We start from the raw sequence: 43466 nt of genomic DNA on the forward strand, positions 1-43466 counted from the left end.
GCAGAACTGGTTCCTCAAGTACGAGCTGCAGACGGTGGAGGGGGTCTCCGAGGTCGCCACCGTGGGCGGCATGGTGCGCCAGTATCAGGTGCGGGTCGACCCGGACAAGCTGCGCGCCTACGGCATCCCGCTCTCCCTTATCGAGACCGCCATCAAGCAGGGCAATCAGGAGACCGGCGCCTCCGTCATCGAAATGGCTGAAGCGGAGTACATGGTCCGCTCCAACGGCTATCTCAAGAGCGTCGAGGATCTGAAACAGATCCCGCTCGGCACCAATGTGCGCGGCGCCCCGCTGCTGCTGGGTGACGTGGCGGACGTAGTCACCGGGCCCCAGAGCCGGCGCGGTCTGGCCGAACTCAACGGCGAAGGGGAAGTGGTAGGCGGCATCATCGTCATGCGCTATGGCGAGAATGCCCAGCACACCATCGACGGGGTCAAGGCGCGGCTCGCCCAGCTGAAAAGCAGCCTGCCGGAGGGGGTGGAGGTGGTCACCGTCTACGATCGATCCGACCTTATCCAGCGCGCCATCGACAACCTCTCCGGAAAGCTGGTGGAGGAGTTCGCGGTGGTGGTGCTGGTCTGCCTCGCCTTCCTGTTCCACATGCGCTCGTCACTGGTGGTGGTCATCTCCCTCCCTATTGCGATTTTGACCGCCTTTATCGTGATGCACCTGCAGGGGATCAACGCCAACATCATGTCGCTCGGCGGCATCGCTATCGCCATCGGCGCCATGGTGGATGGTGCCATCGTGATGATCGAGAACGTCCACAAGCACATGGAGCGGGAGGCACTCACCGACAAGAACCGCTGGCGCATCATCACCGAGGCGAGCATCGAGGTGGGGCCCGCCATCTTCTTCTCCCTGCTCATCATAACCATCAGCTTCCTGCCGGTGTTCGCGCTGGAGGCACAGGAGGGGCGGATGTTCCACCCCCTCGCCTACACCAAGACCTACGCCATGGCGGCGGCGGCCGGGCTCGCCATCACGCTGGTGCCGGTGATCATGGGCTACTTCATCCGTGGCAAGGTGCTGGCGGAGCAGGCCAACCCGCTGAATCGCTGGCTGAGCCAGGGCTATGTGCCACTGCTCAAGACCGTGCTGGCGCGCCCGAAAACCACCCTGGCCATCGCCGCCGTGGTGACGGTGGCGGGCTTCTGGCCGCTCAAGTACCTGGGCTCCGAGTTTATTCCGCCGCTCGATGAGGGGGACATCATGTATATGCCCACCACCGCGGCCAATATCTCGGTGGGCAAGGCGCGGGAGATTTTGCAGCAGACTGACAAGCTCATTCGTACCGTGCCCGAGGTGCAGAATGTGTTTGGCAAGGCGGGCCGCGCCGAATCGGCCACCGACCCCGCCGATCTGGTGATGATGGAGACCAGCATCCAGCTCAAACCCCGCGATCAGTGGCGCCCCGGCATGACCCCGGAGAAGCTCAAAGAAGAGCTCGACTCCCTTATCCGCTTCCCCGGCCTCACCAACGCCTGGGTACCCCCCATCAAGACCCGCATCGACATGCTGGCCACCGGTATAAAGACCCCGGTCGGCATCAAGATTGCGGGGCCCGATCTCAAGGTGATCCAGCAGCTCGGCCAGCAACTGGAGCAGATTGTCGGCAAGGTGGAGGGAGCCTCATCGGTCTACGCCGAGCGAGTAGCCGGTGGCCGCTACGTCAAGGTGGATATCGACCGGCTCAAAGCAGCCCGTTACGGCCTCAACATTGCCGATGTGCAGGCGGTGCTCGCCACCGCGGTGGGCGGCATGGAGGTGGGCCAGACCATCGAGGGGCGCGAGCGCTACCCCATCAACCTGCGCTACCCCCAGAGCTATCGCGATTCGGTAGCCAGTCTGGAGCTGCTGCCGGTGGTGACCCCGAGCGGCGCACGTATCGCGCTGGCGGATGTGGCCCGGGTCTATATCAGCGACGAGGCCCCCATGCTGCGCAGTGAAAACGCGCGCCTCAACGGCTGGGTCTACGTCGATATTCGCGGCCGCGATATCGGCTCTTTTGTAGCTGAGGCCAAGGCCGAGGTGGGCAAGCAGCTGGTGCTGCCGGCGGGCTACGCCCTCACTTGGTCCGGCCAATACGAGTACATGGAACGGGCCAAGGCGCGTCTCGCCTACGTGGTGCCATTAACCGTCGCCATTATCGTGCTGCTGCTCTATCTGGCGTTTCGCCGTATTCAGGAGGTGCTGCTCATTCTCTCCACTTTGCCGCTGGCAGTGGTGGGCGGGATCTGGACCCTCTGGCTGCTCGACTTCAACCTCTCGGTAGCGGTCGGGGTGGGCTTTATCGCCCTGGCGGGAGTGGCGGTGGAGACCGGCGTCTTGATGCTGGTCTACCTCAACCACGCCTGGGATGACCTCATCGCCAGCGGCAAGCCGGACAAGGCGGGCCTGCACCGGGCGGTGATCCACGGCGCCGCCCTGCGCCTGCGCCCCAAGATGATGACGGTAGTGACTATCATTGCCGGCCTGTTGCCCATCATGTGGAGCCACGGCACCGGCTCCGAGGTGATGCAGCGCATCGCCGCCCCCATGATCGGCGGCATGGTGAGCGCGCTGGTGCTGACCCTCTTGGTACTACCCGCCGCCTACTACCTGTGGCGTAGTCGCACCCTACAGCAGCTGACCACCGCGGATCAGCAGGAGCCATCACACTGATGAACAGACCATTTTCAACCAGACAAACAGCAACCCCGTTGCAACTCCATAAGCCAAACAAGGAAACCAGAATGAACTACAAGACGCTGACACTGACCCTGCTGATGGGCCTCGCTACCCACACCAGCCTGCAGGCTGCCGAGATGATGAACCATCAGGGCCACGACATGAGCCAGATGGGGCAAATGGAGGGCATGAGCGAGATGGGCGACATGATGATGACCAAGGGAGTCATCACTCGCATCGATGCGACCAGCAGCAAGGTCGGTATCAAGCACGAAGTCATCGACAACCTCAAGATGCCCGCCATGACCATGGTCTTTCGGGTGGCTGATCCGGCCCAGCTCAAGGATCTGAAGGTGGGGGATGCGGTGCGTTTTCATGCCGAGAACCCGGGTGGCAAGCTCACCATCACCCAAATCCAACCGCAGTAAACACCCGGCTAGCGTGGGGCCGCGCGGATAAGAGAAGAGGGAGGCATCGGCCTCCCTCTTCTCTTGGTCAACTTTTTGGTCAACCCCAGCTGTGCAATGGCAGCTCAGCTGCGGGTTGCCAGCAACTGCTCCACATCTGCAATCACCTGCAATGCCGCCTGCGGGCCACCGCTGGAGGTCCAGAGCGACCCGTCCACGGCGCCAAAACGCTTGGCCTTGATCACCGGCAACTGCTGGAACGCCGGGGTCTGCTCTGCCTGACGCATGGCATCGACCGCATCACCGGTGGCGCTCAGGGTACCGACTACCAGCCAGTCGGCATCCAGCAGGTTGAGGGACTCCAGACTGAGCGCCGGTGAGTGGGGCGCGCCAGTACCCTGCTGCTTGCCCGGACGCACCAGCCCCATCGACTCCACTACGCTGCTGGCAAAGGTGCCCTGATACATAAAGCTCGGCCCCTTGGGGTTCCAGCGCACTATGCTGATGCTCTCCCCCTGATGATTGGCCAGCTTGCTGCGGGCCTGAGTCAACCGCTCGGCATACTGCAGCAAGAAAGTATCCCCTTGCTGGTCGCGGTTGAGGGTGTGGGCGGTGCGGCGGAAGCTATCCTGCCACGGCTCCCCCCACTTGCTGGTCACCACGGTCGGCGCGATCTCCCCCAGCAAGGTAAGCAGTTCGGGACGGGTCTGGCCGGTCAGGATAAGGTCGGGCTCCAGCGCAATCAGCGACTCCAGATTGGGGCTGTCGAGATCGCCGATCACCTGGATCCCCATATCCGCCTTGTTCAGCAAGTAGCGGGGCAAGGTAGGTTGACCACGGCCATTGACGGCGCCGATGGGGGTCAGCCCCAGGGTCAGGGTACTGTCGAGTTCCAGCTCGCTCAGCACCACCACCCGCGTTGGCTGGGCTGGCACCTGCACCTTCTGGCCAAACGCATCGGTCACTTCACGCATCTCCTGCGCCTGAACCAGCGGCGCGGCCAGCATCAGGATGGCTGCTGCCAGGGCGGCAAAACGCTTCATCATCTCACTCCTTCTCGTTGCACGGCCCGGATAATCGGCCGCGTGAATACACTCGGTGGGCCCACAGAACAGGCCCATATGACTCAACTCGCCGAACGCAGGGTGCGGCCATGTTCGTGACGACGGGGCACGATAATGGGCGCCCCGTCGCCGGGGGCATGCAGAATGTCGACACTGGTCTGGTAGAGCTGATCGATCAGGGATTTGGTCACCACCTCCCGGGCCGGGCCCATGGCTGCAATGGTCCCCTCGCCGATGGCGATCAGCTCGTCACAGTAGCGGGCCGCCATCGCCAGATCGTGGATCACCAGCAGCACGGTTTTGCCCTCGGCGGTGATGCGATGGATCGCCTCCATCACCTCGGTCTGGTGACCGATATCGAGGGCACTGGTGGGCTCGTCGAGCAGCACCATGTCGCTGTCCTGCGCCAGGATCATCGCCAGCCAGGCCCGCTGTGCCTGCCCGCCGGAGAGGGACGCAGCGCTCTGCTGCCAGATCCCCTCAAGCTGCATTCGCTCGCAGGCAATACGCACCATGCGGGCATCTTCCTCACCCCACTGATTGAACCAGCCCTGATGAGGGTGGCGGCCATACTGCACCAACTGCTCCACCAGAATGCCGGCAGGCAGGGTCGGCCGCTGGGGCAGATAGGCGAGCTCCCGCGCCAGCCCCTTCATGGGGTAGCTGGCGAGCGGCTTGCCCTTAAGCAGGATCTCGCCGCGTTGGGCTTTCATCTGGCCGGATAACAGCTTGAGCAGGGTCGATTTGCCGCAGCCGTTGGGGCCGACGATCCCCACCAGCTTGCCCCTCGGCACGCTGAAAGAGATGTCCCGCAAAATGGGGGTCTGCTGATAGGCGAAATGGAGGCGATTTACGGTGAGCGTCATCAGTCAGCCCTCTGGCGATCGTTAACGAGAAGAAACAGCAGCAACAGGCCGCCGAGAATGCGGGTCATGATGCCGGTCGCCACCTCGTGGGGGCTGGCCAGCACCCGGACCAGGGTATCGCTGGCAAGCAGCAGCAGGGCGCCGCTAAGCGCCGCCAGCCAGAGCGGCACTACCCGGTCTTTCACCAGCCAGGAGGCAAGAATGGGGGCCGCCATGGCGATAAAGACCACGGGGCCGCCGATGGCGGTGCCGAGTGCCGCCACCAGAATGGCCTGCGCCAGAATGCCCAGTTGCACCCGATCGCCGTTGATACCAAGTCCTCTGGCCATCTCGGGGCCAAAGCGCAGCACCGCCAGCGAGCGGGAGAGATAGACAATCCAGGGGCAGAGCAACAGCAACAGGATGGCGATGGGGGTGATGGTGCTGTAACCCACGGCGATAAAGCTGCCCATATTCCACAGATAAAGAGAGCTCAGGTGCAGCAGGGCCTGAGTGGACATCACAAACTGGCCGAGCGCCTCGAACAGTTCGGAGAGGCCGATACCGATCACCACGAACAGATAGCCCTGCTCACCCGGTTTGCGGCAGAGTGCATAGAGCACCAGCGCCGCGAAGATGGCACCGATGGGGGCAGCCCACCAGGGCCAGCTGCCCACGGTCAGGTAGAGGGAGAAGACGATGATGGCCAGAGAGGCCCCGTTGTTGACCCCCACCATGTCGGGTGTGGCCAGCCGGTTGCGAACCAGAGTCTGCACCAGACAGCCGGAGAGCCCCATGGCCGCCCCCGCCACCACAACCCCAAGGATGCGCGGCAGCCGGATCTTGAACAGGGTGAGCTGCTCAAGCCGGGTCCCCTCCCCCAGCAGGGTGTTGACCACCCCGGCAAAGCCGAGCTTGCCGCCGCCAACGCTCAGGGCCAGCAGAGCAAGCGCCAGCAGCGCCATGGCCAGCAGAGCCAGCCAACGCCAGCTCGGCAGATGGATCAGCAAAGAGCAGTTGCCGGCCCGCAGGCAGAGCATATCGGTAGGTGTGCGCATCAGCCCCTCACTTGACGGTCAGCAGGGTACGAAAGCCCCCGCGATGAACAATGGCGATCAGCACAGGCGCGCCGATCAGGGCCAGAATGACGCCATTCGGCAGCTCGAACGGCTGGATCAGCCAGCGCGCCAGAATGTCGGCCAACAACAGAAACAGCATGCCGAACAGGGCGGAGAAACAGACCTGTACCAACAGCTTCACCGGTTCCACCAATCGGCCACAGTAGGCGGCCAGAAAGCCGACAAAGCCGATGGGACCGGCGATGGCGATGGCACTGGCGGTAAACAGGGTGGCGGCCAACAGCACGCCAATTCGCACCCGGTTAGGGCGGATACCGAGCGCCTGGGCCTGACTGTCCCCCATCTGCATCAGGGTCAGCTGGCGACAGAGCAGCAAGGTGATGACAAACGCCGCCAGCACGAAGGGCAGCACGGCTATGATGGCATCAAGATTGGCCGCCGACAGGGAGCCGAGGTTCCAGAAGCGGTACTGCTCCAGCACCATCTTGTTGGAGAGCAGCAGAAAGCTGGAGAGACCGCCGAAGGTAGCGGAGAGCGCCACCCCGACCAGAATGAGCTTCAGCGGATTGGAGCGGCCAATCATCATGCCAAGCCCCAGCACAATCACGTTACCAAGCAGCGCGCCGAGTCCGGCCCAAAGCAGATAGCCGTAGGCGGACTCCACCCCGAACCAGGTAAGCCCCACCACCAGCGCAAAGACGGCCCCGGCGTTGACCCCCAGCAGGCCGGGCTCCGCCAGCGGGTTGCGGGTCGCGCTCTGCAACAAGGAGGCAGCCAGAGATAAAGAGGCGCCGACCACCATGGCACAGAGGGTGCGCGGCAGTCGCAAGGTATTGAGCACCATGGCGAGCTTCTCGTCACCAGCCCAGCGGGTATCTCCCATCAGGTAGCCGAGTACCTCACGGGCACCATAGACGCCCGCACCGGTGGCGAGCGAAAGATAAAGCAGTACGAACAGGAGGAACAATCCCAGCCAGAACAGCGAGGTCTGGTCTCTAAACACCCTTTAACTCCTTATGATTGCAATGCCATCTTGTTGACACAAAAGCCGTCATCCGAGGTGATACCGTGGCAACAACGGAAGCCCGCCAGTGCGGGCTCCCGTTCAGCCATTACAGCTTGTAGGCCACACCGGCATAGACAGTGCGCCCGTCGAGGATCTGATCGGCCTCGGTGGCAACCCAGTCACGCTTGGTATTGGTCAGGTTGTTGAGCCCGAACTTCAGATCCAGTGCCCGGGTGGCGTTCCAGACTGCCCCGATATCCAGGGTGTGGAATCCGGCGGTGGTCTCATAGGTGGTGCCGCTCATGCGCGGAACCGGCAGGATCTGGCTGCCGGTGTAGTTCCAGCCGAGCTGGGTACTCAGGCTCTCGATGACCTGCCACTCCAGCTTGGCGCTGGCGGTATGCTCCGGCGTCCGATAGAGATCCTTGCCGCTGGTCTTGTCCTCTCCGTCGATCAGGGTGACGTTGCTGGAAAGGGTCAGGGTATCGGTGATATCAAACCAGCCACTCAGCTCCACCCCCTTGATGCGTGCCTTGCTGACGTTCTGATAGGTCATCACCGCCGGACGCCAGGTGGAGGTCCATGCCTCGCTCTGGATCTTGTCCTTGATATCGTTGTGGAAGACGGTAACCCCGGCGCCCCAGAACGAACCATCATAGGCGGTGCCCAGCTCGTAGCTGACGGCGGTTTCCGGCTTCAGATCCGGGTTGCCCACCACAGCGCAGCGACCGCGACAGGCAGCTACCGCATAATCCGGGTTGGACTGGGCAATGGTCGGTGCCTTGAATGCCTTGCCAATCCCGCCCTTGACCACCCAGTTGTCAGTCAGGCTGTAGAGGGCATAACCGCGGGGGCTCAACTCGGTGCCATAGGTCTCGTGGTGATCGACCCGGCCACTCAGTGTCAACGCCAGATCGCCAAAGCCAAACTCATCCTGCAGATAGAGCGCGCTCTGGTTGACGCTGACATCGCCCCCCTTGAGGTTGACGTTATGCTTGAGTTCGGTGATGCGGTACTCGGCACCGCTGGTCAGCAGGTGGCTGCCCAGATTACCGCTCAGCTGGCCATCGAAGGTGTGGTTGGTCTGGCTCACATCGCCGCTGGTCTTGCTCAGCGCCGTCATCAGTTCGGAGTCGTCAAACAGGTCAACCTGCTCGAAGGCATAGCCGACCCGGCTGTCGAACTGCTCCCAACGGCCGACGTGAGTGGCGTTGAGTCCCAGTCGTTCCATCTGCTGGATATTGCGCGGCGTCTGGCCGTAGTTGTTCCAGTGGGCCTCCCGATCGTCTTTGGCGTAGTTCATCCCTACATCCAGATCCTGACGATCATCGATCAACCATTTGACGTTGGAGAGGATCCCCAGCTTTTCACGCTGCTCGATGGCATCGGCCTTGGGGTTGATGCTCTGCTCGCTCTGCCAGGCATCCCTGTGGTTCCCTTCCACCACCAGGTTGGCCAGCAGCTTGTTGTCGATCAGCGCCCCGCCCACATAGGCACTCGCCTTGTTGATATCCCCTCCGTGACCGTCGGTGGGGTCACTGAAGGTATAGGTGGCCGCCGCTTCGGTCTTCTCCCCGGGTTGGCGCAAGATGACATTGACCACCCCACCCAGCGCATCGGCACCGTAGAGGGAGGAGATGGGGCCACGGATCACTTCGATACGCTCGATGGCCGCCATCGGGATGGCGGAGAGATCGAAATCATTGCCATAACCGGAGGTTAGGGCATCGCGGGAGCTGATTCGCCGGCCATTGACCAGCAACAGGGTGTAATCCCCCTCCAGCCCGCGCAACTTGATCTCGCTGCGGCCGTAGCTGGTCGCAGGGCTGATATTGACCCCCGGCAACTGTTTCAGAGCGCCGGTCAGATCATTGACATTGAGCTTGTCGAGCTCGGCCCGGGTCACCACAGAGACGCTGGCCGGGGCGGTCAGCTCGCTGTGCCGGGTTTTACTCGCCGTCACCACCATAGTTTCATGAGCGGTGACAGGCGCAGTCCCTTGGGCCAGAACTGGCAGGGCAAAAAGGGACAACACCAGCGGATGCACTGCAAATCGTCGGGATGATGTACGCATCATCAACACTCCACATAAAACAACCAAGGCCAACACCACCGACATCCCTGTCTGACCTCGCCAGACCCGGTGCAAAGTGATGGAGTTCATTGGCATGAACAGTCGTCCATGCCCCATCACCCCGAACATCAGTGCATTACGGCAGGCCCTGCGTTGTGCTATGCCACTCGCAGCCATCAATAACAAAAGCGCCGTACCGACTGACATCGGGACGGCGCAATACTAAATGCAAATCATTTTTATTTGCAAGAGTGAATCAGGTATTCTTTCGCATCCGCTTAATTATCCATCACATCGTGACGGGTCTGGTGATAGGCCTCTTCACTCTTGCCCCGACGCCAGTACGGCACGGCGTAGAGCGACTGGCGATCCACCTCGAGCACAGACCGAAAATGGCGGCGCAGCGGCAGCACCAACGCCTCTTCCCCACCCAGCCAGAAGAAGCCACCATCGCGCACCAGCGGCAGAGCAATCACATGCTCCAGCAGGCCACTGGACTCGGGCTCACCGACAAACCAGTGACAGCGCACCCCGACCGGTAGCGCCAACGGTTGAGCATCGGCCTGATCCGGCACCAGAATCGCAATTTCCCCTCTGGCATCGGCAGGCATCACCTCACACATCGCCATGATGGCGGGCAAGGCGGTGAGATCCCCCACCAAGCAGTAGTGATCGGCCGATTGCAGCATGGGGTTGGGACCACCCGGCCCGGAGAGGATCACCTTCTCTCCCGGCTTGGCATGGGTAGCAAAGGCGCTGGCGGGCCCGCCGTCACCGTGCAGCACGAAGTCGATATCAATTTCCTGCTCATCACGGCGAAACGCGCGGATGGTGTAGGTGCGGATCACCGGCTTGTCAGCCGGGTCACTCCAGCGCGGGCCGCTCGGGGTCATGGCAGGCAGCACCGGCTCTACCTGATGGGGCTGGGCCAGCATCACCTTGATATGGGCTCCACCGCAGGTAAAGGGATAGTCAGCCAGTTCGCTGCTACCAAAGGTGATGCGACGCAAATGGGGGGTGACCTGGGTAATGGCTTTGACAGTCAGCAGACGGGGACGATTGGGAGGCAGAGATGGGGACACGATGGGGCTCCTCGTTGAGTGTGTCGCCCATGCTACACGCAAATAGGAATTACTATCAAATAAGATTACTTCTCGTCTAATAGCTACAAGCTGGATTCAAACATCCCCAACCACTGGCGCCCACACCCCAATCCAGACATAGGCTTTATGCACGCTAGCTCCATGATTGGGCAAAGAAAGCAGCCGGACAAAGCCACAGTTACAAAGGGTTCCATTTGCTTATTTCGACCATAGTTTTTCGAGATCAAATTTTATTTCCCAATAAGTTTCCTATCCTTAGTGAAGCAGTTAATGTAAGCACAGGATGCCAAACAGGATTGTATGATGGATGACCAGATCCTGATTATTGATGATGACGATCTCTCCCTCCCCGACGCACAGCAAGCGGGCTGGAAGGTGATGATTGTTGACGATGAGCCTGAAGTGCATCGCATCACCAAAATCACCTTGAACAAATTCGAGTTTGACAATCGCCCCATCGATTTTCTGCATGCCTATTCCGCGGCGCAGGCCAAAGAGTTGCTGGCCACTACCTCGGACGTTGCCCTGTTGCTGCTGGACGTGGTGATGGAGGTCGACCACGCCGGCCTCGATGTCGTCAAATACGTCCGTGAAGATCTGCAAAACAAGATGGTACGCATCGTGTTGCGTACCGGCCAACCCGGCCAGGCGCCGGAAGATGACGTGGTCACCAACTACGACATCAACGACTACAAGGATAAAACCGAGCTCACCTCCCAGAAGCTGCGCACCCTGCTGCGGGCCAGCCTGCGATCCTATCGGGATATCCGCACCCTGGAGAGTAACCGCCAGGGGCTGGAAAAAGTTATCGAAGCCTCCAAGGGGATCTTTGAGAAACGGGCCTTGCGCCAGTTTGTCGAAGGCGCCCAGGAGCAGCTCAGCGCCCTGCTCCATCTGGGGGAAACCCAGATATACGACGTCAAGCAATACGCCTATGAGGTGAAGGATCAAATATTGGAGCCCCTGCTCCCCGGCCATCCCGCCATGCTCCTCACAGAAGCGCCGGAGATCCTGCGCCAGGCTATGAGTAAGCGCTGCAACGTCTATAACGCCACCCAGATGGTGCTCTACTGCCAGAATCCGCGCCACCACCTGCTGTTCCACATCGAGACAACCCGCCAGCTCAGCCAGATCGATACCAGTCTGCTGACCCTGTTTACCGAAAACATCATAGTGGCACTGGAGAATATCCGTCTCAATGAGGTGATCGCCGACAACCAGCGGGAGATCATCTATCGCATCGGCGAACTGGTCGAAACCCGTTCCAAAGAGTCAGGACTGCACGTCAAACGGGTCGCACTCTATACCGAACAGTTCTGCCACCTGATGGGCATGAGCGAAGAGCAGAGCGAACTGGTGAAACGCGCCTCGCCGCTCCATGACATTGGCAAGGTGGGTATTCCCGATGCCATCTTGCACAAGCCGGGCAAGCTGACACCGGAAGAGTGGGAGATCATGAAAACCCACGCCCAGCTCGGGCAGGATATGCTCTCCGGTAGCGATCTGGCGCTGTTTCAGATTGGTGCCACCATCGCTGGCAATCACCATGAGAAATGGAATGGCAGTGGCTATCCCCGTGGTCTGAAAGGGACGGATATACCGCTGGAGGGGCGGATTGTGGCGCTGGCTGATGTGTTCGATGCCTTGGGTTCGGATCGCTGCTACAAGAAAGCGTGGCCGCTGGACAAGGTGCTAGCCCTAATTGAAGAGGAGAAGGGGCAGCATTTCGACCCCCAGCTGGTCGAGCTGATGATGGCCAATCTGGACAAGTTCCTCGAGATCCGCGAGCAGAACAAGGATGTCTATATCGGCGAACACTGATAGTCGGCTTGTTCTGTTTATGAACTCAAAAAAACCGCCCTGCTTATCAGGGCGGTTTTCTATATCTGGCATCACGCCACTTCAGTACGAGGGTTACTGCTCTGGCAGATTGAGATCCAGCTTGGCGGCAGGTTGTCCGGCTTGCTGATTCTCGGCCTGCGCAGCGGCCAGAGCACGCTTCAGGGCACGCCGTTTTTGTATCACTACAAACCCGACCCCACCCAATCCCGCAAGCAGCACACCACCACCCGCCAATGCCCAGATCAGCCAGCCCATTTCCTCCTCTGCAGGAGCTTCATGGGTCGCCTCGGCACTGGAGGCCGGTGCGGCGGCCGACACCACCTCTACAGGAGGCGGCGGTGGCGGGAAGACATTGAAGGTTTTCACCGGCAACTCGATTTTCAGCTCACGGCCGAGGCGAGTGGTGCCATAGAGGGTTGCTTTCACCTCATGCTGACCGACCTCCTTGATGTTGGAGAGATCGATATCAAGCTTGGGATCGCTGGCGGTCTCGCTGAACTCGTAGAGGCCGCCCACATTGCTGGTCACACTCCCCTTGACAACCACGGAAGCGGGATCCAGCTCATCACGGTCGATTAGCAGTGAGAGCTTGGCACCCAGCTCATCCGAAGGCGGCGACAAGTTATAGCTGAACGGATAGGGGTAAAGCAGCACATCCTGATAACGGGCACGGACAAACACCTGATTGCCCGTGCTGAACATGGCGCGGTACTTGCCACCGGGAATATCCTGCAGCGTCACCTCCGCCGTCATAATGCCATCGCCCGGCACTTCGTCGAGCCCCTTGCCATCATCGCGATAGTGGCCAAGTACTTGATCCAGCACGACCTCTTTCTTATCGGCATCGCTGAACGATTGCAGCTTGACGGTCATGCCAAGGTCAGAGAGATAGTATTTATCTTTCGGCGGCTGACCATTGATCAGCAACCACGCCTTGAGCTTGACCACCTCCCCCTGATAGAGCTGCATCGGCAGGGCGGCGATATCGAGCCGGATATCGGAGAGAATGCGCACCCGGTTGTCGGGATCCACCTCGCCAATCGCCTGCCAGGGGCCCGGCATGGGATTGCGCAGGGTAATGAGATCATGCTCCGGCAACGCCAGCCAACCCACATCGGCAGGTTTGACCTTGCCCACGTAAAGCTTGCTGCCATCGGGGCGAACCAGGATCACGGACGGGGTGCCCGGCTTGCGCTTGATGATGAAGGTGATCTCCTTCACGCCGTAATCGATGCGAAAGCGGTTATCCAGCAGCGGAATATCGGAAGGGGCAAATACCTCGGTCGCCGTCGCCCCCAGCGAGAGCAATAGCAGCAGACCGGCACACCACTTGCTCATTGCCGCCACAGACAACTTCCTCCTTTCTTATTTACCAGATCCAGTCTCGCCTCGTGCAGGGCCTGAACCTCGGCGCTGGCACGCACCACCTTGAGGGCGGGTCGGTTGCTCTCTAACCGGCGAATACTGGTGTCCTGATTGCTTTCGTTTTCGTTGCTTTCGGTGGCCAGATTGAGTTTGGTCTGGCCGCCGGTCATCAGCAGGTAGACGTCCGCCAGGATCTCCGCATCGAGCAGAGCCCCGTGCAGGGTACGGTGGGAGTTGTCGATACCGTAACGATCGCACAGCACATCCAGGTTGTTGCGCTTGCCGGGGAAGAGATCCCGCGCCATCGCCAGGGTATCTGTGATGGTGCAGATATCCGCCGTCTTGAAGTTGAGTCCGAGCTTGCTGAACTCGTAGTCCATGAAGCTCACGTCAAACGGTGCGTTGTGAGCGATCAATTCGGCGCCGCGGATGAACTCGAGGAATTCGTCGGCAATCTGGCTGAACGACGGTTTGTCACGCAGGAACTCGTCGGTAATACCATGCACCTGGATCGCTTCCGGGTCGACCAGACGATCAGGCTTGATATAGACGTGATAGTGGTTACCGGTCAGCTTGCGGTTGATCACCTCCACACAGCCGATTTCGATAATGCGGTGCCCCAGATAGACAGGGCCGCCCGCCGTATTCATACCTGTGGTTTCAGTATCCAGAATGATCTGGCGATTCAGTTGGGGTGTGTTCATGATCCAATCTATGTCAAACTTCGGCTTTACTTACTCGCTAGTTTACCCCAAGCCTCATGTTAAAACAGATTGATTGCTCATGTTAAAACAGATTGATGTCTATACCGACGGCTCCTGCCTCGGCAATCCGGGCCCGGGTGGTTACGGGGCCGTGATGGTCTACGGCAAGCACCGCAAAGAGATTTCCGCCGGATTCAAGTTGACCACCAATAACCGGATGGAGCTGATGGCCGCCATCATGGGGCTGCGTACCCTCAACGAACCGTGCAAGGTGCGCCTCACTACCGACAGCCAGTATGTCCGCCAGGGGATCACCCAGTGGATCATCGGCTGGAAGAAGAAAGGGTGGATGACCGCCAACCGGCAACCGGTCAAAAACGTCGATCTCTGGAAGGAGCTGGATGCGGAAGTGGGTCGCCACCAGATTGAGTGGCTCTGGGTGAAGGGTCACTCCGGCCACCCGGAGAACGAACGGTGCGACGAGCTGGCCAGAGAGGCCGCCTGCGGCAAGGATCTGGCCGAGGATACCGGCTACCAGCCCTGACGGGCCATTCCCGGTGTGGCGAGGGACTTTGGCAGTTGCCAGCGCCGCCGCACCGGGATCAGTGGAAAGCGCCGTTTACGGGCCGCAATCACGTATACCGATGCAAATGCCCTGCAATAATCCCGCCCGATACTCTCCCGCCACCAACTGTGCCAGCTCTGTTTCCCCATAAACGAGTAACCGAAACGCTCGTCGAACATCACCTCGCATCCCAGCAGATGCAGCCAGTCCGTCACCCGCCCCGGGGTGAACATCCGTGCCGACCAGGGCATTCTGCGCCGCAAGAACGGCACACAGTGACCGATCCCGACCAGACTCATGGGGTTATAACCACTGATGATCAGCCAGCCATCGTCGGTCAGCACCCTTTCGGCTTCGCGCAACACCTGATGAGGATCGGCAGAGAAATCGAGGCAGTGGGCCAGCAGGCAGGCATCGACGCTGCCGGTCCGCACCGGCAGATCGAGGGGATCGCCATACATGTCGAGCAGCCGCCCGCCGGGGGCGACACCGATCTGGTGACGAATGGAGGAGCGTTTGCAGGAGAGTTCGGCGCTCAGAGCGCCAATTTTCAGCAGATGATACCCAAACAGATTGGGACACCAGTTGTCGAGCCGCTCCTGGATCTCGGCCGCCACCCAGTCCCCCATAGGCAATGCAGACCAGCTGGTCGGGATCTCGATTTGTTGTTCGGTACGTGCCACCTGCATAATAGGGCTCAACTCGGGGTTTCGAACGCCATCCTGTTATATAAGATACCCTCCCTAAAGAGAAGCAGACTCATGTATCCAGTGATCACAGTTCCAGCCTTTAATGACAACTACATCTGGTTGATCCGCCACGAAAATCACTGTCTGGTGGTCGATCCGGGCGATGCCGCACCCGTGCTGGAGCGGCTCGAGGCATTGGGGCTGGTGCTCGATGCCATCCTGCTGACCCATCACCATCACGACCATGTCGGGGGCGTCACCGACCTGCTTGCCCACTTCCCCCACGCCCGGCTCTATGGCCCCAAACTTGACCCGATGCCGGATCACCACGGTCAGTGGCTGGAAGATGGCGATCAGATCAACTGGCACGGCCTCGCCCTCGAGGTGATCCATGTGCCCGGGCACACTCGCGGCCACATCGCCTACCACGGCAACGGCATGCTGTTTTGTGGCGATACCCTCTTCTCGGCCGGTTGTGGCCGCCTCTTTGAAGGGACGCCGGAGCAGATGTACCACTCGCTGCAACGACTCGCCGCCCTGCCCGATGAGACACTCATTTATTGTGCCCACGAGTACACCCTCTCCAACCTACGTTTTGCCTATGCGGTCGAGCCGGACAACCCGGCGATCCGCCGCCAGATCGGGCTGATCAGCAAACTGCGGCAACAAGGGCTGCCAAGCCTGCCAACCCGGCTGGGTGACGAACGCACTTTCAACATTTTTCTGCGCTGCGAACAGGATTCAGTGAAATTTTCTGCTGAAAAGCATGGGCTAAAATGCGTGGAAAATCCGGTAGATACCTTCACCATCCTGCGTCAGTGGAAGGACGTTTTTTGAACAAACCTTGATCAGGGGGCCATTGCCCCTTATGATGCGAGCTGTTTTTCCTAAAAATGACCGGAACGAGATGAAGGTACGAACGGCCTTATTGGCAGCGCTGTTGCTCAGCGGCTGCCAAAACCTGAGCCATCAGGATGACCGGGCGCTAACGGCAATCGAGCCGATCAAGTCCCCCCAGGTCAAGAAAAAAGCGCATAAAAAACACTCTTCCCATTTCCTGTTTGGCGATGAACAGCTGGACGAAATGGAAGATACGGACAATCTGTGGGTGCGTATCAGCGATGATATGCAACTGGAAACTCCGGACAACCCGCGCATCCGCCAGCAACGTGAGTGGCTGTTGCGCAATGATAAGCATCTGGCGACCATTGCCAGCCGGGCTGAACCCTACCTCTATCTGATGGTAGAGGAGATTGAACGGCGTGAGCTGCCAATGGAGCTTATTACTGTCCCGATGATCGAGAGCATGTTTGATCCCCATGCCCGATCCCGCAGCAATGCCGTCGGTCTGTGGCAGTTTGTGCCAGCGACAGGCAGAAACTTCGGTCTGCGCCACGACAACTGGTATGACGGACGGCGCGATGTGCTGGCCTCCACCAATGCGGCGCTCGACTATCTGGAATACCTGAACCGCTTCTTTGACGGTGATTGGCTGCAGACGCTAGCCGCCTACAATGCCGGGGAAGGACGGGTTCGCAACGCCATCCAGCGTAACCAGCGCGCAGGCAAACCGACCGACTACTGGTCGCTCGATCTGCCCCGCGAAACCCGGATGTATGTGCCCAAGATCCTCGCCATGGCTGACATGATCAGCAATGCTGACAAGTACAATATCAAGTTGCCGGTGCTCGCCAACGAGCCGAAGCTGCGAGTGGTGGAGACCGGCAGCCAGATCGATCTGAATGTGGCCGCCCAACTGGCAGGTCTGCGCACCTCACAGCTCAAGGAGGTCAATCCGGCCCTGAGCCGTGGTGTGATGTCGCCCCGTGGCCCTTACCGCCTGCTGGTACCAGTAGAGTATGCCGATACCCTGGAGCTGGCACTGGCCGATCTGCCCAAGAGCGAGCGTATTCGTACCCGCTCCTATCAGGTCACCAGTGGCGATACCCTGTCGCGCATCGCCCAGAATCATGGCGTCAGCGTGAACGAGCTGAAGCTGGCCAACAATCTGCGCAGCAACAACCTGCGTCGTGGTCAGCAACTGGTGATCCCGACCCACGGTCAGGTCAGCAGCAAGGCCAGCTCCGCCAGCAAACCGCAGCAGTTGGCAAGCCGTGGCAGCAGCCAGAAGGCCAAGGTCAGTTACAAGGTGCGCTCGGGTGACAACCTGTGGAGCATCAGCCAGGCCCACGGCGTCTCCCACGAAGAGCTCGCCAGGTGGAATGGTCTGAATGCCAAATCGGCGCTCAAGCCAGGCATGAAGCTGGTGGTCTATCCCAAGCAAGGGAAGAAGAGCGACAAATCGATGGTGTATCAGGTTCGCCGTGGCGACTCCATCTCCTCCATCGCAGCTCGCTTCCAGGTGGCCATCAACGATGTGATGCGCTGGAATCAGCTAGATAAAGGGGATTACCTCAAGCCCGGCCAGGAGCTGACCCTGTTTGTGAAGAACAACAGCTAAGCCACACCACTTGAACCCGATAAAAAACGGGGCCAGTCATCTGACTGGCCCCGTTTTTATTACTGCGGCTAACCGCTGCTGTGTCTGAGCCGCAGACTAAAACAATGGCTTGGCGCCACCTGCGGATGCATCACCGCTCTGCAGGCAAAACTATCACCGCTATTCCCAGAGCTTTGTCGGCACCACCATCAGCACGGTGCGCTGACCGATCGCCACATTGGCATTGGGGAAGACCACCGCCTCACGCGGCTTCTCGACCGTGTAGCGAAGCTCGCCATCCTCGGCCAGCACGAACCCTTGGGGGAATTCGGTGAAGTTGTCCACATCGCTGGCGAATAGAAAGCGAAACTGCTCCGATTTTTTGGTGATCACCCGATCGATGGCAAACAGGGTGAAATCATCCGCCCGCCACGGCTCCAGTGCCACTTCATCCTGAGTGACCAGCTCCTGCAGCGCTTGGCGGGTTTCGATAAAGCGGGTCATATCGTTCTCGCCAAACGGGCGCACCTTGCCCAGCTCCACCGTGAAGGCATGGGCCCCATGCTGGCGTGAGCTGTAGTAGCTGAAGGTCGTGGTCGGGCTGGCGGAGAGCAGAATGGTGCGCACCCCGCAGGCGCCGAGGAACTGCACCTGCTCGCGGCAGTGGGGCCGCTCATGGGGAAAGGGGTAGACGGCAAACTTCTCGTGGCGCGAACCGCGAATGGCGGTGTGCAGGTCGTAGTGGTAACGGGGACGAGCCGGATTGGCAAAGAAGCGGCTCACATACTGCTCGAGGCGCATGGCGCGGATCCGCTCCCGATTGCAGAGCCCCTCCCCCTTGCTGTGGGCTCCGGAGAAGAGCCGGTTCATGTTCTCCTCCACCTCCCGCAATCCCAGATTCATCGCCGCCGGATTGCCAAACAGGAACAGCACCCGATGACGGGCGCTCAGCTCGCCTGAGAGCAGACGGCTCAGCAGCTGGTTGCAGATCTCGATGGGGGCAGTCTCGTTGCCGTGGATTCCGCAGGAGAGGACGATATCCTTGCGCCCTCCCGGCTGGCCGCCCGCGCCACTGGCAGGCTCCAGACAGAGCACGCCGGTATCCCAGACGCTGACCCGCGCACCATCGGACAGGGCAAATTCAAAGGGCTCAAGCTGCCACTCATGGCTGCGGGTCAAGGCCAAAAAATCGTGCTGGGGAATCATCCGTCTCACCCTCTTGCGCTGGAATACTATGGCCGGATTATACGCAAGGCATCGCGGCTTAAAATCGTTTTTTAAACAAATTCAAACATTAACGATACAAGTGTGATAACAATCGAACGATGACAGCAATGACGGTAGCGATGTGGAATAAAGAGGATAGGAAAAAGGATCAATAAATAACGGGGGGAAAACGGGGGATATAAAACAGACAATGACAGACTTGGCGGCCGTGCGCCACAGGGGCAGAGCAGCAAACGACTCAGCAGAAAAACAAGGCATCCATGCCCGGTTGATCAACCACGCCAGAACGGCTTGGTGGTCTCTTGATAACGGTCAGCTTCGTTCAGGCCGATGTCTTTGAGCAGGTACTCGGGCAGCTCGGAGAGCTGACGACGGCTACGGCTGCGCTCCAGCCAGGTCAGAACGGTCATTTTAACGCGAGCAACCAGATTCAATTGGCTGGAATGCTGGTAACCGGTTTCGGTATAAGTCATGTTGGCCATGATGTGGCTCCTCTGAATATTTGTTTACGCACTGGGCTTTATTTGATGCGCAAAGCTTAGTCAGGGAGTCAGACCGACTCAATTGACGAATTTTGATACGTTACATTAGTAAATCTAATGTCTAAAAACGGCAGGATTTAATTTTAACGCTTTGATTTTAAACAAATAATTATTTTAACGGTTGGCCAGCAGAGTCGCACAGCATATTGTGCTGCATGGCACCCATCTATATATGCATTTTACTGCTTTACATATGCAGGGGTGGACAAGGTGTGAACAGCTGACAACAGCGGAGTTACACATCATTGTTAATTTAATGATCTTGTGGTGATCTTTATTTAACACCCTGAAACATAAATAAAACCATCACCACATCCCCATTCAGAGGCGCACATTGCCCCCTCCTCAAAGTGCCTCTTGGCACTCCAATCGCATGCTGGTATGTTTATTTATACAGTAGTTTTGCTCCCCGCAGCGATGTCATACCTGATGTCGTCAACAGCGGGTCAGACCACAGGATCATCGATGGATACCTTTACCCCGACCGCCGCCCTGCGTCAAAAGATGGCCGCCATTGAAGCCTCTCTCAACCAGCTGGCCGATCTGCTTTGCCAGCTCGACCTGCAGGAGGCCCATGTCTATCCTCTCCCCCCGGTTGCACAGGGGGAAGAGCACGACCCGATCGAGCAAATTGAGGTGGGCTATCTCAACGGTGAAGCCGCGCTGGCGGCCACCCTCGCCGCCTATCGGGATCACAGCGCCCGCCCCGGCTGCTCCACCAAGGCGACTCACCGGTTGCCCGGCTGGTTGCGCTTTCCTGCCGCCGCCGCTCCGTTGATCCAACCGCTGGTTGAGGAGATCAACCAGCACAAGCTCGATTTCAAGGCGCTGGTGCAGCAGGCGGGGGGACGGGACGAGAAGTTCGAGCTGGTACATACCGCCCTGCCCGGAGTGATCACCTTGCAGGTCTACCGCAAACTGACCCTGTTGGCAGGGGAGCTGCAATCCCTTGGCTTTACCTGGGCTGACAAGCAGACCATCAATCGCCTAAGTCGCGAGCAGGTGCTTGAGATGCTGGAGCGCAGCCGCCGCTATATACCGGCCCTCTCCAACAACGAGGAGTGGAGCAAGATGGTGGATCAGGAGGTGTACGACATTCGCCGCCTGCCGGCCGATGCCGAGCTGCGGATCCGTCGCCCGGTCAAGACCCACCCGATGATCAACCTGCTCTGGCTGGAGCGCACCCCGCGCAAGCAGCAGATCAAGGCGAGCCTGCCTCTGCTGCTCTGCTCGGATACCCCGCCCGCGGTCACCCATCTGGGCAACTATCCCCCCAAGAGCCGACAGGCTCGGCGAGATCGCAAGATTGGCGGCGAGCCCATCATCGAGCGGCTGCACCTCTATCTCTATCAGGGGTGACTGGATCAGGGATAGCTGGTTCAGGGATAACTGCGCCGCCTTGCCGCCATAAACGAGTATTCCGCATCTGCGTCCCAAACGAGAAAAGGGAGAACATCTCTGGATGTTCTCCCCTTTTCTGTATCGATAGACGGTATGTAAGGCGGCGTCGCCAATCAGCCCATCAGCAGGGCCCGCAGGCTCTCCACATCCAGCCCGCGCACCTCGGACTGGCCGCTCAGCAGGCCATCGGCCAGCGCCCGCTTCTCGTCGTGCAGGGCGACGATCTTCTCCTCCACCGTCTGCTCGCACACCAGCCGGTACACGGTCACCGGCTGGGTCTGGCCCATCCGGTGCGCCCGATCGCTCGCCTGATCTTCCACCGCCGGGTTCCACCAGGGATCGAGGTGTAGCACGGTATCGGCCTGGGTGAGGTTGAGGCCGGTCCCCCCTGCCTTGAGGCTGATGAGGAACAGCGGCACCTCCTCATGGCGAAAACGCAGGATGGAGTCCTGACGGGACTTGGCGGAGCAGCCCCCATCCAGATAGCAGTAATCCCAGGATTTCTGCTCGATGCGGGCTCGCAGCAGGCTCAGCAGATCGACAAACTGGCTGAACACCAGCACCCGATGACCACCGTCAATAGCCTCTTCCAGCAGGGCCATCGCCTCGTCCAGCTTGCTGCTGGTTTGCGACCACTCGGGCATCACCAGTTCCGGCGAACAGCAGAGCCGGCGCAGTCGGGTTAACCCGCTCAACACGTGCATCAGGGCGCGCCCATCGGCACTTTGCACCTGCTGCACCACTTCCCGCCGGGTCGCCTCGTAGAGCTGACGCTCCTCGGGGGAGAGGCTGATGTGGTGGATGATCTCGGTCTTGTCCGGCAGCTCGGTCAGCACCTGCTGCTTGAGACGGCGCAGGATAAAGGGGCTGATCACCGCCCGCAGCAGCGCCATGTGCTGGGGATCCTTGACCGCCTTGCCAAAGCGACGCTTGAACTCGCCAAGGCTGCCGAGCAGCCCCGGGTTGATAAAGGTGAAGAGGCTCCACAGCTCCCCCAGATGGTTCTCGATGGGGGTGCCGGAGAGGGCGAGGCGAAAATCGCCGTCGAGCTGGAACAACAGCTTGGCGCGCTGGGTGCCAGCGTTTTTGATCTGCTGCGCCTCATCAAGCACCATGGAGGACCAGCGGCGGGACTTGAGCGCCTCCGCCAGACTGCCGAGCATGCCGTAGTTGATGAGGATCACCTGACCGGCCTTGGCCTCGCGAATAATCCCCTCCCGCTCGGCCGGATTCTCGAACACCACCACATCAAGCTCGGGGGCGAAACGGGCCACCTCCTCCTGCCAGTTGGTGACCACTGACTTGGGCACCACCACCAGCGCAGGGCCAAGGTGCTGGCGCATCCGCAGCACGATAAGCGCCTGCAGCGTCTTGCCCAGACCCATGTCATCGGCCAGACAGGCACCAAAACCGTGATGGGACAGGGTCGCCATCCAGCGCACCCCCTCTTTCTGATAGTCCCGCAGGGAGGTAAGCAGCTCGTCCGGGCAATCGACCTCCTGCTGCCACTCCTGCTGCAGGGATTGCCACGCCGCATCCCCTTCGGTGGTAATGACCGAGAGCAGACGAGTGAGCGGATAGGCCAGCTTGTTGTTGATGCGCTGCTCTTCATCGAGCATGGCCCCCAGCATGGTGAGCCGCTCCACCAGCTTGTCGCTCAGCATCAGGCTGGTCTTCTCGTCGAGCTGAACGGTGCGCTGCCCCGGGGTCATCTGGCGCAGAATAAGGCGCAGATCGAGGATCTGGTGCTCATCGAGGGCCAGCGCCCCTTCGACCTGGAACCAGTCCTGCCGCCGCTCGATGCGCAGGCTCAGAGCCGCTTCATCGAGGCTCTTGAGGCGAGCGCTGTCCTGATGCCAGTGAATGACCACACCGGCATCCACTAGCTCGGGCAGGGCATTGACCAGCGCCAGCGCCTGTTCCCCCTGCAGCAGCCACTCGCTGCCGGGCAGGCCGATGGGCAATTGATTGCGCAGCAACTGGGCCTGCAGCTTCTCGGCCCCGAGATCCCGCTGCCAGTAGTGATACGCCTTGATCCCCTGCCGCACGATCGCCTCCCCCTTGCCAAGGGGCTGGGGCGGCAGTTCCTCAAAGCGGGTCACCAGCTTGACCGCCAGCTGACCATCCTGCCAATCCAGTTGCACCGAAGGAATGCCCGGCCAGGGAGCCAATTCGGCGTTGCCGCTAAGCCCCGCAACCTGACTGTGCCAGGGCAGCTCGGGAATGGCGTCCAGGGTGCGTTGCAGCTCGGCCAGCCCCTCGGCGGGCAGCAGCGGGATGGATTCGAGCGCTGGCAAGCGGTCGAGCAGCGGCTGCGGGGTGAGGATCAGCTGCCACAGGTCCTGCGCCAGCGGCATGATATGGGCCCCGCGGGCGGCCGCATCGGGGCAGAGCTGCGCGCTCATCCCCTGTTCGGTAGCCACCACCTGCAGCAGGGGGGCACTGATGGCCAGTTGCAGCTTCTGCCCCTTGGCGTTGAACAAGCGGGGGTGATCGGCCAGCGGCGCCCAGACATCCCGCGGCAGTCGTCCCATCACCCGTGGCAGGGTGCGAACCAGTGCCCAGTCGTGCTCATCGAGCATGGCTGCATACTGGGTAGAGAGCAGGGCCGGATCGACCCGGCGACCGGCGGTCCACTCCCCCTTGGTACTCAGCTTCTGGATCTTGCACTCCAGCTCGGGACCATCGGCATGGAGCAGCCACACCAACCGCTCCTGCGGCTTGCGTACGCCACTGGAGCGTCCCAGTCCCTGCAACCAGTTGAGCCAGCTGGCAGAGGCCGCGGTTTTGTCCTCGTCCCCGTCATCATCCTGCTCGTCACTGCCCTCTTGCGCACTCTCCTCACTGCCGCGCAGTTGGCACAGGGGCGCCCCTTTGGCCGCCTCGCCCAACAAGATGCGCAGCAGATCCTGACAAAAGGCCATCAGGCGATGATGGGGTTCGGCATCGAGCAGATGGGAGAGATCCCACTTGTGCAACATGGCCACCTGCGGGCTCTGGGCTCCGTGACGGGCCAGCGCACAGAGATCGAGCCAGAGATAGCCCCAGTGGAGCTCCTCCACCGGCAGTTGCAGGGTATCGAACAGGCCGACCGCCTGACCGTAGCGATCGCCCGCCCACTGGCTGAGCAAGTCGGCAAGCAGGGGGAACTGACCAGTCAGGCTGCGCTGCCACTTCTTGCGCTGTTCGCTGGCGATGACGGGATCGGCCTGCTGCAACCAGCCAAGCCAGAGCAGGGCGCTGAATGAACGGGGCCATTGGCCCGCCTCGCCCTCATCGGTTGCCTGCCACTGGCCCAGCGCGGTGAGCAGTCGCTCGCCAAGCGGGCCGCTCTGGCTCTGCTGGGCCAACGCCTGCAGGGCTGGCCAGCCGGGGGCGGCATCCTTGTCCTCGCCGGTTGGCGATGTGCTCTCGCCATCCCCGCAGAGCCAGCGCCACTCCGCCTCGAACGCTTTGGCCCGAGCCTGCACCTCGGGGGCACAGCGCACCAGCGCATTGGCCAGCGGCCAGCGCTCTTCATAGGGGGCATCGAGCAAGAGTTGCAGCGAGAAGTGCTCCAGCAACATTTGCTGCCAGGCGGGGCTGGAGCCCGCCAGCAACTGGTGAGCGTCCGGGGTATCGAGCAGGGTGAGCAGATCGCTGGCCGAGAAATAGGTGGGGATCTCTCCCGCCTTGCCGCGGCAGAGCTCGCGCACCACCGCATGGGTAAGATCCTGCCCGGTCAATGAGGGCACCCGACTCCAGTCCGGCGCCGGGCAGAGACCGGCACGCACCCCCAGGATCAGCGCCAGCGTCCCCTCGGCGGTCAGGCTCCACTGCTGCTCCCCGCGCAATCTGACCAGCCCCGCATCCTGCAGTCGGGTCAGTTTATCGATCAGGGCATGGCCTATCGCCAGTTGTTCTTGCAGCAAACGGGTACTGGCAACGCGCTGCAATTGCAGGGTGGCGAGCAGGGCATAACTATCCGAAGAGAGGGTGGACGCAGACATCAAGACTCACGGGCAAGTGCAAAAGCGGAATTTTAACGGTAAAGCGCCAGCGGCTCGACCCTTTACCGTGAAATAACTCAAAAAAAAACGGCCATCCATGATGACCGTCGAAAGTAACGAAGGAAATAGCCGGATCATCCGGTTACCTCCCACAGCGGGAAAATCGGGAGCGCTAGCCCCTAATTCGTGGAGCCAATGCTAGAGGTTGGCGCCCGAAAAAGCTTTGAAGCGGATCACAGTTGAAAAGGATTTCTGAAAACGGTTTCAATTTTTAGCGGCAAAAAATCATGATTTCGCGCCAAATGAGCCATGTCCCAATCCCTCCTGCTCACCCGGCACAAGCGGTGAAAACCCTTATGACAGTCGCTTGTCGAACGCCCCTGTGCTGGCAGCTGTATAGCTTCACTATAACCTGCCGCCCGCAGACTAGGTTTCAGGGCAACCGGACATGGCCGAGATGGGCCAGGAGAGCACGAATCGGCTCCCTCCCCGTCCGGTAGATTGGCAAACCGCGCTGCCGCCGTGGGCCTCGGCAATCGCCTTGACCACGGCGAGCCCAAGTCCGCTACCGCCGCTCTTGCGCGAGCGTGACGGATCTCCGCGACGAAACGCATCGAAGATACAGGCGGCGACCTCCTCGCTAATGCCAGGTCCCTCATCTTCCACACTCAGGACGCACACTCTCTCCGAGCGATGCAGTCGCACGGTCAGCAGGCCCGGCTGCGCGTGCTTCTGGGCATTTTCCAACAGCGCCATCAGAGCCTGACGGATACGAAACAGATCGCAGCAAACATGAAGTTCGCTATCCAGCTCCCGCTGCAACACAAACCCGCTCGCCGCCAGAGGGCTGGCAAACGCCTCAAGCACCACGGCAAGCTCGTCGGCCAACCTGACCTCGGTACGCTGCAACTCCAGATGGCCGCTGTCGTTGAGGCTCAATACCCGCAAATCCTCGATCAGGTGATTGAGCCCCTCCACCTGACGCAGCAACCCCTCGAAGAGTTCGCTGCTGGGAGGAAATACCCCTTCGGCCAGCCCCTGCAAACGGCCGCGCAAAATGGTCACCGGAGTGCGCAACTCGTGGGCAATTGCGGCATTCCAGAACTCCCGCTCGCGGGTCATGCTCTGCAGCCGCTCGGCCATGGCGTTGAAGTCGCGCACCAGTTGCGCCGTCTCCCCGATCGCCTGCTCATCCTCCGGCACGCGGGCATCGAGTTTGCCCTCAGCCACCGCGCGCAGGCTGGTTGCCACCGAGTTGAGGGGAGTCAGGATACGGCGAGAGAGGCGAACCGCCACGTACAGCGCCATCCCCAATGCAATGAGAATGGTGGAGCCGATCCATAACATCTCGACTCTGGAGGGCACCCAGGTCTCGGAGATGCTGCCCGACACAAACGCCACGGCGATGCCATAAAACACATAGGTGCCGATCACAGCGAGGGAGATGATACCAAGCGTCATCAAGCCCAGAGAGCGGATGATCTGCCTGCGAAGGCCGGGCGCCGATTTCATGCATCGCCCCCGAAGCGATAGCCAACCCCCCAGACACTGGCGGGGCCCCCCTGAATGCCGTGTGTCTCCAGTTTTTTGCGCAACTTGCTGATGTGGCTATCCACAGTGCGCTCCTGGGTATCCCCCTCCGGCAGACAGTGAGTCAGCAGTTCGGCGCGGCTGAACACCCGTTTCGGCGCCCGCATCAAAGAGGCGAGCAACTTGAACTCGGTCAGGGTCAGCTCCAGCACCTGCTGCTGGCCATCGCGGAAAATGCTGGCCTCGTGGCTCTCCAGATCGATCTGAAACTGACCGACCCGCAACACGTTCGCCGTGGCAGGCTTTTCGGCCTGGGTGCGCCGGAGCACGGCCTGCACTCGCGCCACCACTTCGGCCGGATTGAAGGGTTTGACCACATAGTCATCCGCCCCCATGTGCAGCCCCATCAGCTTGTCGAGATCCTGATCGAGGGCGGTCAACATGATCACAGGCGTGTCGCCACGCGCCCGGATCTCGCTGAGCACCTGCCAGCCATCCAGTTGCGGCATCTGCACATCCAGCAGCAGGAGATCGGGTTTGAATGCCTGATGCATGGCCAGCGCTTCACGGCCATCGGCGGCGTGCAGGGAGCGCAAGCCATGACGTTGCAGGTAAGCGGCGAGGATGTCGGCGATCTCGGCTTCATCCTCTGCAATCAGTACCAGTGACTGGCCCGCCGGGCTGGCGGAAGCATTGAGATGGGACATAGTCGGACTCGAAAAAAGGTGGCGTTGAACTTTATCATCGCCTCCATGGATTCTCCACAAAGCCTCGAATCATTCGCAATAGCCCCTCGCCATAATGGCCGCTCGATGCACTCTCCGGTCACATCACACCGGAGAGACGGTTTAACGAGGTGAGTGGATGATGTTTGTCAAACAGCGGTATGCGGGCGCCCTGCTCGCCGTCATTGCCGCATTCGGGTTGGCGGGTTGCGATGCCGCGCCGCAAGAGCAGGAGGCACCCGCCCTGCCTCAGGTGTCGGTGCTGACTCTGACTGGTCGGGAGCTTGTCATCAGCGAGGATCTGCCCGCCCGGGTGGCGGCACTGCGCAGCGCCGACATTCGCGCCCAGATCAGCGGCATCGTGCAGCGCCGCCTGTTCGAGCAGGGCGCCGAGATCAGCGCAAACACCGTGCTGTTCCAGATAAACCCGGCCCCCTTCAAGGCCGATGTCGACAGCGCCGCCGCCGCATCGCAACGGGCCGAGGCCGTGCTGGCCCGCGCCCGCATCCAGATTGACCGCCTGAAGCCGCTGCTGCGCACCGACGCCATCAGCCGCCAGACCTATGACGATGCAGTCTCCCAGCGGGATCAGGCGGCCGCCGATGTGGCCCAGGCCAGGGCGACCCTGGCCCGGCACCAGCTGAACCTGCAATTTGCCAGCGTGGAGGCCCCCATCGCCGGGCGAATCGATCAGGCGCTGGTGAGTGAAGGGGCCCTGGTGTCGCCCACCGATGCCACACCCATGGCCCGAATACAGCAGATCGATCAGGTCTACGTCGATGTGCGTCAACCGGCCTCGGTGCTGGAATCCCTGCGCCAGCAGGCTGGCTCAACGGCACCGGAACTGGCGGTGGAGATCCTCGGTAGCAATGGCAGGCCGCTGGGGATGCAGGGGCGCATCCTCTTCTCCGGCATCGAGGTCGATGCCGGAACCGGCGACGTGCTGCTGCGGGTGCTGGTGGACAATCCCGAGAGGCGGCTGTTGCCCGGCCTCTATGTGCAGGCGCGCATCTCCCGTGCCCGCTATGCCAACGCCCTGACCATGCCCCAGCAGGCGGTAGTTCGCACATCGGGTCAGAGCAGCGTGTGGGTGGTGGATGGCCAGGGGCAGGCACAGCTGGTTCCGGTCAACACCGCTGAACTGGTGAATAGCCAGTACCGCATCGCGTCCGGGCTCAGTGCCGGGCAACAGGTGGTGATCGAAGGGATCGACCGTCTGACCCCGGGAGTTAAGGTCATTGCCTCCCCCTGGCAACCATCCGCTGTCAGCCAACCGGCTGACGGTGGCATTCGCTGAATCGGAGAGTTATCCATGCCGCAGTTTTTTATCCATCGCCCGGTGTTTGCCTGGGTGATCGCCCTGTTCATCGTGCTGGCAGGGGTCATCGCCATACCCAAGCTCCCCATCTCCCGCTATCCCTCGGTGGCGCCGGTGTCGGTGACCCTCTATGCCACCTATCCGGGCGCCACGCCGCAGACCCTGAACGATGCGGTGGTGAGCCTTATCGAGCGCGAGCTGTCGGGAGTGAAGAACCTGCTCTACTTCGAGTCGTCGGTGGACGCCTCGGGCAGCGCGCAGATCACTGCCACCTTCAAGCCGGGCTCCGATCCGGAGCTGGCCCAGATGGACGTGCAAAACCGCATCAAGGCGGTCGAACCTCGCTTGCCACAAGCGGTGCGGCAAACCGGCCTGCAGGTGGAGTCCGCCTCATCCGGCTTTCTGATGATGGTCGGCATGACCTCACCGGATGGCCGCTTCGATGAGGTTGCCCTCAACGACTACATGGCACGCAATATTGTGCAGGAGCTGCGCCGCATCGACGGGGTAGGACGAGTGCAGCTGTTCGGCGCCGAGCAGACCATGCGCATCTGGGTAGATCCGGCCAAACTCGCCGCCTACAGGCTGACCATCGGCGAGGTGGCGCAGGCCATCGAGCAGCAGAACATCCAGATTGCACCGGGGCGCCTCGGTGATGAACCCGCCCTGCCGGGGCAGCGCCTGACGGTTCCCCTCACGGTTCAAGGGCAGCTGACGACCCCCGAGGCATTCGCCGCCATCGTGCTGCGAGCCGGTGGCGATGGCGCCAAGCTGGTGCTGGGTGATGTCGCCCGGGTCGAGCTGGGGGCGCAATCCTACGCCTTTTCCAACCGCGAGAACGGCGTGGCCGCCACCAGCGCCGCCATCCAGCTCTCCCCCGGTGCCAACGCCGTGCGTACCGCAGATGCGGTGCGCACCCGTCTCGCCCAGCTCGCTCCCACCCTGCCAGCGGGCATGGCCTATTCGATCCCGTTTGACTCGGCCCCCTTCGTCAAGGTCTCCATCGAAAAGGTGATCCACACCCTGCTGGAAGCCATGGTGCTGGTGTTTCTGGTGATGTTTCTCTTCCTGCAGAACCTGCGCTACACCCTGATCCCGGCCATCGTCGCCCCCATCGCTCTGCTTGGCACCTTCGCGGTGATGCTGCTGGCCGGTTTTTCGATCAACTCCCTCACCATGTTCGGCATGGTGCTGGCCATCGGCATCATAGTCGACGACGCCATCGTGGTGGTGGAGAACGTCGAGCGCCTGATGGCCACCCGGGGGCTGTCGCCCCGTGAGGCGACCTCGCAAGCCATGAAGGAGATCACCGGAGCGGTGATCGGCATCACCCTGGTGATCACGGCGGTGTTCCTTCCCATGGCGTTTGGCAGCGGCTCGGTGGGGGTCATCTACCAGCAGTTCACCCTGTCGATGGCGGTGTCGATCCTCATTTCGGCCTTCCTCGCCCTGACCCTGACGCCTGCGCTCTGCGCCACCTTGCTGCGTCCGGTCAGTCCGGATCATCATGAGAAGCACGGCTTTTTCGGTGCCTTCAACCGGGGTTTCGAGCGGTTCACGGCAGGCTACGGTGCGCGGGTAACCCGGCTGGTCGGGCGCAGCGGACGGATGATGGCAACCTTTGCCGCCCTCTGCGCCGCGCTGGTCATCGCCGCCGCCCAGCTGCCCTCCTCTTTCCTGCCAGACGAGGATCAGGGTTACTTCATGACCTCCATCCAGCTGCCGACCGGCGCCACCAGCGAGCGTACTCTTGAGGTGGTCAAGGCCTTCGAGGCTCACGTCGCCTCTCGCGAGGCGCTGGACACCAACCTGGTGGTGCAGGGCTTCAGCTTCTCCGGCGCAGGCCCCAATGCCGCCATGGCCTTCACCATGCTCAAAGATTGGGATCAGCGTCATGGCGCCACGGCAGCCGAAGAGGCAGATCTGGCACAAGCGGCTATGGCAAATATTCCTGAAGGCACGGTAATGAGCCTGCTGCCGCCCGCCATCGATGAGCTGGGCACCGCCTCCGGCTTCACCCTGTTCCTGCAAGACAGAGCCAACCGGGGGGAAGCCGCGCTGCTGGCCGCCCAGGCACAACTGCTGGAACTGGCCGCCAACAGCCAGGTAGTCAGTGATGTGTATCCCGACAATCTGCCTCCCGGCGAGAGCATTCACCTCGAGATCAACCGACAGAAGGCCGAAGCCATGGGACTCTCGTTCGCCAGCGTAAGCAGTACCCTGTCGGCCGCAATGGGGTCGCTCTACGTCAACGACTTCCCCAACGGCGGGCACATGCAGCAGGTCATTCTGCAGGCCGACGCGTCGGCGCGCATGCAGCTCGATGACGTGCTCGGCCTGCGGGTGCGCAATGCCAGCGGCGGCATGGTCCCCTTGCGGGAGGTGGTGACACCGGAATGGCGCGAATCGCCGCAACAGATGATGCGCTTCTATGGCTTCCCTGCCGTGCGTATTGCCGGGGGGGCAGCGCCCGGCATCTCCAGCGGAGCGGCGATGGCGGAGATGGAGCGTCTGGTGGCGCAATTGCCGCCAGGCTTCGCATTGGCCTGGACGGGACAGTCGTTGCAAGAGCGCCAGTCGGCCGAGCAGGCCCCCCTGCTGATGCTGTTGTCCGCGCTGGTGGTCTTCCTGGTGCTGGCGGCACTCTATGAAAGCTGGTCGATCCCGCTCTCGGTGATGCTGGTGGTGCCGCTGGGCCTGCTCGGTGCTGTCGCGGCCGTGATGCTGCGCGGCATGCCCAACGACGTCTTCTTCAAGGTGGGCATGATCACCATCATCGGTCTGTCGGCCAAGAACGCCATCCTCATCGTGGAGTTTGCGCGCCAGTTGCACAGTGAAGGACGCTCGCTGCTTGATGCGGCTGTTACTGCTGCCCGCCTGCGCCTGCGCCCCATTCTGATGACCTCGCTGGCCTTCACCCTCGGGGTGGTGCCCTTGATGCTCGCCAGTGGCGCCAGCGCGGAGACCCAGCACGCCATCGGCACCGGCGTGTTTGGCGGCATGATCAGCGGCACCCTGCTGGCCATCTTCTTCGTGCCGGTCTTCTTCGTCTTCGTCATCGGCACCCAGGCGCGCATTCAGGCCTGGCGGGCACGACGAGCAGCCAACAGCATTCATCCGGATCGATGACCACAGATACACAGGCGGCCGGATAGTCCCTCAGCACATCACCAAAAGAAAAAGCCCAACCTGCTAAACAGGTTGGGCTTGGTATGTGGCGGAGAGACAGGGATTCGAACCCTGGGTGGCATTGCTGCCACAATTGATTTCGAGTCAATCCCGTTCGGCCACTCCGGCATCTCTCCGTGGGGAGAGAGTTTTACCCAAGCTGGGCCGAGGATGCAATAAAAATTTCTTAGATATCAAATGGCTGAATCAGATATCTGGGAGCAGGCTCACAATGCGGCGCGTGCTGTTCGCGTTGCCAGGCCACCCTGCATTCACCCGACATTAACCCTCTCGCACACCCGGCCATTATCCACGTCGTGATATTCCCCCATTGCCATCAGGCGTCTCTTTTTCCTGCTTGGCGCTCAAATTTATGGGTGATGCCGATTTTGGCCGGTTTCCTATGTATCCCCACATCATTGCTTGTGCGCGGCAAGCTGGTAATCATGGGCTGATTGAGGAACAATCGCGCCATTCTGGCGGCTGTGTTGATGATGTTCCGCCCCGATTGAACTGATGGATCTCCTTATGCGATTGCCGAAACTCAAGCCCCTACCCTTAACGCCCGCCCTTTCCATGCTACTGGCAGCGATCCTGCTCTGCGCCGCGCCGGCAGAGGCCAAACGCTACCCGCTGCCACCTGCCGGGAGTCGCCTTATCGGTGAGCTGGAGGATTACATCATCCAGCAGAATGAACATCTGGAACTGGTTGGCAAAAATACGCAAATTGGATTTTTGGCGCTACTTGAGGCAAATCCGGGTGTAGATCCCTATTTACCCAAGCCGGGAACCCGCTTGACGCTGCCCACCCAGATGCTGCTGCCTGATGTGCCTCGCGAGGGGATCGTCATCAATCTGCCCGAACTGCGTCTCTACTACTTCCCCAAGGGGAAGAGCGAGGTCATCGTGCTGCCCATCGGGATTGGCGATATCGGCCGCGAGACACCCGAGATGACCACCACCGTCATCGAGAAGAATCCCAACCCGACCTGGGTACCCGGCCCCATGGTGCGCAAATCCTGGCTGGAGCAAAAAGGGATCACCCTGCCCGCCGTGGTGCCCCCCGGCCCGGAGAATCCCCTCGGCAAGTTCGCCATGCGCCTTGGTTATGGCAAACGCGACTACCTGATCCACGGTACCAACAAGGATTTTGGCGTCGGCCTGCGGGTGAGTGCAGGCTGCATCCGGCTGCGGCCTGACGATATCGAGGCCCTGTTCAAGATTGTACCGATTGGCACGCCGGTGCGGGTCATCAACCAACCGGTCAAGGTGGCTATCGAGCCGGATGGTCGCCGCTGGCTGGAGGTGCACTCCCCGCTCTCCCGCACCGAAGAGGAACTTGAAAATGGCGCCCCGCTGATGCTATCACCGGCCATAGAGAGCTTTATCAGCGCACCTGACGTGATGCAGGATGAGGTGACGGCGGCGCTGGAGAGCAAAAATGGCCTGCCCCGCCCCATCAGCAGCCAGCTTGTCAGTGGTTAAGTCACCAGCGCCAGCGTCGCATCGGAGTCACCTTACCTCATGAAATACCTGCCTCTCTTACTCCTGTTAGCCTGCCACTCCTTGTGGGCCAAGGACATCCTCTGGATGAACAATGGCGATCGTCTGACCGGCACCATCGAAGAGATTGGCGATGAGTCGGTACGCATCTCTTTGCCCTATACCGGTGCCGTTACCGTCAAGCGGGATGCCATCAAGCGCTGGCGGCTGGAGCATCAGGATAAACCCAAGGCGACCGCCAAAGGTGGATTCACCCTGTTCAAGGATGAGCAGGATGAACGCAAGGCCTGGCTCTGGACCGGTAGTGGCGATCTCAACATCAAGCTCAAACACAAAGACAAACACACCAACAACGTCAACTTCAAGGGCAAGACCGAGTTGGCCAATCTGGACTGGCGCTACAGTTTCTCAGGAGAGTACTCCTACGAAACGTCTGACAGCGTCACCGATAACCACGACTACAAGTTGAACCCGACCATTGACTACTTTTTCGATCAGCAGTGGTTTGTGCGCAGCTCGCTCAATGCCGAATATGACATGCTGGAGAGCAACTACCTCCGCCTCGACTATGGTACCGGGCCGGGTTACCGCTTCTGGAACGAGAAGCGCCGTCGGCTGGAGTTCGTGGCGCAAGGGGGTCTGCGTAAGGCCTACTTCAGGGAAGAGAGCGGGATTGGGTTGCTCTTCAAAGGCAACCGGATCATCGACTATCCCTTTGCCAGCATGAACTGGGATTATCGCCAACCCATCCCGATATGGCGGGAAAAACTGGAGCTGTTCAGTCAGGGGCGCTATCTGCTCTATCTGGATCAACCCTCCCCCTATATCACTCTGAATCGAGATGTGACCGGCAGCGTGGGCTTGCGCTACTACTTCAACGACCACCTGCGCCTCTCCTGGTCGAGCGAGATGGAGTGGGAAGATGGTGAAGTGCATTTCGTCGGTCTCGAGCAAAAGTACAAAGAGACCGAATTCAGGCACCTGCTCAATCTGGGCGCCAGTTTCTGAGTCAACTGCAAACAGAAAGAGGAGCCAAGTTGGCTCCTCTTTCTGTTTTGGTCATCCCCTGCCACGGCCCCTCTCCGATGATGGAGCAGGCACCAGATGAGAAACCGGCCGTACGCTCAGATCAGCCCCCAGGCGGCAATCTGGTAGATCCATACCATCGCCAGCAGGGTACCGACCAATCCCATGATGACGCCGATGCGCACCATCTGGTGGCTCTCCACCAGACCGGTGGCGTGGGCCAGCGCATTGGGCGGGGTACTGATAGGCAGCGACATCCCGAGCGAAACCGAAATGGTGACCGCTAGGATCAGGGTGTGACTGCCGCCCCACTCGGCCAGCTCCGGCATGCTGACTGCCAGCGCCGCTACCAGTGGCAGCAGCAGGTTGGCGGTCGCGGTGTTGGACATAAAGTTGGCCATCACCACCGCCAGCAGGCAGGCGCCGACCAGCACCGCCAGCGTGGAGTATTCGTGGAACGGAATATGGGTGATGAGCCGCTCGGCCAGACCTGAGTCCTCCAGCGCCAACCCCAGCGCGATACCGCCCGAGACCAGCCAGAGCACGTCGAGGGAGATCTTGTGCAGGTCGTCCTTGGTGATGATGCCGGTGGTCAGGAACACAGCCACCGGGATCATGGCGACCACGTAGGAGCTCATGCCATGCAGATCCCCCAGCAACCAGAGCACTATGGTAGTGATAAAGGTGAGGTAGACCACCCAGGCGCGGGGGGTCTGCATAAAACGCCCCTCAATTTTGAGATCCATCCGCTTGAGAGTGCTCGGGAAGAAGCGCCCCAGCAGGAACCAGCCGAGCAGCAACAGCAACACCACGAAGGGCACCGCAAATCCCATCCACTGACCGAACGAGATGGCATGCTCGCCGGTCAGGTATTTGAGAGCCACCGCGTTGGGCGGAGTGCCGATGGGAGTGCCGATCCCCCCGAGGTTGGCCGCCAGCGGAATGGCCAGCACAAAGCCGATGTTGGCCGGATCCTTGTCGGGAAACGCCGCCAGCACTGGGGTAAGGATGGCCAGCATCATGGCAGTGGTAGCGGTATTGCTCATAAACATGGAGAAGGTGGCAGTGATCAGCATCAGCCCCAGCATGACGATCCGGGGATCCTGACCGAACGGGCGCAGCAACACCCGCGCCAGATTGACGTCCAGATGGTACTTGGTCGCCGCAATGGCGAGGAAAAAACCACCGAGAAACAGCATGATGACCGGTGAAGCAAAGGTCGCCATCACCTCGGTGGACTTGAGCAGCTCACCAAACCCCGGCTCGGCCTTGTCGGCGGTCATGAACCAGAGCCCCTTGTCGGAGAGCAGCAGCAGCTCCAGCACGATGATCAGCACCGAGGTAGCAAAGATAGGGATGGGCTCCAGGATCCAGCAGAGGGCGGCCAGCACGAAAATGGCCACGACCCGCTGCTCGATGACGGTAATCCCCTCCAGCGGGATCCAGTGGGTCGGGATCAGCAGGATGGCGAGGCTCAGCAGTAGCGGCAGAATAATCTTGTGATTGATGGGCACTATTGTCTCCAGGATCGGGAGTAAGAAGCCAATAGTGGCATAACATGCTATCGCCTCACGCGGCCAACTCGCCAAAATGAGAGCTGGCTAACTGCACGGCGCACGGTTTTGTGAGTCATATCAAGCTGGAGTTGGCACACCATGGCTGGCTCCTCACAACTGGCAACAAACAGGCAAATAAACGGGCCCGCTGTTCGTTGCACACGACAGCGGGCCCGTTTCACCATTTATGCCGATGAGGCGGCTCAGAAGTAGATGCGGGTCACCGACTCGATAACGCAACCCGGGCGGCGGATCCCTTCGATCTCCACCTTGATCTCTTTGAGCAACTCCAGCCCACCCTTGATGGGGGTGACCCGGGCCAGCTTGGTGCGTGCGCGGATGTTGCTGTCCACCTTGATGGGGTACGGGAAACGTACCTGATCCAGCCCGAAGTTCACCACCATGCGGGCGGTCGGGAACTCGGGGGTGGCTTCATCGACCGAGCCGGTCAACTGCGGCAGCAGCGCCAGGGTCAGGAAGCCGTGGGCGATGGTGGTCTTGAAAGGCGACTCGGCGGCCGCGCGCTCCGGATCGGTGTGGATCCACTGGTGATCCCCGGTCACGGCAGCAAACTGATCGATCATCTGCTGGCTGACGTGCAGCCACTCACCGACGTGGGTCTCTTCACCGATGCGGGCCTGCAGGGCGGCATAGAGCTCGGCCGCCTCGGCCCCCAGCTCCACAGCGGGTTCCTGAGCCACGGCAGGCTGACCGTTGGCTACTTGTGCCACGGTTGCTGCATCCTGTTGCTGTTCGCTCTGGGACTCGGCTTGCAAGTCCAGCACACGCCCCAGCAAAGGGTGAAGATGTGCCTTTTGCTGAAACTCACGCCAGTAGTCGCGGATCGCCGGAGAGAGCCAATCCTTGAGCTCAAAGGGGTGCTGCGCCAGAATTTCGCGCTTGCGCTTCAGAAAATCGACAACTTTCATCTACCGATCCCTATTTGATTCAATGCCTGTAAAGAGGTCTAACCAGTCCTATTTTATTAAAGTTTCAGCTGTAAGTGCAAAAAAATCTCGGCGTACACCTGTACCAAGGCGGAAGTAACTACTTACACCATGTAAACCAGCACGATCTGCCAATGAGGAAATCGATTGCCAAAGATACCGCCAGCAGGTGAAATTCGCGGGGCTCATCATGAAAAAAGGCCCTCATCGGGCCTTGTAGTTGGGACTCAGCGCGCACTCGACCAGCCGCTACGCAATCCCTCTTCATCCAGAAAGGACCAGGCGAGGATCCGGCTCACCTTGTTGCCCTGCGCCATGTCGATCACCCGTACCTGACGGGCTCCCACCCGGCTCAACGCCTTTTTCGCCCCCGGCAGGTTCTCTTTTTTCGACACCAGCGAGCTGAACCAGAGGCACTGAGTGGCAAACTCCTTGCTCTGGGCAATCATGTTGGCCAGAAACGCCGCCTCGCCCCCTTCGCACCAGAGCTCAGCCTTCTGGCCGCCGAAGTTGAGCACAGGGGCGCCTGTCACCTCCTTGCCCAGATTGCGCAGCTTGCGCTCTGTCCCCTTGCTCGCCTCCTCCAGCGACGCATGGAACGGCGGATTGCACAGCGTCAGGGCGAAGTGCTCCTTCGGCCCTATGATGCCGCGAAACACATGGTTGGGGTTACCCTGCAGGCGGCACTCAATCTGGTTGCCGAGTCCGTTGCTCTTGGCCAGCAGGGTGGCCGCCTTGACCGAGACCGGATCGATATCCGACCCGACAAAACGCCAGCCATATTCGCGGGCACCCAGCAGCGGATAGATGCAGTTTGCCCCCACCCCGATATCCAGCACCCTCACTCCCTTGCCGGTAGGGCGCTCGCCTGCGCTCTCGGCCAGCAGGTCGGCCGCCCAGTGCAGGTAGTCCACCCGTCCCGGGATAGGCGGGCAGAGGTAACCGGCAGGCAAGTCCCAGTGGGCAATCCCGTAGTGATGGGCCAGCAGGGCGCGGTTGAGGGTCTTCACTGCATCGGGATCGGCAAAATCGATGGTGCGGGTGCCGTAGTCATTGATAAAGACATGAGCGGCCAATTCGGGAGTTCGCAGGCAGAGCGCCTCAAAGTCGTAACCCGCCTGATGGCGATTACGGTAGTGAAGTCCGGATTTACGGTCGCCCGACTTGGGGCCACCGGCTGATGGGATGCGGGGTTTCATGCTGAGCCTGCCGAAGAAAACGGGCCCACACTATAGTGATTTGACTCGGGAAAGTCTAAACGACGGCAATAAAAAAACCGGGCTATCGAGCCCGGTTCAAGTGAGGTTGGAAAAACAGTCCGTACTGCGAGCCGTTTGTCCAGCCTGACTCAGATATCGATCCGGCGAGCTTGCCAGAACTTGTTGCGCCAGTATTGGCTATCCAGCTTGGAGCGGGTCACACCGGCTCGAGTCGAGGCATGGATGAATTCGCCATTGCCGACATAGATGCCAACGTGGTTGAGACGACGATTGATTTTGAAGAAGACCAGATCACCCTCGACCAGATCCTGCTTGGAAACGCGCGTCCCTTCGTGGACTTGGGAGCGGGTATCGCGGGGTAATTCGATACCGACGGCATTGCGGAACACTTCACGGGCAAAGGCGGAACAGTCGATACCGCGCTGGCTGCTGCCACCCATCCGGTACGGAACACCACGCCACTCTTTATATACAGTCAGGATTTCATTCACATCGGGTGTCTGGGAAGCTTCCGGTTCGATGACAGGTTCAACCATGGAAACTTCGATCTTGCTCGCGACCTCGGGTTGGGGTGCCGAGGCACAACCCACCATTCCGAGCGCGACCAGCAGTAGCATCAGGTGGCGCAATCCTTTATCCCCGCTAAATAGTAAATCTTGTTAAAATACGGCCCCAAAGGGCAATTTATAAGGCAACAGCACCCGACTATATCCAAGAATTCTATCGAGGCAAGTGAAAATCCCTATCAAGCTCACATTTTTGCAAGGAAATGCACGATTTTTCATAATTAATGTGATCATGCCCAAACAATATACAATCGCAAAAAGAGCCTTGGGCCTCATAGATAACTGGCTTTTATCCCTGCTTCAGCACCTTTTTAAAGTGAAAAATCATGATCGAAACCGATCTTTTTTTGTTAAAACCGGCCAGGGTATGCCAGGAACTGCTTGCTCAATTGCCTGAATGGCTGTCAACCGATGAGCAGCATATCTGGCAAGCCATGACCCATCCTGAACGGCGTCAGGAATATCTGGTGAGCCGCGCCCTGCTGCGCCAGCTATTGGCCGAGCGGCTGCAACAACCTGCTGCCAGGCTGCAATTTTGCAACGGCCCCCAAGGCAAGCCCCGACTACATGATGATGCTTGGCAGTTCAATCTGAGCCACAGTGGCAGCTGGCTGGTGTTGGCGCTCTGCCCGCATGGGCCGCTTGGGGTGGATATCGAACTGGGCAAACGGCGGCATCATCCCCTCCCCCTGGCCCGCAGGTTTTATGCACAGAGTGAATATGAGTGGCTCTGCGCACTGACTGATCAAGAGCAGGAGAGCGCCTTCTACCGGCTCTGGTCACGCAAGGAGGCGGTACTGAAAGCTCATGGTGGCGGCATAGCTGCGGGGCTGGAGAAGGTGCGGTTTCTCCCGGAGCAAGGATGGCGACTCGACAACCGGCTCGATGACACTGCTTATCAGGTACAGGATTGGCCCTTTGCCAGCGGCTGGCTCAGTCTCGCGGCGACGGCAGCCCCCGTGACCTTTTACCGGCTGGATGAGCGCTTGAATTGCCACTCGCTTAACCCCATGTTACTCAACACCCTTTCTGAAGAGTCCAACTCATGATCGTCGACATTACTCCCCAGAATTTTCACGCTGAACTTATCGATGCGTCCATGAAGAAACCGGTCGTCATCTATTTCCATGCTCCGCAGATGCCGGAGTGCCAGGGGATGACACCGCTGATCGAATCACTGGTTGGGCCCGCCAATGAGCAGGTCACCCTGGCCAAGGTGGATATGAACGATCCCCAGCTGCAACCGCTGGCCAGTCAGCTCGGCCTGCGCGCCCTACCGGCGCTGGTGCTGTTCCATCAGGGTCGCCCTGACGAACAGGGGATCATCGAAGGGCCGCAGGATGAAGCCACCCTGCGCCAGTATTTCACCGCCTTCGCCCCCAAAGAAGAGGAAGAGTTGCTGGCCAAGGGGCAACAAGCACTTGCTGACGAGCAGCCCAGCATGGCCTATGCCCATCTGACCAAGGCACACCAGCTGGCCCCTGAACGCCACGACATCAGCCTGTGGCTCATTCAAGCTGCGCTCGACCTCAACCTGCTGGAGGAAGCGCAGGAGCGCCTCGGCACCATCCCGATGGCGGCGCAGGATGGCCACTTCCATACCTTGAGCTCGCGGCTGGCGCTCGCCCTGCAAGCGGCAGACAGCCCGGAGCTGCGCGCGCTGGAAGCCCGCCATGCAGAACAGCCTGATGATTTTGCCCTGGCTCAGGAGCTGGCGGTGCAATACAACCAGGCTGGTCGTCAGGAAGAGGCGTTGGGACTGCTGCTGGAGATCCTCAAGCGGGATTTGGCATTCGGCGATGCCAGAAAGACCTATCTCGATATTCTGGCGACCATGGGCAGCACACCGGCGGCGCAGAGCTACCGTCGCAAACTCTATAGTCTGCTCTACTGATAGGAATCGAACTGGCTGGTAATGATGGGGGAGTGCCGGGAGACCGGCATGACCTCATGGGTCAAGTACGAAGAAGGTATTGTGGGAATAAGGTGCTGTGGGAATAGTGGATATACGGTGAATTTTAGGCAAAAAAAAATGGCGCAAAACTGCGCCATTTTTTTCGCATGGATTACTTCTTGTAGGAAGTAGCCATGTTGTCGATGCGCTGGTTAGCACGCATAGCTTCTTGCTTGGCTTCTGCAACATCAGCAGCGATTTTGGACTGATCAGCACGAACTGCGCTAACATCTTGAGCCAGTTGGTCAACTTTGTTAGACAGATTCTGAACGGAAGTTTCCAGTTCGCTGGTGTTTGCACAACCGCCCAGCAGAGCGGACAGACCAACAACACCTACCAACAACAATTTTTTCATTTTTAAAGCTCCCTTGAACTCGCCAGACGTTTAGCAAGCGGCGTGATTATGGCACAAAAAAATCCTACTTTGCATAGTCCCCACCACAGATAAATGCATTAAAACCCTCATTTTTTTTTGAATGAACAGTTTTTGTCCAGATTCGTCTAAAAAATGAGTGCCGTGTGGTGGGGGCACGGACAAAGGTTAACCAAATTTTTGCCTTATTACAATTTCGTATGAGGCTCAGGCTGTACGTTCTGACAACAATTGACGATATTGCACCAGATCCTCGATGGTCAGCACCGGCATCTGGTGCTTGCGACCGAACGCAACCAGGTCTGGCAGACGCGCCATCGAGCCATCTTCTTTGGTCAATTCACACAACACACCAAACGGTTTGAGGCCAGCCAGCTGCATCAGATCGACCGTCGCTTCGGTATGACCACGGCGGGTAAGCACCCCACCGGTTCGCGCCCGCAGCGGGAAAACATGACCCGGGCGGTGCAGATCACCCGGTTTGGCGCCGTCTGCGATGGCTGCACGGATGGTGGTGATGCGATCAGCCGCCGAGACACCGGTCGTGACCCCCTGCGCCGCTTCGATGGTCACGGTAAAGGCGGTCTGGTAGTGGCTGGAGTTGGCCTCCACCATCATCGGCAGTTCGAGCTGGCGAACCCGCTCCTCGGGCAGGCAGAGGCAGACGATGCCGGAGCACTCGCGGATCATCAGCGCCATCTGTTCATTGGTCATGGATTCGGCGGCGAAAATGAGGTCGCCCTCGTTCTCCCGATCTTCATCGTCGGCCACCAGCACGCCGCCTCCGGCACGCAAGGCAGACAGGGCCGCTTCGACACGGGCAACGGGATCACCGAATTCACTGAGTAGAGACTGATTCATGGTAAAACTCCTAAACAAGACAAGGACCAGAATCAGGGCATGGAAAGGCAGACAGAGACGGGCATGCAGCGGCCAGCCCACAAGGGCCAACACGGCAAGGTCTGTCTTATCCTCTTTCATCCGGACTATGACCGTCGGCTCCGGCATCTCACCGGATCTGCTGACCCCGACCCGGCAATCAGCCAAATCGGGCGCTCGCGGGCTCCCCGAGTCAATCGGGATACCGCCGGTGGGGAATTGCACCCCGCCCTGAGAATAAGCGCAGACAGCCTAAAGAAAAACGGTTGCAGATGCCAGCCAAAATCCCCCGCAGGCTGAAAAGCGTTTCAACATTGCGCCCGGGATCCCGCTCTGCGGCCCGCTCGCCAGCACGAGAGGCCATGACTGGCGAATTTCTTTATGGCTCGGATCGGTTTATGGCATAGTTCCCGAAACAAAAAAACAGGGCCCGAAAAGAGAGCCTGAACAACGCTGCTGGCGCAGACAGCAGCGCCAACACCACAAACGGAAAATGACAGAGATGGAAAAGAAAATACTGCTCACGGATTGCCCGGATGCCAAAGGGCTCATCGCCAAGATCACCAACATCTGCTACAAGCACCAGCTCAACATCATCAAGAACGATGAGTTTGTGGATCACGAGAATGGTCGCTTCTTTATGCGTACCGAGCTGGAGGGGCGCTTCAACGACGAGACCCTGCTGGCCGACCTCGATGATGCCCTGCCCACCGGTGCCCAACGCCGTCTGGTCAAGGCGGGCAAGAAGCGCATCGTCATCCTGGTGACCAAGGAGACCCACTGCCTCGGTGATATTCTGATGAAGAACTACGCGGGCGCGCTGGATATGGATATCGTCGCGGTGATCGGCAACTACGACACCCTGGCCGAGCTCACCGGCAAGTTCGATATCCCGTTCCACACCGTCAGTCACGAGGATCTGAGCCGGACCGAACATGAAGAGCAGGTACGCGCCATCATCGACAGCTATGAGCCTGACTATGTGATCCTGGCCAAGTACATGCGGGTGCTGACCCCGAGCTTCGTCGAGGCCTATCCGCGCAAGATCCTCAACATCCACCACTCCTTCCTGCCCGCCTTCATCGGTGCCCGCCCCTACCGGCAGGCGTTTGATCGCGGCGTCAAACTGATCGGTGCCACCGCCCACTTCGTGACCGACGATCTGGATGAAGGCCCCATTGTCGAACAGGACGTGATCCACGTCGGTCACGCCTTCAGTGCGGACGACATGGCCAAGGCGGGTCGGGATGTGGAGAAATCGGTGCTGAGCCGCGCGCTGGAGCTGGTACTGAACGAACGGGTGTTCGTCTACGGCAACAAGACGGTGGTCTTCAAGTAATTCGCCCACACGGCCCATATGCAAACGCCAGAAACAACAACGGCTCCCGCGGGAGCCGTTGTTGTTTCTACATCATGTGTCAGAGCGGCAGATCGTTTACCGTCACCGCGCCCTTCTCCAGCTTCAGCTCGGAGGTCAGCGCTTGCTTGTCGGCCTTCAGATAACCCATCAGGGTCAGCTGATCGAGCATGGGGGCCAGTTGCGGCACCGCCTTGCCCAGCTTGTCGCTGAGGCTGGCATGCAGGCCCTCTCCGGCGTGCTGCATGCCCGCGTCGCTGTTGAACAGCTGCTCCAGCGAGGTGGAGGCCAGCTTCACGTCCCCCTTCATGGTCACCGCCTCACCGTTGAG

34 protein-coding genes, 1 tRNA gene, 1 pseudogene and 1 riboswitch are annotated in these 43466 nt (G+C 60.1%); of the genes and pseudogenes, 14 read left to right on the plus strand and 22 right to left on the minus strand.

Features of this window, described 5'->3' with window-relative positions:
• A partial coding sequence (locus DBR30_RS12645) for an efflux RND transporter permease subunit (protein WP_108588371.1) occupies window positions 1-2665 on the plus strand: 2665 nt, incomplete at its 5' end.
• Window positions 2666-2736: 71 nt separating this feature from the next.
• Window positions 2737-3099: a copper-binding protein gene (locus DBR30_RS12650; RefSeq protein ID WP_108541979.1), complete on the plus strand. Its 363-nt coding sequence runs from the start codon at window positions 2737-2739 to the stop codon at window positions 3097-3099.
• A 104-nt stretch (window positions 3100-3203) separates the two neighbouring features.
• On the opposite strand, the gene DBR30_RS12655 is transcribed toward DBR30_RS12650, so the two are convergent.
• The 6 genes from DBR30_RS12655 to DBR30_RS12680 all read right to left on the minus strand — a co-directional run bounded on the left by DBR30_RS12655 (window position 3204) and on the right by DBR30_RS12680 (window position 10228).
• The gene (locus DBR30_RS12655) at window positions 3204-4121 is read right to left on the minus strand and encodes an ABC transporter substrate-binding protein (protein WP_108541978.1); all 918 of its coding nucleotides are present in this window, start codon (window positions 4119-4121) and stop codon (window positions 3204-3206) included.
• Between the two features lie 83 nt (window positions 4122-4204).
• On the minus strand, window positions 4205-5008 hold the full coding sequence (locus tag DBR30_RS12660) for an ABC transporter ATP-binding protein (RefSeq protein WP_042055512.1): 804 nt from the start codon (window positions 5006-5008) through the stop codon (window positions 4205-4207).
• Window positions 5008-6045, minus strand: coding sequence for a FecCD family ABC transporter permease (locus DBR30_RS12665; protein ID WP_108541977.1), 1038 nt, complete (start codon window positions 6043-6045; stop codon window positions 5008-5010). Before DBR30_RS12665 ends, DBR30_RS12660 begins: the two co-directional genes overlap by 1 nt.
• Window positions 6046-6052: 7 nt before the next feature.
• Window positions 6053-7069, minus strand: a complete 1017-nt coding sequence (locus DBR30_RS12670) for a FecCD family ABC transporter permease (RefSeq protein WP_108541976.1) — start codon at window positions 7067-7069, stop codon at window positions 6053-6055.
• A gap of 109 nt (window positions 7070-7178) precedes the next feature.
• Window positions 7179-9146 (minus strand): TonB-dependent receptor domain-containing protein, encoded by a 1968-nt coding sequence (locus tag DBR30_RS12675; protein ID WP_108542006.1) that lies wholly within the window; start codon window positions 9144-9146, stop codon window positions 7179-7181.
• Window positions 9147-9424: 278 nt separating this feature from the next.
• Entirely contained in the window at window positions 9425-10228 is an 804-nt protein-coding gene (locus DBR30_RS12680; protein ID WP_108541975.1) for a siderophore-interacting protein, read from the minus strand.
• Window positions 10229-10552: 324 nt separating this feature from the next.
• On the opposite strand from DBR30_RS12680, the gene DBR30_RS12685 reads away from it, so the two are divergent.
• A complete protein-coding gene (locus DBR30_RS12685) occupies window positions 10553-12070 on the plus strand; it encodes an HD domain-containing phosphohydrolase (RefSeq protein WP_108541974.1) in 1518 nt (505 codons plus the stop codon).
• Window positions 12071-12163: 93 nt separating this feature from the next.
• Here the strand turns inward: DBR30_RS12685 and DBR30_RS12690 are convergent, their stop codons facing one another.
• Together DBR30_RS12690 and dnaQ are read right to left on the minus strand one after the other, a co-directional pair.
• Window positions 12164-13429 (minus strand): TIGR03503 family protein, encoded by a 1266-nt coding sequence (locus DBR30_RS12690; protein WP_108588372.1) that lies wholly within the window; start codon window positions 13427-13429, stop codon window positions 12164-12166.
• A complete protein-coding gene (gene dnaQ / locus DBR30_RS12695) occupies window positions 13426-14160 on the minus strand; it encodes a DNA polymerase III subunit epsilon (protein WP_108541973.1) in 735 nt (244 codons plus the stop codon). Before dnaQ ends, DBR30_RS12690 begins: the two co-directional genes overlap by 4 nt.
• Window positions 14161-14239: 79 nt before the next feature.
• On the opposite strand from dnaQ, the gene rnhA reads away from it, so the two are divergent.
• On the plus strand, window positions 14240-14704 hold the full coding sequence (rnhA, locus tag DBR30_RS12700; RefSeq protein WP_005353268.1) for a ribonuclease HI: 465 nt from the start codon (window positions 14240-14242) through the stop codon (window positions 14702-14704).
• Here the strand turns inward: rnhA and DBR30_RS12705 are convergent.
• Window positions 14692-15414 (minus strand): methyltransferase domain-containing protein, encoded by a 723-nt coding sequence (locus tag DBR30_RS12705; RefSeq protein WP_033138893.1) that lies wholly within the window; start codon window positions 15412-15414, stop codon window positions 14692-14694. The two genes, rnhA and DBR30_RS12705, sit on opposite strands and share 13 nt — an antisense overlap.
• Window positions 15415-15486: 72 nt before the next feature.
• Between DBR30_RS12705 and gloB the strand changes: the two genes are divergently transcribed.
• Complete coding sequence (gloB, locus tag DBR30_RS12710) at window positions 15487-16251, plus strand: hydroxyacylglutathione hydrolase (RefSeq protein WP_005337817.1); 765 nt, start codon at window positions 15487-15489, stop codon at window positions 16249-16251.
• 70 nt (window positions 16252-16321) lie between these two features.
• A complete protein-coding gene (locus DBR30_RS12715; protein WP_108541971.1) occupies window positions 16322-17875 on the plus strand; it encodes a LysM peptidoglycan-binding domain-containing protein in 1554 nt (517 codons plus the stop codon).
• Window positions 17876-18034: 159 nt separating this feature from the next.
• Here the strand turns inward: DBR30_RS12715 and astE are convergent, their stop codons facing one another.
• Together astE and DBR30_RS12725 are read right to left on the minus strand one after the other, a co-directional pair.
• Window positions 18035-19060, minus strand: a complete 1026-nt coding sequence (gene astE, locus DBR30_RS12720) for a succinylglutamate desuccinylase (RefSeq protein WP_108541970.1) — start codon at window positions 19058-19060, stop codon at window positions 18035-18037.
• Window positions 19061-19353: 293 nt separating this feature from the next.
• Entirely contained in the window at window positions 19354-19563 is a 210-nt protein-coding gene (locus DBR30_RS12725; protein WP_005337823.1) for a DUF1127 domain-containing protein, read from the minus strand.
• A gap of 525 nt (window positions 19564-20088) precedes the next feature.
• On the opposite strand from DBR30_RS12725, the gene DBR30_RS12730 reads away from it, so the two are divergent.
• On the plus strand, window positions 20089-20982 hold the full coding sequence (locus DBR30_RS12730; RefSeq protein ID WP_108541969.1) for a DNA replication terminus site-binding protein: 894 nt from the start codon (window positions 20089-20091) through the stop codon (window positions 20980-20982).
• Window positions 20983-21137: 155 nt separating this feature from the next.
• Here the strand turns inward: DBR30_RS12730 and DBR30_RS12735 are convergent, their stop codons facing one another.
• The 3 genes from DBR30_RS12735 to DBR30_RS12745 all read right to left on the minus strand — a co-directional run bounded on the left by DBR30_RS12735 (window position 21138) and on the right by DBR30_RS12745 (window position 27250).
• Window positions 21138-25013, minus strand: a complete 3876-nt coding sequence (locus DBR30_RS12735; RefSeq protein WP_108541968.1) for a DEAD/DEAH box helicase — start codon at window positions 25011-25013, stop codon at window positions 21138-21140.
• Window positions 25014-25439: 426 nt separating this feature from the next.
• Entirely contained in the window at window positions 25440-26525 is a 1086-nt protein-coding gene (locus DBR30_RS12740) for an ATP-binding protein (protein ID WP_108541967.1), read from the minus strand.
• Window positions 26522-27250, minus strand: a complete 729-nt coding sequence (locus DBR30_RS12745) for a response regulator (protein ID WP_108541966.1) — start codon at window positions 27248-27250, stop codon at window positions 26522-26524. Before DBR30_RS12745 ends, DBR30_RS12740 begins: the two co-directional genes overlap by 4 nt.
• A 157-nt stretch (window positions 27251-27407) precedes the next feature.
• Between DBR30_RS12745 and DBR30_RS12750 the strand changes: the two genes are divergently transcribed.
• Together DBR30_RS12750 and DBR30_RS12755 are read left to right on the plus strand one after the other, a co-directional pair.
• Window positions 27408-28565, plus strand: a complete 1158-nt coding sequence (locus DBR30_RS12750) for an efflux RND transporter periplasmic adaptor subunit (RefSeq protein WP_108541965.1) — start codon at window positions 27408-27410, stop codon at window positions 28563-28565.
• 15 nt (window positions 28566-28580) lie between these two features.
• On the plus strand, window positions 28581-31715 hold the full coding sequence (locus DBR30_RS12755) for a multidrug efflux RND transporter permease subunit (protein WP_108541964.1): 3135 nt from the start codon (window positions 28581-28583) through the stop codon (window positions 31713-31715).
• Between the two features lie 86 nt (window positions 31716-31801).
• Here DBR30_RS12755 and DBR30_RS12760 read toward each other — a convergent pair.
• Window positions 31802-31891 (minus strand) — tRNA-Ser (locus tag DBR30_RS12760).
• 439 nt (window positions 31892-32330) lie between these two features.
• On the opposite strand from DBR30_RS12760, the gene DBR30_RS12765 reads away from it, so the two are divergent.
• Both DBR30_RS12765 and DBR30_RS12770 read left to right on the plus strand, forming a co-directional pair.
• Window positions 32331-33239 carry a L,D-transpeptidase family protein gene (locus DBR30_RS12765; RefSeq protein ID WP_047439258.1) on the plus strand — a complete coding sequence of 303 codons (909 nt, stop codon included), beginning with the start codon at window positions 32331-32333 and terminating at the stop codon, window positions 33237-33239.
• A 39-nt stretch (window positions 33240-33278) separates the two neighbouring features.
• Entirely contained in the window at window positions 33279-34265 is a 987-nt protein-coding gene (locus tag DBR30_RS12770; RefSeq protein ID WP_108588373.1) for a DUF481 domain-containing protein, read from the plus strand.
• Between the two features lie 116 nt (window positions 34266-34381).
• On the opposite strand, the gene DBR30_RS12775 is transcribed toward DBR30_RS12770, so the two are convergent.
• The 4 genes from DBR30_RS12775 to DBR30_RS12790 all read right to left on the minus strand — a co-directional run bounded on the left by DBR30_RS12775 (window position 34382) and on the right by DBR30_RS12790 (window position 38623).
• A complete protein-coding gene (locus DBR30_RS12775) occupies window positions 34382-35797 on the minus strand; it encodes an SLC13 family permease (RefSeq protein ID WP_108541962.1) in 1416 nt (471 codons plus the stop codon).
• 245 nt (window positions 35798-36042) lie between these two features.
• Window positions 36043-36768: a MaoC family dehydratase gene (locus DBR30_RS12780; RefSeq protein ID WP_019445964.1), complete on the minus strand. Its 726-nt coding sequence runs from the start codon at window positions 36766-36768 to the stop codon at window positions 36043-36045.
• Window positions 36769-37013: 245 nt separating this feature from the next.
• Window positions 37014-37985: a 23S rRNA (adenine(1618)-N(6))-methyltransferase RlmF gene (gene rlmF / locus DBR30_RS12785; RefSeq protein WP_108541961.1), complete on the minus strand. Its 972-nt coding sequence runs from the start codon at window positions 37983-37985 to the stop codon at window positions 37014-37016.
• 149 nt (window positions 37986-38134) lie between these two features.
• Window positions 38135-38623: a C40 family peptidase gene (locus tag DBR30_RS12790; RefSeq protein ID WP_005334331.1), complete on the minus strand. Its 489-nt coding sequence runs from the start codon at window positions 38621-38623 to the stop codon at window positions 38135-38137.
• 275 nt (window positions 38624-38898) lie between these two features.
• Between DBR30_RS12790 and DBR30_RS12795 the strand changes: the two genes are divergently transcribed.
• Complete coding sequence (locus DBR30_RS12795; RefSeq protein ID WP_108541960.1) at window positions 38899-39621, plus strand: 4'-phosphopantetheinyl transferase family protein; 723 nt, start codon at window positions 38899-38901, stop codon at window positions 39619-39621.
• On the plus strand, window positions 39618-40466 hold the full coding sequence (locus tag DBR30_RS12800) for a tetratricopeptide repeat protein (RefSeq protein WP_108541959.1): 849 nt from the start codon (window positions 39618-39620) through the stop codon (window positions 40464-40466). Before DBR30_RS12795 ends, DBR30_RS12800 begins: the two co-directional genes overlap by 4 nt.
• A gap of 172 nt (window positions 40467-40638) precedes the next feature.
• On the opposite strand, the gene DBR30_RS12805 is transcribed toward DBR30_RS12800, so the two are convergent.
• Window positions 40639-40881 (minus strand): Lpp/OprI family alanine-zipper lipoprotein, encoded by a 243-nt coding sequence (locus tag DBR30_RS12805; protein WP_005334342.1) that lies wholly within the window; start codon window positions 40879-40881, stop codon window positions 40639-40641.
• Window positions 40882-41106: 225 nt separating this feature from the next.
• Window positions 41107-41760: a 3,4-dihydroxy-2-butanone-4-phosphate synthase gene (ribB, locus tag DBR30_RS12810; RefSeq protein ID WP_040065398.1), complete on the minus strand. Its 654-nt coding sequence runs from the start codon at window positions 41758-41760 to the stop codon at window positions 41107-41109.
• Between the two features lie 104 nt (window positions 41761-41864).
• A riboswitch (FMN riboswitch) is annotated at window positions 41865-42021 on the minus strand.
• A gap of 259 nt (window positions 42022-42280) precedes the next feature.
• On the opposite strand from ribB, the gene purU reads away from it, so the two are divergent.
• Window positions 42281-43117 (plus strand): formyltetrahydrofolate deformylase, encoded by an 837-nt coding sequence (purU, locus tag DBR30_RS12815; protein WP_005361738.1) that lies wholly within the window; start codon window positions 42281-42283, stop codon window positions 43115-43117.
• Between the two features lie 79 nt (window positions 43118-43196).
• Here purU and DBR30_RS12820 read toward each other — a convergent pair.
• Window positions 43197-43466 (minus strand): annotated as a pseudogene (locus tag DBR30_RS12820) (DUF945 family protein); the annotation flags it as partial.

The organism is Aeromonas sp. HMWF017, assembly GCF_003061465.1.
Classification (GTDB): domain Bacteria; phylum Pseudomonadota; class Gammaproteobacteria; order Enterobacterales; family Aeromonadaceae; genus Aeromonas; species Aeromonas veronii.

Coding starts and splice junctions, on each gene's coding strand:
- DBR30_RS12805 (WP_005334342.1), bottom strand. CDS start 40,881: ATGAAAAAATTGTTGTTGGTAGGTGTTGTTGGTCTGTCCGCTCTGCTG.
- DBR30_RS12750 (WP_108541965.1), top strand. CDS start 27,408: ATGATGTTTGTCAAACAGCGGTATGCGGGCGCCCTGCTCGCCGTCATT.
- DBR30_RS12770 (WP_108588373.1), top strand. CDS start 33,279: ATGAAATACCTGCCTCTCTTACTCCTGTTAGCCTGCCACTCCTTGTGG.
- purU (WP_005361738.1), top strand. CDS start 42,281: ATGGAAAAGAAAATACTGCTCACGGATTGCCCGGATGCCAAAGGGCTC.
- DBR30_RS12755 (WP_108541964.1), top strand. CDS start 28,581: ATGCCGCAGTTTTTTATCCATCGCCCGGTGTTTGCCTGGGTGATCGCC.
- DBR30_RS12690 (WP_108588372.1), bottom strand. CDS start 13,429: ATGAGCAAGTGGTGTGCCGGTCTGCTGCTATTGCTCTCGCTGGGGGCG.
- astE (WP_108541970.1), bottom strand. CDS start 19,060: ATGATTCCCCAGCACGATTTTTTGGCCTTGACCCGCAGCCATGAGTGG.
- ribB (WP_040065398.1), bottom strand. CDS start 41,760: ATGAATCAGTCTCTACTCAGTGAATTCGGTGATCCCGTTGCCCGTGTC.
- DBR30_RS12765 (WP_047439258.1), top strand. CDS start 32,331: ATGCTACTGGCAGCGATCCTGCTCTGCGCCGCGCCGGCAGAGGCCAAA.
- DBR30_RS12800 (WP_108541959.1), top strand. CDS start 39,618: ATGATCGTCGACATTACTCCCCAGAATTTTCACGCTGAACTTATCGAT.
- DBR30_RS12660 (WP_042055512.1), bottom strand. CDS start 5,008: ATGACGCTCACCGTAAATCGCCTCCATTTCGCCTATCAGCAGACCCCC.
- DBR30_RS12780 (WP_019445964.1), bottom strand. CDS start 36,768: ATGAAAGTTGTCGATTTTCTGAAGCGCAAGCGCGAAATTCTGGCGCAG.
- dnaQ (WP_108541973.1), bottom strand. CDS start 14,160: ATGAACACACCCCAACTGAATCGCCAGATCATTCTGGATACTGAAACC.
- DBR30_RS12790 (WP_005334331.1), bottom strand. CDS start 38,623: ATGCTACTGCTGGTCGCGCTCGGAATGGTGGGTTGTGCCTCGGCACCC.
- DBR30_RS12685 (WP_108541974.1), top strand. CDS start 10,553: ATGGATGACCAGATCCTGATTATTGATGATGACGATCTCTCCCTCCCC.
- DBR30_RS12705 (WP_033138893.1), bottom strand. CDS start 15,414: ATGCAGGTGGCACGTACCGAACAACAAATCGAGATCCCGACCAGCTGG.
- DBR30_RS12725 (WP_005337823.1), bottom strand. CDS start 19,563: ATGGCCAACATGACTTATACCGAAACCGGTTACCAGCATTCCAGCCAA.
- DBR30_RS12655 (WP_108541978.1), bottom strand. CDS start 4,121: ATGAAGCGTTTTGCCGCCCTGGCAGCAGCCATCCTGATGCTGGCCGCG.
- rnhA (WP_005353268.1), top strand. CDS start 14,240: ATGTTAAAACAGATTGATGTCTATACCGACGGCTCCTGCCTCGGCAAT.
- DBR30_RS12650 (WP_108541979.1), top strand. CDS start 2,737: ATGAACTACAAGACGCTGACACTGACCCTGCTGATGGGCCTCGCTACC.
- DBR30_RS12735 (WP_108541968.1), bottom strand. CDS start 25,013: ATGTCTGCGTCCACCCTCTCTTCGGATAGTTATGCCCTGCTCGCCACC.
- DBR30_RS12730 (WP_108541969.1), top strand. CDS start 20,089: ATGGATACCTTTACCCCGACCGCCGCCCTGCGTCAAAAGATGGCCGCC.
- gloB (WP_005337817.1), top strand. CDS start 15,487: ATGTATCCAGTGATCACAGTTCCAGCCTTTAATGACAACTACATCTGG.
- DBR30_RS12715 (WP_108541971.1), top strand. CDS start 16,322: ATGAAGGTACGAACGGCCTTATTGGCAGCGCTGTTGCTCAGCGGCTGC.
- rlmF (WP_108541961.1), bottom strand. CDS start 37,985: ATGAAACCCCGCATCCCATCAGCCGGTGGCCCCAAGTCGGGCGACCGT.
- DBR30_RS12740 (WP_108541967.1), bottom strand. CDS start 26,525: ATGAAATCGGCGCCCGGCCTTCGCAGGCAGATCATCCGCTCTCTGGGC.
- DBR30_RS12795 (WP_108541960.1), top strand. CDS start 38,899: ATGATCGAAACCGATCTTTTTTTGTTAAAACCGGCCAGGGTATGCCAG.
- DBR30_RS12675 (WP_108542006.1), bottom strand. CDS start 9,146: ATGCGTACATCATCCCGACGATTTGCAGTGCATCCGCTGGTGTTGTCC.
- DBR30_RS12665 (WP_108541977.1), bottom strand. CDS start 6,045: ATGCGCACACCTACCGATATGCTCTGCCTGCGGGCCGGCAACTGCTCT.
- DBR30_RS12745 (WP_108541966.1), bottom strand. CDS start 27,250: ATGTCCCATCTCAATGCTTCCGCCAGCCCGGCGGGCCAGTCACTGGTA.